This window comes from Stenotrophomonas sp. SAU14A_NAIMI4_8, assembly GCF_003086695.1.
In the GTDB taxonomy this organism is placed as follows: domain Bacteria; phylum Pseudomonadota; class Gammaproteobacteria; order Xanthomonadales; family Xanthomonadaceae; genus Stenotrophomonas.
In genome coordinates this window covers 1-57,671 of record NZ_CP025999.1, presented here as the reverse complement: position 1 = coordinate 57,671, position 57,671 = coordinate 1, and the positions used below count along the sequence as shown (strand labels likewise).

At 66.8% G+C, this 57,671-nt stretch carries 42 protein-coding genes (1 of these 42 running past the window's edge); 15 read left to right on the top strand and 27 right to left on the bottom strand.

The window, feature by feature from the left end; translation table 11 throughout:
* The 4 genes from C1930_RS00210 to C1930_RS00195 form a co-directional block, all read left to right on the top strand.
* A protein-coding gene (locus C1930_RS00210) for an alpha/beta hydrolase (RefSeq protein ID WP_108770803.1) crosses the window boundary here: on the top strand, positions 1-451 show its end. The gene continues 584 nt to the left of window position 1, outside the view; 451 of the gene's 1,035 nt are visible here — the last part of the coding sequence; the start codon falls outside the window, past its left edge; the stop codon is at positions 449-451.
* Positions 448-2,073, top strand: coding sequence for a carboxylesterase family protein (locus C1930_RS00205; protein WP_108770802.1), 1,626 nt, complete (start codon positions 448-450; stop codon positions 2,071-2,073). The genes C1930_RS00210 and C1930_RS00205 overlap by 4 nt, the downstream gene beginning before the upstream one ends.
* Before the next feature lies 1 nt (position 2,074).
* Entirely contained in the window at positions 2,075-2,932 is an 858-nt protein-coding gene (locus tag C1930_RS00200; protein ID WP_108770801.1) for a rhamnogalacturonan acetylesterase, read from the top strand.
* Positions 2,933-3,053: 121 nt separating this feature from the next.
* A complete protein-coding gene (locus tag C1930_RS00195; protein WP_108770800.1) occupies positions 3,054-3,641 on the top strand; it encodes a cysteine dioxygenase family protein in 588 nt (195 codons plus the stop codon).
* A gap of 94 nt (positions 3,642-3,735) precedes the next feature.
* Here the strand turns inward: C1930_RS00195 and C1930_RS00190 are convergent, their stop codons facing one another.
* The 3 genes from C1930_RS00190 to C1930_RS00180 all read right to left on the bottom strand — a co-directional run bounded on the left by C1930_RS00190 (position 3,736) and on the right by C1930_RS00180 (position 13,800).
* Entirely contained in the window at positions 3,736-7,554 is a 3,819-nt protein-coding gene (locus C1930_RS00190) for a LamG-like jellyroll fold domain-containing protein (RefSeq protein WP_108770799.1), read from the bottom strand.
* Between the two features lie 58 nt (positions 7,555-7,612).
* Entirely contained in the window at positions 7,613-10,795 is a 3,183-nt protein-coding gene (locus C1930_RS00185; protein WP_108770798.1) for a TonB-dependent receptor, read from the bottom strand.
* Between the two features lie 224 nt (positions 10,796-11,019).
* Positions 11,020-13,800 (bottom strand): TonB-dependent receptor, encoded by a 2,781-nt coding sequence (locus tag C1930_RS00180; RefSeq protein WP_108754980.1) that lies wholly within the window; start codon positions 13,798-13,800, stop codon positions 11,020-11,022.
* Between the two features lie 285 nt (positions 13,801-14,085).
* Between C1930_RS00180 and C1930_RS00175 the strand changes: the two genes are divergently transcribed.
* Both C1930_RS00175 and eda read left to right on the top strand, forming a co-directional pair.
* A complete protein-coding gene (locus tag C1930_RS00175; protein ID WP_108770797.1) occupies positions 14,086-15,105 on the top strand; it encodes a sugar kinase in 1,020 nt (339 codons plus the stop codon).
* On the top strand, positions 15,092-15,730 hold the full coding sequence (gene eda, locus C1930_RS00170; protein WP_108751699.1) for a bifunctional 4-hydroxy-2-oxoglutarate aldolase/2-dehydro-3-deoxy-phosphogluconate aldolase: 639 nt from the start codon (positions 15,092-15,094) through the stop codon (positions 15,728-15,730). The genes C1930_RS00175 and eda overlap by 14 nt, the downstream gene beginning before the upstream one ends.
* Positions 15,731-15,855: 125 nt before the next feature.
* Here eda and C1930_RS00165 read toward each other — a convergent pair whose 3' ends face one another.
* Positions 15,856-17,730 carry a sigma-54-dependent Fis family transcriptional regulator gene (locus C1930_RS00165; protein WP_234412709.1) on the bottom strand — a complete coding sequence of 625 codons (1,875 nt, stop codon included), beginning with the start codon at positions 17,728-17,730 and terminating at the stop codon, positions 15,856-15,858.
* Positions 17,731-17,955: 225 nt separating this feature from the next.
* Between C1930_RS00165 and adh the strand changes: the two genes are divergently transcribed.
* The 5 genes from adh to C1930_RS00140 all read left to right on the top strand — a co-directional run bounded on the left by adh (position 17,956) and on the right by C1930_RS00140 (position 24,424).
* Positions 17,956-19,485, top strand: coding sequence for an aldehyde dehydrogenase (adh, locus tag C1930_RS00160; RefSeq protein WP_108754976.1), 1,530 nt, complete (start codon positions 17,956-17,958; stop codon positions 19,483-19,485).
* Positions 19,486-19,559: 74 nt separating this feature from the next.
* The gene (adhP, locus tag C1930_RS00155) at positions 19,560-20,588 is read left to right on the top strand and encodes an alcohol dehydrogenase AdhP (protein WP_108751696.1); all 1,029 of its coding nucleotides are present in this window, start codon (positions 19,560-19,562) and stop codon (positions 20,586-20,588) included.
* 115 nt (positions 20,589-20,703) lie between these two features.
* Positions 20,704-21,081: a DUF779 domain-containing protein gene (locus C1930_RS00150; protein WP_108770795.1), complete on the top strand. Its 378-nt coding sequence runs from the start codon at positions 20,704-20,706 to the stop codon at positions 21,079-21,081.
* 24 nt (positions 21,082-21,105) lie between these two features.
* Positions 21,106-21,501, top strand: coding sequence for a hypothetical protein (locus C1930_RS00145; RefSeq protein ID WP_108770794.1), 396 nt, complete (start codon positions 21,106-21,108; stop codon positions 21,499-21,501).
* 169 nt (positions 21,502-21,670) lie between these two features.
* Positions 21,671-24,424, top strand: coding sequence for a TonB-dependent receptor (locus C1930_RS00140; protein WP_234412708.1), 2,754 nt, complete (start codon positions 21,671-21,673; stop codon positions 24,422-24,424).
* Positions 24,425-24,512: 88 nt separating this feature from the next.
* Here the strand turns inward: C1930_RS00140 and ligD are convergent, their stop codons facing one another.
* The 3 genes from ligD to C1930_RS00125 all read right to left on the bottom strand — a co-directional run bounded on the left by ligD (position 24,513) and on the right by C1930_RS00125 (position 28,422).
* Positions 24,513-26,972 (bottom strand): DNA ligase D, encoded by a 2,460-nt coding sequence (gene ligD, locus C1930_RS00135; protein WP_108754972.1) that lies wholly within the window; start codon positions 26,970-26,972, stop codon positions 24,513-24,515.
* 3 nt (positions 26,973-26,975) lie between these two features.
* A complete protein-coding gene (locus C1930_RS00130; RefSeq protein WP_108757597.1) occupies positions 26,976-27,911 on the bottom strand; it encodes a Ku protein in 936 nt (311 codons plus the stop codon).
* Positions 27,912-28,023: 112 nt separating this feature from the next.
* A complete protein-coding gene (locus tag C1930_RS00125; protein ID WP_108751691.1) occupies positions 28,024-28,422 on the bottom strand; it encodes a hypothetical protein in 399 nt (132 codons plus the stop codon).
* 143 nt (positions 28,423-28,565) lie between these two features.
* On the opposite strand from C1930_RS00125, the gene C1930_RS00120 reads away from it, so the two are divergent.
* Positions 28,566-28,889: a hypothetical protein gene (locus C1930_RS00120; RefSeq protein WP_108747923.1), complete on the top strand. Its 324-nt coding sequence runs from the start codon at positions 28,566-28,568 to the stop codon at positions 28,887-28,889.
* A 114-nt stretch (positions 28,890-29,003) separates the two neighbouring features.
* On the opposite strand, the gene C1930_RS00115 is transcribed toward C1930_RS00120, so the two are convergent.
* The 4 genes from C1930_RS00115 to C1930_RS00100 all read right to left on the bottom strand — a co-directional run bounded on the left by C1930_RS00115 (position 29,004) and on the right by C1930_RS00100 (position 35,719).
* Positions 29,004-30,398 carry an ATP-binding protein gene (locus tag C1930_RS00115; RefSeq protein ID WP_108770792.1) on the bottom strand — a complete coding sequence of 465 codons (1,395 nt, stop codon included), beginning with the start codon at positions 30,396-30,398 and terminating at the stop codon, positions 29,004-29,006.
* Positions 30,391-31,107: a response regulator transcription factor gene (locus tag C1930_RS00110; protein ID WP_108770791.1), complete on the bottom strand. Its 717-nt coding sequence runs from the start codon at positions 31,105-31,107 to the stop codon at positions 30,391-30,393. The genes C1930_RS00115 and C1930_RS00110 overlap by 8 nt, the downstream gene beginning before the upstream one ends.
* 58 nt (positions 31,108-31,165) lie before the next feature.
* Positions 31,166-33,484: a TonB-dependent siderophore receptor gene (locus C1930_RS00105; protein WP_199912390.1), complete on the bottom strand. Its 2,319-nt coding sequence runs from the start codon at positions 33,482-33,484 to the stop codon at positions 31,166-31,168.
* A 120-nt stretch (positions 33,485-33,604) separates the two neighbouring features.
* On the bottom strand, positions 33,605-35,719 hold the full coding sequence (locus C1930_RS00100) for a TonB-dependent receptor (protein WP_108770790.1): 2,115 nt from the start codon (positions 35,717-35,719) through the stop codon (positions 33,605-33,607).
* 168 nt (positions 35,720-35,887) lie between these two features.
* Between C1930_RS00100 and C1930_RS00095 the strand changes: the two genes are divergently transcribed.
* The 3 genes from C1930_RS00095 (at position 35,888) to C1930_RS00085 (ending at position 39,267) form a co-directional block, all read left to right on the top strand.
* Positions 35,888-37,090 (top strand): amino acid aminotransferase, encoded by a 1,203-nt coding sequence (locus tag C1930_RS00095; protein ID WP_108751687.1) that lies wholly within the window; start codon positions 35,888-35,890, stop codon positions 37,088-37,090.
* 344 nt (positions 37,091-37,434) lie between these two features.
* Positions 37,435-38,451, top strand: a complete 1,017-nt coding sequence (locus C1930_RS00090) for a class 1 fructose-bisphosphatase (protein ID WP_108770789.1) — start codon at positions 37,435-37,437, stop codon at positions 38,449-38,451.
* A gap of 108 nt (positions 38,452-38,559) precedes the next feature.
* Positions 38,560-39,267 (top strand): 2OG-Fe(II) oxygenase, encoded by a 708-nt coding sequence (locus C1930_RS00085; protein WP_108770788.1) that lies wholly within the window; start codon positions 38,560-38,562, stop codon positions 39,265-39,267.
* 902 nt (positions 39,268-40,169) lie between these two features.
* Here C1930_RS00085 and C1930_RS00080 read toward each other — a convergent pair.
* The 16 genes from C1930_RS00080 to dnaA form a co-directional block, all read right to left on the bottom strand.
* Entirely contained in the window at positions 40,170-40,532 is a 363-nt protein-coding gene (locus C1930_RS00080) for a hypothetical protein (RefSeq protein ID WP_159093498.1), read from the bottom strand.
* Positions 40,533-40,733: 201 nt separating this feature from the next.
* Positions 40,734-41,846 carry a PA0069 family radical SAM protein gene (locus C1930_RS00075; protein ID WP_108770786.1) on the bottom strand — a complete coding sequence of 371 codons (1,113 nt, stop codon included), beginning with the start codon at positions 41,844-41,846 and terminating at the stop codon, positions 40,734-40,736.
* Positions 41,847-42,056: 210 nt separating this feature from the next.
* Positions 42,057-42,800: a pyridoxine 5'-phosphate synthase gene (locus C1930_RS00070; RefSeq protein WP_108754964.1), complete on the bottom strand. Its 744-nt coding sequence runs from the start codon at positions 42,798-42,800 to the stop codon at positions 42,057-42,059.
* Between the two features lie 9 nt (positions 42,801-42,809).
* Complete coding sequence (locus tag C1930_RS00065; protein ID WP_108770785.1) at positions 42,810-43,076, bottom strand: hypothetical protein; 267 nt, start codon at positions 43,074-43,076, stop codon at positions 42,810-42,812.
* A gap of 40 nt (positions 43,077-43,116) precedes the next feature.
* The gene (gene cls, locus C1930_RS00060; RefSeq protein ID WP_108770784.1) at positions 43,117-44,577 is read right to left on the bottom strand and encodes a cardiolipin synthase; all 1,461 of its coding nucleotides are present in this window, start codon (positions 44,575-44,577) and stop codon (positions 43,117-43,119) included.
* Positions 44,578-44,745: 168 nt separating this feature from the next.
* On the bottom strand, positions 44,746-45,159 hold the full coding sequence (locus tag C1930_RS00055) for a biopolymer transporter ExbD (protein WP_065200109.1): 414 nt from the start codon (positions 45,157-45,159) through the stop codon (positions 44,746-44,748).
* A 3-nt stretch (positions 45,160-45,162) separates the two neighbouring features.
* Positions 45,163-45,588: a biopolymer transporter ExbD gene (locus C1930_RS00050; RefSeq protein WP_025875550.1), complete on the bottom strand. Its 426-nt coding sequence runs from the start codon at positions 45,586-45,588 to the stop codon at positions 45,163-45,165.
* 57 nt (positions 45,589-45,645) lie between these two features.
* On the bottom strand, positions 45,646-46,407 hold the full coding sequence (gene exbB, locus C1930_RS00045) for a TonB-system energizer ExbB (RefSeq protein ID WP_108747910.1): 762 nt from the start codon (positions 46,405-46,407) through the stop codon (positions 45,646-45,648).
* 92 nt (positions 46,408-46,499) lie between these two features.
* A complete protein-coding gene (locus tag C1930_RS00040) occupies positions 46,500-47,057 on the bottom strand; it encodes an energy transducer TonB (protein ID WP_199912020.1) in 558 nt (185 codons plus the stop codon).
* A gap of 255 nt (positions 47,058-47,312) precedes the next feature.
* Positions 47,313-48,500: a DUF4032 domain-containing protein gene (locus C1930_RS00035; protein ID WP_108747908.1), complete on the bottom strand. Its 1,188-nt coding sequence runs from the start codon at positions 48,498-48,500 to the stop codon at positions 47,313-47,315.
* A 131-nt stretch (positions 48,501-48,631) separates the two neighbouring features.
* On the bottom strand, positions 48,632-49,438 hold the full coding sequence (locus C1930_RS00030; protein ID WP_108747907.1) for a M48 family metallopeptidase: 807 nt from the start codon (positions 49,436-49,438) through the stop codon (positions 48,632-48,634).
* A gap of 69 nt (positions 49,439-49,507) precedes the next feature.
* A complete protein-coding gene (locus tag C1930_RS00025; protein ID WP_108754961.1) occupies positions 49,508-50,353 on the bottom strand; it encodes a CPBP family intramembrane glutamic endopeptidase in 846 nt (281 codons plus the stop codon).
* A gap of 68 nt (positions 50,354-50,421) precedes the next feature.
* Positions 50,422-52,881, bottom strand: coding sequence for a DNA topoisomerase (ATP-hydrolyzing) subunit B (gene gyrB / locus C1930_RS00020; protein ID WP_108754960.1), 2,460 nt, complete (start codon positions 52,879-52,881; stop codon positions 50,422-50,424).
* A 111-nt stretch (positions 52,882-52,992) separates the two neighbouring features.
* On the bottom strand, positions 52,993-54,087 hold the full coding sequence (gene recF, locus C1930_RS00015; RefSeq protein WP_108754959.1) for a DNA replication/repair protein RecF: 1,095 nt from the start codon (positions 54,085-54,087) through the stop codon (positions 52,993-52,995).
* 875 nt (positions 54,088-54,962) lie between these two features.
* Positions 54,963-56,063 (bottom strand): DNA polymerase III subunit beta, encoded by a 1,101-nt coding sequence (dnaN, locus tag C1930_RS00010; protein WP_005411731.1) that lies wholly within the window; start codon positions 56,061-56,063, stop codon positions 54,963-54,965.
* 276 nt (positions 56,064-56,339) lie between these two features.
* Complete coding sequence (gene dnaA / locus C1930_RS00005) at positions 56,340-57,671, bottom strand: chromosomal replication initiator protein DnaA (protein ID WP_108747903.1); 1,332 nt, start codon at positions 57,669-57,671, stop codon at positions 56,340-56,342.

The following is a 57,671-nucleotide window of genomic DNA, read 5'->3' as shown; positions in this document are numbered from 1 at the left end:
GGCATGCGATGCCATCGATCAGCTGAGCGCGCGCCCGGCACGGGCGGTGCTGGTGTATCCGGTCATCGACATGGGCGCGCACGCACACAGCGGTTCGCGCAGGCGCCTGCTGGGCGAACAGCCGGATCCCGCGCTGGCAGCACAGTATTCGATGCAGCAGCAGGTGCGCGCGGACATGCCACCCACCCTGCTGGTGCATGCCAGCGACGATGGCGTGGTGAGCGTGCACAACAGCGCGCTGATGGCGCGGGCACTGGCGGCGGCCGGGGTGGAGCACGAACTGCACCTGTTCGCGCACGGCGGACATGGTTTCGGCATGCGCGTTGCGCCCGGTTCCACGCTGGCGCTGTGGCCGGCGCTGGCGCAGGCGTGGCTGGCGGCGGGTGAGGCAGGGGCGGGGTCAGAGCCCCTTCCCGGTGGAGAGGGGATCCAACCCCGGGGTAGCCGATGAACACCGCGCCGAGCGATCTGCAGCGCCGCCGTTTCCTGCGCGACAGTGCGCGCTGGGCGCTGGCCACGGCAACGATGGCAGCGCTACCTGCCGCTCTGGCGGCACCCGGCCCGCGCGCGGATACGCAGGTCGTGGCGCGGGTGCGGGGCGGCCGCGTGCGCGGCCAGCGCGAACACGGCGTGCACGTGTTCCGTGGCCTGCGCTACGGCGCCGACACCCGCGCCTACCGCTTCCAGCCGCCGCGGCCGGAGGCGCCATGGCGCGGCATTGCCGATGCACTGGAATACGGCGCGGCGGCACCGCAGGGTGGCGGCGAAGGCCCGGGCAGCGAAGACTGCCTGTTCCTCAACGTATGGACCCCTGCGCTGAACGACGGCGCGCGCCGTCCGGTGCTGGTCTACATCCACGGCGGCGGTTTCAACAACGGCTCGGGCAGCGACCCGCTGTACGACGGCAGTGCCTTGTGCCGGCGCGGCGATGTGGTGGTGGTCACGCTGAACCACCGATTGAATACCTTCGGCTATCTGTACCTGGGCGCGCTGGGCGACCCGCGCTACGCGATGTCCGGCAACGTGGGCCAGCTGGATCTGGTGCAGGCCCTGCACTGGGTACGCGCGCATGCGGCCGTGTTCGGCGGCGACGCCGACAACATCACCGTGTTCGGCCAATCCGGCGGTGGCGCCAAGATCGCCACGCTGATGGCCATGCCCGCCGCGCGCGGCCTGTTCCAGCGCGCCTGGACCATGAGCGGACAGCAGGTGACCGCGGCCGGCCCGCGCGCAGCGGCGCAGCGTGCGGCGCTGGCCATGCAGAGCGTAGGTGCGGCGGACATGACGGCGCTGCTGCGCCTGCCGACCGCCGACCTGCTGGCCGCCACCCGGGCCCGCGATCCGTCGCGGGTGGAAGACACCGCGCTGTACTTCGGTCCGGTGCTGGACGAGGTGGTACTGCCGGTGCATCCGTTCTGGCCGCAGGCGCCGGCTCAATCGGCGGCCATCCCGATGGTGATCGGCAACACCCGCGACGAGACGCGCGCGTTCCTGGGCAATGACCCGGCCAACTTCGCGCTGGACTGGGCCACCCTGCCGGCGCAACTGGAAAAACAGCAGTTCGTCGACCTGTTGCCATCGGTGGTGATCGAGGCCTACCGGCGCATGTACCCGCACTACACGGCGTCGGAAGTGTTCTTCGCCGCCACCACCGCCGGCCGTTCGTGGCGCGGCGCGGTGGAAGAGCTGGAGGCGCGTGCACGGCAGCCGGCCGCTGCGGCGCCTACCTGGGCCTACCAGCTGGACTGGCCCTCGCCGGTGGAAGACGGCCGCCTGCGCGCGTTCCATACGCTGGATATCCCGCTGGTGTTCGACAACGCCGGGCTGCCCAGCGCGCGCACCGGCGGCGGCAGCGAGGCGCGTGCACTGGCGGCGCGCATGAGCGATGCGCTGATCGCCTTTGCCCGCCACGGCGATCCCAACCATGCCGGTCTGCCGGCATGGGCGCCGTACACCCTGCCGCAGCGGCGCACCATGCTGTTCGACGTGCACAGCCGCGGCGCCGATGACCCGCGTGGTGGCGAGCGCGAGCTCTACCAGCGCGTGCCTTTCCTGCAACGAGGAACTGCCTGAGATGCGTTTTCTGACTCTCCTGCTGGCGCTGCTGACGGCCGGCACCGCGCAGGCCGCGGTGGATCCGTCGATCAGTGACCGCCCACCGCCCACGCCGATCCGCGCCAGCAAGATCGTGCTGGTGGGCGATTCCACCACGGCGGTGCAGGGCGGCTGGGGACCGCGTTTCTGCGCCGATCACGTGACCTCGTTCGCGGCCTGCCTGAACCTGGCGCGTGGCGGCCGCAGTACGTACAACTACCGTGCCGAAGGCTCGTGGGCGCTGGTCGAGGCGGAAATGCGCACGCCGGGCTACGCCGCCACCTGGGTGCTGATCCAGTTCGGCCACAACGACCAGCCGGGCAAGCCGGGGCGGTCCACCGATCTGCAGCACGAGTTCCCCGACAACCTGCGCCGCTACGTGCAGCAGGTACGTGCGGCGGGCGCCACGCCAGTGCTGCTGACCCCGCTTACCCGTCGCCAGTTCGTCGATGGCGCGCTGGTGGATGATCTGGCGCCATGGGCCGACAGCGTGCGCACCGTGGCGCGCGAACTGCAGGTGCCGCTGGTGGACCTGCATGCGCGCAGTCGCACCCTGGTGCAGGCGCTGGGACCGGTACCGGCCATGCAGTTGGCGCAGGCGCCGGCCAGCCAGGCGCAGGTGGCCAGCGCGCTGGGCGGTACCACGGTCGGCGCCAGCCCCGCTGCGGCCGGTGCCACGGCGGCGGCGCAGAACGCCGCGCTGGAACCGATGGGACAGGCCAAGCGGGCCTTCGATTACACCCACCTGGGTGCGGACGGCGCAGCGGTGTTCGCCAGCCTGGTGGCGACCGAACTGGCCCGCGAGGTGCCGGCGCTGCGTCCGTTGCTGTTGCCATGATGTCGTAATTGGCGCGCCATTTTCGTTGATGTTCGGCGATAACTGTCGCAATCGACTCCATCACAGTGACCGCAGCAGGATGACAACATTCTGTTAACCCCGCTCGCCTAGACTGGCCGACATGGGAGAGCGATTCACACCACTGCCGTTTGCGGGCCGGGAGCGCCTGCTTGCGGCCATCGACGGCGCCGTCTGCCTGGCCGATCCGCGCGCGATCACCGGCGCCCTGCAGCGGGTGCTGCGCGAGGCCATCGCCGATCCACTCATCCAGTTGCCGCCGTGTGTACGCCGCCCGGTGGACGGCCACTACGCCCGGCGCGAACTGCACCGCAGCCCGACCCTGGGCTACAGCGTCATCGCCATGTGCTGGGGCCCGGGGCAGGGCACGCCGCTGCACGACCACGATGCCATGTGGTGCGTGGAAGGGGTCTGGCAGGGCGAATTGATCGTTACCCCGTATGCGCTGCTGGAACGCCAGGGCGAACGCCACCGCTTCGCCGCGCAGGAAGCGCTGTACGGCTATCGTGGCAGCGCCGGCAGTCTGATTCCACCGCACGAGTACCACACGCTGCGCAACGCCAGCGATGACGACGTGGCCGTGTCGGTGCACGTGTACCAGGGCGTGATGGAACGCAGCGCGGTGTTCGATCCGCTGGGCGACGGCTGGTACCAGCGCCGGGTGAAGATGATGGAGACCGACGCAGCGTGACCGCGTGCCGCCGGGCATGGCCCGGCGCTACCCGTTCCTGCGGCCGCCCCAACGCACCGGTAGCGCCGGGCCATGCCCGGCGTCGCCGCTGCCCTCAACGCGGCACGTCGGCCACGTTGTTCAAGCGGGTCACTTCCTCGCCACCATCGGCCAGGGCTACGCGCACGCGCAGGCCGCTGCGGTCGCCGGCCGGCAACGGCAGCGACACCTCCACCGTCTTCGGTTGCAGCTCGGCCGGGGCAGCCATGGCCGGCACCTCGCTGCGTGCGATCTCGCGGCCACGCGCATCTTCCAGCACCGCCACGCCCACGCCGCTGCCCACATGGCCCAGGCTGTGCACGGTCACGTGTACCTGGCGCCGGTCCACGCGCAGATCGCCGCGGCCGATGCCCAGGTCCGGGCGGGTTTCCACCGGTGTACCCGCGCTCACCCGCTCGAACTCGAAGATCTCGGTGCGGCCGGGGCGGAACTGCATCGGCACCGCGACGCTGGTTTCCAGCTGCACGGTGCGCTCGCGCGGGTTGCCGTCGATGCGGCCATCGCCATCGGCGTCCACGCCACTGCGCACGCGCCAGGTGCCGCTGGCCACGTTCCAGCCGGTCATGTCCGCAGCGATGGTGCGGCTGCCCAGGGTGTAGCTGGTCACCGTGAAGCGCTCGCGCGATGGCGCATGCACCAGCAGGGCGACCTGCTCGGCGGCGTCGTCGCGGTCGAAGCGCCAGCTGACGGTGTGTCCGGGCCAGCTCTGGTTGCGTTTCAGCGCGATGCCGCCCAAGCGCGCACGCTGCAGGAACTCGCTGGGCGCTTCCACGCGATCGGACCACCAGTGGCCTTCGGTGTTCATGTACTCGCGCTGCGCCTTGGCCTGCACACCGTCGGCATGCAGTGCGTCGATGTACTGCAGGTCGCCGGTCGCCTGCCAGGCCATCAGGCTGGCGAAGCCGGTCTTGCCGGCCTTGGCATCGGCGGTCAGCTGCGGGTACCAGTCCTGCTGGCGGCCCAGCACTTCCACGTAGTTCTCGCCCAGGTTGGCCAGCGCACCCGGGCCGCCACGGGCCACGCGGTAGTCCAGCGCCTGCAGGTACTTCGCATCGCCGGTCCAGCGCCAGGCGGCCCAGAACGTATGCATGATGTCGCCGCTGCCGGAACCGTTGTTCAGTTCACCGCCGCGGGTGGCGCCGGTGGCCCAGTTGATTTCGTTGGGCAGGGTGAAGCGGCCCTTGTCGTCGCGGCCGGCATGGGCCAGATAGCCGTCAGCCAGGCCGATCACCAGCTTGCGGCCGGTCGGATCGGCGTTGTACTGGCCGAGCAGGAACGCCGGGTGCAGCACCGGGAACGAGTAAGGCTTCTGCCACTGCCAGTTCGGTTCGCGGTAGACCTTGTTGCCGCCGAACCAGTTGCTGGAGAACAGCAGGTGGCCCTGCGGATTGCGCAGGATGATGCGTTCGTCGAACGCCTTCACCGTTTCCATCAGCCGCTCCACCGTCAGCGGGTCGCCCCAGTTGAGGTAGAGCATGGCGCTGTTGGTGTTGATGCCCTCCTCGTAGGAATGCAGTTCGTCGGTTTCGATGGTGCTCAGGCCGTTGCTGAACATGCCGTTGCGGTACACCGCATCGGACAACGCGGTGAGCGAGGCGTTCAGGCGGTCCGGCTGCACGCCCATCAGGGCCAGGCCGGGCCATTGCTGGGTCAGGTCGGAATCGTCGGAGATGCCGCCACCGAAATCACCGTAAGCGACCTGGCGTTCGTCGATCCACCAGTCCACGAAGCGGCGCACGTGGGCCAGGTCCTGCAGCTGGTGGAACGCCCAGGCGGGCACGCCCTTGGGCACCTGCGGGGCGCTGAACGGCGGGCGGCCCTGGCTGTTGTAGCTGATGTAGTTCCAGTACAGCCGGCCCAGTTCGTGGTCCGGGTCGACCCGCAGCAGGTCGCTCAGGTCGGCGTACACCCGCGCGTACAGGCGCTGGCGCTTGGACGTGGTGTGTTCTTCCACCAGGAAGCCCCAGTTGTCACGCACCTGGTTGAAGCGGTCGGCCACGTGTTCCTTCAGCGCTTCGGCACGCGGCTTGAACACCAGCCGCACCTGCGCGCCATCCAGCGCAGCGGCGTCGAAGCCCGGTGCCGCCGAGGCGATGCTCAGCCACAGGCTGTCTGGGGTCAGGATGCGGTCGCGCAGGTCCAGCCACAGCGTGCGCTTCTGCCCAGGCTGCACTGACACCGAGACATCGATCATGTCGCGCGCCGGCCAGATCGGATCCTTGATGCGGATGTTCAGCGGAATCAGGCCGTCCTGCGTGGCTGGCAGATCCAGCGCGGGCAGGTCGATGGCCACGCCGTCCAGGCCGTCGTGCATGTTTTCCCAGCTGTAGGCCCAGCTGCGGATCAATGGCTGGTTGGCCGGCGCATCGCCCACGCCGGAGGGAATGAGCACGTGCACGATCGGGCGCGGCTGCGCCGGCAGCGTGTCGGCGCCGCGGCGGCGTGAGCCGGCGCCCTTGGGCAGGGCCATGACCGTGCTGCGTTCGGCGGTCGGATAGCGGCCGTCGATGTAGCGGCGCAGCGCGTCCAGGTTGGTGTAGTCGGGCAGGGCCTGGCTGTCGATGATGTAGGTCTGCTTCACCGTGCCGTCGGGCTCGGCGCCCTCGCTCACGTGGTAGGCCCAGATTTCCTGGATCGGGGTTTCCTGTTCCACGTTGCTGAAGCGCAGCACGCCGCCGGACTGCGCGGGAATGTCCTGCACGCTGCGCACCACGCCCTGTGCGCGCGTGGCCAGCACCTGGGTGGCATGCGCGGCATCGGCGCCGTGGGCCAGGGTGCCGAAGGCCGCGCCGCGGATCTCCACCCGGTTCACCGTTTCGCCCAGCGGCAGGGTCAGGTCCAGGTGCTGGCCGCTTTCAACGTACGTGTTCCAGTCCGGCAACTGGAAGTAGTCGTTGCGGCCGGGCAGGCGCGAACGGTTGTAGACACCGGGCCAGGTGGTCTCGGCAATGCCATCGGTGGCCTTCCACATCCACGCTTTCAGGTCGCGGGTGTCGGCGAACTCGATCTTGCGGATGCGCGTGCCCGCCGCCGACAGCGCAGGCGGGGCGGCGCCTTCCCAGCCGAAGCGATGGCGCCAGGCGCGCTCGTCGGTCGCTGTGGCCACCGCGCTGGCCGGCGCCTGGCCGCGCGCCAGTGCGGCCACGGCGGGCCCGTCCAGCATGCGGTCGTACACGCGGATGTGCTGGAAATCGCTGCCGCGCAGGAAGTTGTAGCGGCTCTGCACCTGGTAAGGGGCCATCACCCGCCCGGCCAGGCCCAGCTGGTCCAGCGCGGCATCGAAATCGCCGGTGGCCTGCGTGCGCGCCACTTCGCGCCCGTCCACGAACAGGCGCACGCCCTGGTCCTCGTCCCATGCGAAGGCCAGGTGCAGCCACTGGTCGGGCCGCGGCGGTGTGTCCATGCGGAACGACACGCGGCTGCGTGCCAGGTTGGCATCGGTCACGAACGCATCGAAGCCGTGGCCGTTCCAGTCGATGCGCAGCCAGGCCATGTCCCAGCTGCTGTGGTCGGCATAGCCCACGCGGAAGATCACGAACGGTGCTTCACCCACGGCGTAGCGCGGGCGCCAGTCGAAGGCCAGGGTGCCGCGCTGGGCCTGGATGTTGCCCGGTGCATCCCAGGCCAGCACGCCATCATCTTCCCACTGGATCGCCTTGCCGCGTGCGCCGTCGTCCACCACTGCGGTCTTGTCGCGGAAGTTCGGCACCGCCTCGCCCTGCGCCGTCACCGCGGTCAGTCCCTGGTTGGCGTCCACGTGGAACAGCAGCGTGGGCGGTGCGGCGGCGCCCGCGGGCAGGGCGGTGGCCAGCAGCAGCGCGGCCACCAGCAGGCGGCGGCGCGGACGGGACGAAGCAGAAGCGGTGCGGTGCATGGAACCTTCCTTTCAGCAGCATTCGACGGTGCAGCGGTACGGCAGGGCAGGCAGGGGCTCAGAACTTGTAGCGCAGCCCCAGGTAGTACTGGCGACCGGTATGGGTGTAGCGGTCGGGCAGGGAGAGGGCCGAGTCCACGTAACGCTCATCGGCGCTGTCCAGCAGGTTGATCGCCTCGAAGCTGACGGTCAGCTGCTTGTTGAACTTCCAAGACATGTTGAAATCCACGTTCTCCACGCTGTACTTGCCGGTCACGTCGGCGGTGGCGTACTGATTGCCGTCCAGGTCCCAGACGTTTTCCTGGGTCAGGATCTGGTTGATGTAGGCGTCGCGGTAGCTGGTGGAAACACGCGCACTGAAGCGCCCGTCGTCGTAGTACAGGGTGGCGTTGTACGAGTTCGGCGACAGGTTCAGCAGGTCGTTCTCGGTGTAGGTGGTGACGATGGTGTCGCCGCTGCCGGAACTGAAGAGGTATTTGATCTTCGAATCGACGTGGGTGTAGTTCAGCTGGATGCCGAAGTTCTTCCAGAAGCCCGGCAGGAAGCTGAAGGGCTGCTGGTAGGTCAGCTCGTAGCCCTTCAACGGGCCGCCCGGCGTGTTGAAGTAGCTCTGCACGTTGAACAGCGAGTTCGGACTGAAACCAGCCGGCAGCAGGTCCAGCGAATAGCCCATGTCCTGCCAGGTGGTCAGCAGGCGGGTGCGCTGCACGTAGGTCTCGATATCCTTGTAGAACACCGCCGCCGACAGCAGCGCGCCTTCCTGGAAGTACCACTCCGCGCTCAGGTCGTAGTTGGTGGAGCGGAACGGATCGAGCTTGGGGTTGCCCAGGTTGATCGAGTAGTAGCGGTCTTCATCGACGAAGGCGGTCGGGCCACCGCTGACGCTGGGCGACAGGTTGGACAGGGTGGGCCGGGCCATGGTCTTGGCCGCGCCGAAGCGCAGCACGAAGGTGTCGGTCAGGTCCCACGCCAGGTTCAGCGACGGCAGCCAGTCGTCGTAGCGGTGGGCGACGGTGGTGCCGACCAGCAGGCGCTCGCCGGCATCGGCGGTGGCGCTGGCCACGCCCAGGAACGGCTCGCATTGCGACGACAGGTCGTTGCTGTTGGCGGCCTGGCACGGCGCATAGCCACTGGCATCGATCTGCGTGCGCACGTAGCGCAGGCCCAGGTTGCCGCGGAACGGCCGGTCCCAGAGTTCGGTGTTGAAATCGAGCTGCAGGTAGCTGGCGTAGCTCTTCTCGGTCACGTCGAAGTTGTTGTTCGAGGCGCCGTAGTGGCCCACGCCGGCCAGCCGGTAGTCGCCGCCCAGGGTGCCGGTGTTGCAGTTGCAGTAGATATCCAGCAGTTCGGCGATGCGGCTGAAATCGGGAATCAACCACCCGTTCGGCGTGTTGCCGTCCAGGCCCTTGCCGAAGCCGTCCAGGGTGGTGGACAGATCGCCCACGCCCACGCCGCTGGGCAGCGCCTGCGACATGCGCCCGTAGCTGATGTTGCGGTACTCCTGCGTGCTCATGCCGTAGTCCTTGTAGGCCAGGCCGCCGCGCAGGGTGAAGGTGGGCGAGAGGTTGAAGGTCAGGTCGACCTTGGCGGTGTCGAAGCTGTTGTCGACGTACTGCGGGTTCAGCCGCACTTCGCTGATGTTGCCGCCGCGCGCGGTGCCGTTGGCATTCACCGGTGCAGTGCCATAGCCCAGCCACTGCCACGATGCGGCATCGCCCAGCGCGAACGGGAAGGTCATCGAGGGCATGCTGGCGCCGTTGCGCATGTCCAGCACGAAGCCATCCAGGTTGCTGTTGTCGAAGCTGACCATGGAGAACACGGGGCGTTCGAAGCTGGACGAGGAATGGCCGACCAGCGCATCCAGTCGCACCGCATCGTTGAAGCGGTGTTCGAAATTCAGGCTGGCCTGCTTGAACTCGGTGGTCTCTTCGATCGAAGTCGATTCGGTGCGGAAATCCACGTTGTCGAACACGCCGTAGACCAGGCGGTTCTGCGCATCCACCTGCGCCTCGCGCACGGCGATCTGGGTCTTGCCGCCGTACTGCGCGGTGCGGTGCAGGTTGGCGCCCAGCGAATCCTCGCGCTGGTCCTTGTCCAAGCGGGAATACATCAGGTCCAGGTTCAGCAGGCTGTCGGGGCTGAAGCGGAACTGCAGCGCGCCGGTCACGCCCAGCCGTTCGATCTCGTGTTCGGTGCGTACGTAGCGCGGGTAGCGGGGAATCCACGCATTGGTCGCGGTCTCGTAGGCGGCGATGTTTTCTGCCGTGGCCGCCGGCCGGTCGATGCCGGTGCCGCAGTGGGTGGCATCGATACCGTAGCTGCCCCAACCGTTGTTGCGCGCCTGGTTGGCGGCGCTGCCCACGCCCTGCGCGGTTTCATTGCTGGCCGGGTTGCGCGGCGTCTGCGGGTCGTAGCCCACCGGGCTGCAGAAACCGTAGGTGCCGTTGTTGGCGGCGGTGGACTGGTTGGAGTTGCGGTAGTTGCCGTGTTCCCAACGAACCGGGTTGTAGCCTTCCTCGAAGATGGTGCGCTTGCTCCACGCCACCGACATCAGCGCACCGAAGCGGCCATCGGCCCAGGTGTTGCTCAGCAGCGCCGACACGCGCGGGTCCTTGCTGCGCGACAGTTCGTTGAAGCCGTACTGGCCGTTGAGCGAGGCCTGGAAGCCCTCGAAGTCGAACGGTCGCGAGGCGCGCAGATCGACGGTCGCACCCAGCGAACCTTCATCCATCTGCGCCGACTGGGTCTTGTTCACCTTGACCCGGCTGAACAGTTCCGAGGCGAAGGTATTGAAGTCGAAGCCGCGGCTGCGGTTCACCCCGGTGGTGCCGCTGCCGGCGGTGGACAGCGCTTCCAGGCCATTGATGCGCACGCGGGTGAAGTCCGAGCCCAGGCCGCGCACGGAAATCTGCTGGCCTTCGCCGCCTTCGCGGTCGATCGATACGCCGGCAATGCGCTGCATCGATTCGGCCAGGTTCAGATCGGGGAACTTGCCGATGTCCTCGGCGTAGATCGCATCGACCTGCTCGACGCTGTAGCGCTTCTCGTCCAGCGACTGCTGCAGGCTTTCGCGGTAGGTGGCCTTTACTTCCACCTTGTCCAGGTCGACCGCATCGGGTGCGGACGCAGCCGCTTCCGGGGTCTGCTGGGCATAGGCAGCCTGGCACAGCACCAGGCCGATCGACAGGGCAAGCACGGCGCGCGGCGCGCGGCCGCGATGAAGCGCGAGCGACGAATCCATCTGAAATCCCCTCCCAGGGTGTCCTCAAGCGTTGCAGGTGCGTTGCTGCGTTCGTGCCGGCCTCCTCCGGCACGACGCGGGTGCAACGACGTGCTGACACCGCGGGTCATGCGTGAACGTAACAAAGCACATGGGACGCGGCATCTTGCGCCGCAGCAGTGCGCCGCAGCGGTGTGTCGTTGCACGGGAATGCGGCGGCGTGCGCACACGCCGCCGCGGCTGCATCAGAACTTGTAGCGCACGCCCAGCAGGTACTGGCGGCCGGTTTCGGTGTACTGCAGCGGCAGCTGACCGGTGGTGGGCGAGTACACCCACTCGTCGGATGCTTCGTTGGTCAGGTTGATGCCTTCCAGGCTCAGTTCCAGCTGGTCGCTGATGCGGTAGCGGATCGAAGCATCCAGCACGGTGGTGCCGGTCATGCCGTGGTAGCCATCCAGGTTGAAGCCGGTTTCCTGGCCCGGTGCCTGGGTCAGGTAGTCGCTGCGGTTGGTGGCCGACACGCGCCCGGACCAGACTTCGCCTTCGTAGAACAGCGTGGCGTTCCAGGCGTTCTTCGAGGTACCGGTCAGCTGGTTCTTCATCACCGCCACGCCGTTGCCGTTCACGTACTGGATGCTGGTGTCGACCCAGGTGTAGTTCAGCTGCACGCCCAGGTTCGACCACTTGCCGGGCAGGAAGGTGAAGGGCTGGGTGTAGTTGGCTTCCACGCCGTACAGCTCGCCACCGGGGGTGTTCAGCGGAATGCTGAAGGTGAAGTCATCGTTGACCGATGCACCGGTGCCTTCCAGCAGGCTGGCCGGCAAGCCGCTGGTGGAATACGGGCGCACTTCGCGGGTGGTCTGCACGAACGATTCGATGTCCTTGTAGAACAGGCCGATGCCGGCCATCGCGCCTTCGTTGAAGTACCACTCGAAGCTCATGTCCACGTTGGTGGCGCGGAACGGATCCAGGTTCGGGTTGCCGCCGGCCACGGTGCGCGCGCCGCCGGCCACGGCCACGGTCACGCCGGGGGTCAGGTTGCCCAGGCCCGGTCGGCTCATCACCTTGGCCGCGCCCAGGCGGATCAGGAAGTCCGGGGTGATCTCGGCCACCAGGTTGAACGAGGGCAGGGTGTCGTTGTACTTGCGGTTGGTGGTGGCCGGCACCAGCACGCCGCCCACGGTGGCCGCGCCACTGGAGGTCTGTTCGGTCTGCACGTAGCGCACGCCGAAGTTGCCCGACAGCGGAATGCTGCCCAGATCGGTGGAGAACTCACCCATCAGCCAGACGCCACGGTCCTTCTCTTCCACGCTGCGGCTGTTGTTGGCACGCGGTGCCAGCGCGAACGTGCCGGTGTTGCTGTAGATGTCCAGCGCGTCGGCCACGGCATCCAGGTTCGGCACCACCCAGCTCGACGGCGAACCGGAGATGCCCTTCAGGCCGGCCTGGCTGGTCAGGTCCACCGGCACGATGCGCGAACCGTTGGCGAAGGTCGGTACCGCGCCTTCGCTGTTGCGGCGCAGCTCCAGCGTGTCGAAGGTGTAGTTCTTGGCCAGCACGCCGCCCTTCAGGCGGAAGCCGGGGCTGATGTTCCAGTTGAAGTTGACTTCGGCGGTGTCGAAGTCGTTGTCCACGTACTGCGGGCGCAGGCGGATCTCGGCCAGCTCCCAGCCATTGGGGTTGGTCGGGTCGATGCCGTAGTTCAGTACTGGCGCACGGCTGTTGCCACGGTAGTCGTAGCTGTAACCATCCACATCGTACTTGTCCATGATGATGGTGGTCTGCACCGGGTTCTCGTGCTTGGAACGCGATACGCCCAGCTTGCCGTTCAACGAGAACGCATCGTTGAAGCGATGATCGAAGTTCAGGCTGGCCTGCTTGAACTCGGTGCTCCATTCGTCGTGGCGGTTCTCGCTGCGGATGTCGACGTTGTCGAATTCGCCGTAGACCAGGGCGTTGTTGCGGATCTCGCCGTTGCGCACCACCATCACCGGCTTGCCGTCGCGGTCGGGGCGGCGGTTGGCACCGGTGGCGGCATCGCGGTTGCGGCTGAACGAGATCGCTTCGATGTAGTGTTCGTCGCGCGTGGCGTCGATCTTCGAATACAGCGTATCCAGCGAGATTTCGGTGCGATCGGTCGGCTTCCACTGCAGCGAACCGGTCACGCCCAGGCGCTTCTGTTCGTGTTCCATCTGCACGTAGCGCGGGAAGCGCGGATGGTACACATCGGCACTGCGTGCGGCCGGGAACAGCGGGCTGGCGGCGAACCCGCCGTTGCTGGTGCCGTTGGCCCAGCGCCCGGTGTTGGAGCCTTCTTCCAGCGCCTGGCGTTCGGAATAGGCCACCGACAGCAGCGCGCCGAAGGTGCCGTCGGCGAAGGTGTTGGCGATCAGCGCGGCCATGCGCGGGTCGGCCTTTTCAGCCATGGCGTTGAAGCCGGCCTGGCCGCTGGCGGCGAAGGTGAAGCCGTCGTAGTCGAACGGGCGCGCGGTGCGCAGGTCCACCGTGGCGCCCAGCGAGCCTTCCTCGACATCGGCCGAGGCGGTCTTGCGCACGATCATCTGCGAGAACAGATCCGAGGCGAACACGTTGAAGTCGAAGCCACGGCCGCGGTTGGTGCCACCGCTCTGGTCGCCGGCGCCCACCGTGGTCAGCGCTTCCATGCCGTTCAAGCGCACGCGGGTGAAATCCGGGCCCAGGCCGCGCACCGAGATGTTGCGGCCTTCGCCGGCTTCGCGGGTGATGACCACGCCGGGAATGCGCTGCAGCGATTCGGCCAGGTTCAGGTCGGGGAACTTGCCCACATCCTCGGCCACGATGGCGTCGACCACGCCGGATTCGCTGCGCTTGATGTCCAGCGCCTTTTCCACGCTGGCGCGGTAGCCGGTGACGTTCACCGTGTCCAGGTTGGTGGCGGTGGGCGCTTCACCCTGCTGCTGTGCCGCGGCGCCTGCCGACAGTGCCAGGCCGACGGCCATGGCCAGCAAGGTAACCGGTGTCTTTTTTGCGTGGTTCCGAGAATGCATGCCTTTCCCCTCTCCCAAAGGTCTGGTCTCGCGAGTGTTTCAGCGGAATGACACCGCTGGTCAAGGCGGACGGTAACAGCACCTCCGGGTTCCGGCATCTTGCACCGCAACAGATCTGCAATGTCTCCAAGACGCTTGCGGGACAATGCTTCCGACAGTTTGCTAGGCTGTGCGGACGGCGGGTCGGATCTAAAATGACACCGATAGCCAACCGCCACGCGGGTGCGTGGTGCGATTCCACGCCGTGCAGCCGTACGTGCTGGCGGCCAGCGTAAGGGAGCGGAAATGGGTCGTGTCGTGTGTTTCGGGGAACTGCTGCTGCGGATGGGAGCACCAGGTCGCGAGCTGCTGCTGCAGTCGCCGCAGTTGCAGGTGCATGTGGGCGGTGCGGAAGCGAACGTGGGTGTCTCGTTGTCCTGCTTCGGACATGAGGTGGCCATGGTCAGCACCGTGGCCGGCAATGCGCTGGGCGCGCACGTGCTGGGCGAACTGCGCCGCCATGGCGTGGACACGCGCGGCGTACGCCAGGACCCGGATGGGCGCATGGGCCTGTACTTCCTGACCACCGGTGCGGTGCAGCGGGCCAGCGAAGTGGTCTACGACCGCGCCGATTCGGCCTTCGCCCGCAGCAGCGCCGCCGACTATGACTGGCCGGCACTGCTGCAGGACGCACAGTGGCTGCACCTGTCCGGGGTCAGCCCGGCGCTGGGCCCTGACGTGGCGCAGGCCACGCTGGAAGCAGCGCGTGCAGCGCGCGCCCTGGGCGTGCGCGTGTCCTTCGACGGCAACTTCCGGCCCAAGCTGTGGCAGCGCTGGGGCGGCGATGCGCAGGCGATCCTGCACCAGCTGTTCGCGCAGGCCGACATCGTGTTCGCCGACTACCGCGACATCGAGGTGATCCTCGGCCAGCGGTTCGAGCAGGCCGATGTGGTGGCCAAGGTGGAAGCCGCAGCGGCGGCCGCCTTTGCCGCCTTCCCGCACCTGCAGTGGATGGCCTGCACCCAGCGCCAGGCGATCAGCGTGGACCACCACGCACTGGGCGCGCTGCTGCTGGGCCGCGATGGCACCCGCGCCCAGGCGCCGGTGCGCCAGCTGCAGGGCATCGTCGACCGCATCGGCGGTGGCGACGCCTTCGCCGCCGGCATCCTGCATGGCATCCTGTCCGGTCTGGATGCCGAGGCCACCGTGCGCTTCGGCCTGGCGGCCGGTGGACTGAAGCATTCGATCCCCGGCGATTTCAACCCTGTCAGCGAAGCTGACGTGCTGGCCCTGGTGGGCGAGGAGCGATTCGATGTCCGGCGCTGATCCGCGCGTACGTGCGGTACTGAAACTGGCCCCGGTGATCCCGGTGTTCACCCCCGATGACGTGGACGATGCGGTGCAGGTGGCACAGGCCCTGTTCCGCGGCGGCCTGCCGGTGATCGAGGTGACCCTGCGCACGCCGCGCGCGCTGGAGGCGATCAAGGCGATGGTCGAGGCCGTGCCCGATGCCGTGGTCGGCGCTGGCACGGTGATGACGCCGGCGCAGATGCAGGCCGCGAAGGCGGCCGGTGCGCGCTTCGCGGTGTCGCCTGGCGCAACGCCCACCCTGTATGCCGCTGCCCGCGATGCCGACCTGCCGTACCTGCCGGGCGTGGCCACCGGCTCGGAGCTGATCGTGGGTCTTGAGCACGGGCTGGACACCTTCAAGTTCTTCCCGGCGGTGCAGGCCGGTGGCGCCGCGTTGTTGTCGGCCTGGCACGGCCCGTTCGCCGATGTGCGCTTCTGCCCGACCGGCGGCATCAGCGTGCAGACCGCACCGCAGTTCCTGCACCTGCCCAACGTGCTGTGCGTGGGCGGTTCGTGGCTGACCACCGCCGCACTGGTGCAGGCGCGCGACTGGCAGGGCATCGAAGACCTGGCCCGCCAGGCCTCGGTACTGGCCAGCTGACGGCCACCGCCGTTGGTAGAGTCGAGCTTGCTCGACTGGCCTTTCCCGGCATTTCGCGTAGAGCAGTCGAGCAGGCTCGACTCTACGGGCCGGGTGGGTCGAGCAAGCCCGGCATTGCCCCGCGTTCAACCGCCGCGCGGTGCGCCCAGCCGCCGGTACAGCGTGCTGCGGCTGATTCCCAGCCGCTTCGCCGCTGCGCTTACATTGCCCTCGCACGCGGCCAGCGCCTGGCGCATCGCCGCTTCGGCCATCTCCCCCAGCGCTGCAGTGGGCGCCGCCACGGGCGGCAGCGTGTCCGCCGCACCGTTGCGCACGACATCAGGCAGTAGTTCCGGGCCCACCGGCTGGCCGGGCCCGGCCAACGCCACCAGGGTGCGCAGGCAGGCACTGAGCTGGCGCAGGTTGCCCGGCCAGGCACAGGCCACCAGCGCGGCACGGGTGGCAGCGGGCAACGCCTGGTCGTGGCCCAGCTGCTGCCACAGCGCATCGACCACCGCGCCACGATCGGGATGCTGGCGCAGCGGTGCCAGGGTCACCACGTGGTCGGCGATGCGGTAGTACAGATCCGCGCGGAAGCGCCCGGCGGCCACCGCCTGCGGCAGGTCGCAGTGGCTGGCGCAGACCAGGGCGAAATCCAGCTTCACCGGCTTGCCACCGCCCAGCGGCGACAGCTCGCGTTCCTGCAGCACGCGCAGCAACCGGGGTTGCAGCGCCAGCGGCATGTCACCAATCTCATCGAGGAACAGCACACCGCCTTCGGCCTGGCGCAGCAGCCCGGTGCTGCCGTGGCGGCGTGCGCCGGTGAACGCGCCTTCTTCGTAACCGAACAGCTCCGATTCGATCAGGCCCTCGGGCAATGCGGCGCAGTTCACCGCAACGAACGGCCGCCCCGCGCGTGCGCTGCGCGCATGCAGTTCACGTGCGAATACCTCCTTGCCGGTTCCAGTCTCACCCTGCAGCAGTACCGGCAGGCCGGCCTGCAGGACCCGCCCGGCCGCGTCGAGCTGCGCCTGCTGGGCGGCATCGAACAACGGCCCGCGCGGAACCGCTGCGACCAACGGCGTCGCCTGCGGCAGGCGCTGCGCGGGGGCGCCCTGCGCGCGCCGCGTACCGCGCGGCTGGCGCAGCCCGTAGAGGCGACGGCCCTGGCGATCCAGCAGCACGCCATCGTCGGCCAGCCGTGACAGCGGTTGCTCGAACAAGGCTTCGTACGGCGTTCTTCCGATGTCATGGCGCTCCAGCCCGAACAGGGCCAGGCCGGCACGGTTGGCCGCGACCAGGCGCCCGCCGCGGAAGCCCAGCACGCCCTCCCGCGCGCTGCCCAGCAGCACCGGTTGGTGGTGCAGGCGCAACAGCTCGCAGTCGGGCAGCCCATCGGCAAAACCACGGTGCTCGATCTGGGCCACCGCCTGCCGCACCAGGGCCAGTGCGTGCAGATGGGGCAGGCGCGCGTCGCCGGATACGTCCAGCACCCCCAGGCATTGCCCGTGCGGGTCCATGATCGGTACCGCCGAGCAGGTGAGGATGCCGTGCGGGGCGAAGTAGTGTTCGCCACCCCGTACCTGCAGCGCACGGCCTTCCACCAGCGCGGTGCCGATCGCGTTGGTGCCCACGCTGGTTTCGTCCCAGCGCACGCCCGGCATCAGCGCCACACGGCCGGCCTTGTCCAGGAAGCCGGTGCTGCCTTCGGCATCCAGGATCCAGCCATCCTCGTCGGTCAGCAGCACGATGCTGCCGCTGTGGGTCATCTCCGCCGCCAAGCCTTCCAGTTCGGGCCGGGCCTGCCGCCACAACCGTTCGCGGCGCTGCCGCAGCTCGCGCAGGCGGCCATCGGTCAGCGGTTCGGCATTGGGTTGCGCGTCCACCAGCAGGCCATGGCGCTGGCAGCGCTGCCACGAGTGCAGGATGGCATCGGGCACCGCGCCCACCGGCGCCGCACCGCGTTCGAAGAAACTGCGCCGGGCACTGCCCAGGCGCGGGTCGGGAGCAAGCGGGGACACCGACAGCCTCCTGTGTCGCATTCTGCGACAGTTGTTTCAGGACCTGTTCCGATTAACAGCACATCGCGCGCCAGCCCGCAAGGAAGGCCGCTGCTGCAGCGCCGCAGCCGCGCGCCTCACGCGCAGGCGGGGCAGCGCAGGACCTCGTGACGCGCCGCAGCACGCCACAGTTGGCACCGTCCTTGCGCCAGCACGGGCACTACGCCAACCCGTTGGGAGCCCCGCATGAACGCCGTACCGTCCACCCGTCCGCATGCCACCGACCCGCGTTCGATCTTCAAGCCGCGCTACGGCAACTACATCGGCGGCGACTGGGTCGCGCCGCGCAGCGGCCAGTACTTCGACAACACCTCGCCGGTGAACGGCCAGGTGTTCACCGAAGTGGCCCGCTCCAAGGCCGAGGATGTCGAGGCGGCGCTGGACGCGGCCCACGCCGCCCGGGAGGGCTGGGGCCGCACCCCGGTGGCCCAGCGCGCGCTGGTGCTGAACCGCATTGCCGACCGCATCGAGCAGAACCTGGAACTGCTGGCGCACGCCGAAACCTGGGACAACGGCAAGCCGATCCGCGAAACGCTCAACGCCGACCTGCCGCTCATGGTCGATCACTTCCGCTACTTCGCCGGTGCCCTGCGCGCGCAGGAAGGCAGCCTGTCCGAGATCGATGCGGACACCGTGGCCTACCACTTCCACGAACCGCTCGGTGTGGTCGGGCAGATCATTCCGTGGAACTTCCCGCTGCTGATGGCGGCGTGGAAGCTGGCGCCGGCGCTGGCCGCCGGCAACTGCGTGGTGCTCAAGCCCGCCGAGCAGACCCCGGCCTCGATCCTGGTGCTGATGGAAGTGATCGGCGATCTGTTGCCGCCGGGCGTGCTGAACGTGGTCAACGGCTTCGGCCTGGAAGCGGGCAAGCCGCTGGCCAGCAACCCGCGCATCGCCAAGATCGCCTTCACCGGTGAAACCACCACCGGCCGCCTGATCATGCAGTACGCCAGCCAGAACCTGATTCCCGTCACCCTGGAGCTGGGCGGCAAGTCGCCCAACATTTTCTTCGCCGATGTGATGGCCGAAGACGATGATTTCCTCGACAAGGCGGTGGAAGGCTTCGTGATGTTCGCGCTGAACCAGGGTGAGGTCTGCACCTGCCCCTCGCGCGCACTGGTGCAGGAATCGATCTACGAGACGTTCATCGAACGCGTGCTGGCGCGCGTGGCGGCGATCGTCCAGGGTGACCCGCTGGACCCGAACACGATGATCGGCGCGCAGGCATCGAGCGAGCAGCTGGAAAAGATCCTGTCCTACATCGATATCGGCCGCCAGGAGGGCGCCGAAGTGCTGATCGGCGGCGAGCGCAACACGCTGCAGGGTGACCTGGCCGGCGGCTTCTACGTGAAGCCCACCGTGTTCAAGGGCCACAATCGCATGCGCATCTTCCAGGAAGAAATCTTCGGGCCGGTGGTGGCGGTGACCACCTTCAAGACCGAAGAAGAGGCCCTGCAGATCGCCAACGACACGCTGTACGGCCTGGGTGCGGGCGTGTGGAGCCGCGATGCGGCGCGCCTGTACCGGGTCGGGCGCGCGATCCAGGCCGGGCGGGTGTGGACCAACTGCTACCACGCCTATCCCGCGCACGCGGCCTTCGGCGGCTACAAGCAGTCGGGCATCGGCCGCGAAAACCACAAGATGATGCTCGACCACTACCAGCAGACCAAGAACCTGCTGGTGAGCTACGCGCCGAAGAAGCTGGGTTTCTTCTGAAGTTTGATCGTGATCAAGGCGCCGGTTCGCCGCCGGCGCCATTCTGTCCGCAAGCGCACTACGGAGATCCATGCATGAACAGAACCATGAAGGCCGCCGTTGTCCGTGAGTTCGGCAAGCCGCTGGTCATCGAAGAAGTGGTGGTACCGCGCCCGGGGGCGGGCGAGGTACTGGTCAAGATCGAGGCCTGTGGCGTCTGCCATACCGACCTGCACGCCGCCGAGGGCGACTGGCCGGTGAAACCGAACCCGCCGTTCATCCCCGGCCACGAGGGCGTGGGGCACGTCGTGGCCGTGGGCGGCGGGGTCGGCCACATCAAGGAAGGTGACCGGGTCGGCATCCCCTGGTTGTACTCGGCGTGTGGCCATTGCGAACACTGCCTGGGCGGCTGGGAAACGCTGTGCGAAACACAGCGCAACACCGGCTATTCGGTCAACGGCGGTTTCGCCGAGTACGCACTGGCCGATGCCAACTATGTCGGCCTGCTTCCCAAGGGAGTGGGCTTCGTGGAGATCGCACCGGTGCTGTGCGCCGGGGTGACCGTCTACAAGGGCCTGAAAGTGACCGACACCAAGCCCGGCGACTGGGTGGTGATTTCCGGCGTCGGCGGCCTGGGCCACATGGCCGTGCAGTACGCCCGCGCCATGGGCCTGAACGTGGCGGCCGTGGACGTGGACGATGCCAAGCTGAAGCTTGCCGAGCGCCTTGGCGCGCAGGTGACGGTGAATGCGCGCACCACCGATCCGGCCGCGTTCCTGAAGAAGGAAATCGGCGGCGCGCACGGTGCACTGGTCACCGCAGTGTCGCCCAAGGCGTTCGAGCAGGCGCTGGGCATGGTTCGCCGCGGCGGCACGGTGTCGTTGAACGGGCTGCCGCCGGGCAACTTCCCGCTGGATATCTTCGGCATGGTGCTCAACGGGGTGACCGTGCGCGGTTCCATCGTCGGCACCCGCCTGGACCTGCAGGAATCGCTGCTGTTCGCTGCCGAGGGCAAGGTGGCGGCGACGGTCAGCACCGACCGCCTGGAGAACGTCAACGACGTGTTCGCGCGCATGCACGCGGGCACCATTGAAGGCCGCGTGGTGCTGGACTTCGCCGCCTGACCCTCCCGCGCACGGCTGCCGCGCCCGTCCCCCTCTCCCACGGGCGCGGCAGGCGTGCAAAGGGGTCGGATCCCTCTGCCACTGGCAGAGGGCTCTGACCCGCAACGAGACTCCCATGAACGACCTTCCGCCACAGGTCACCGCCACCCTGGCCGCACTGCAGCTGATCGAGCGGCTGCACGCGCGCCACGGCCCGCTGCTGTTCCATCAATCCGGTGGCTGCTGCGATGGCTCTTCGCCGATGTGCTTTGCGCAGGGCGATTTCATCGTGGGCGACCGTGACGTCTGCCTGGGTGAGATCGGCGGCGCGCCGTTTCACATCAGCCCTTCGCAGTTCGAATACTGGAAGCACACACAGCTGATCATCGACGTGGTGCCCGGGCGGGGCGGCATGTTTTCGCTGGAAAACGGCGAGGGCGTGCGCTTCCTGGTGCGCTCGCGCTTGTTCAGCGAGGAAGAGTTCGCCGCCTTGCAGGCCGCCGGCAAGGCATGACCCGCCGCGCCGTACAATGCGTGCATGCCTGCCCTGCTCAAAACCATCTTCCTGTCCTTCGTCGCCCTGATCGGTGCGCTGCTTGCCCTGGCCCTGGTCAGCAGCGCCGGTGGCTGGCTGCCGTCGTTGTTCGGCCTGCACCCGGGCAGCGAAGCGCAGCTGGGCTGGGACCTGGCCTTCAGCGTGCTGGGCGGCATCGCCGCCATTGCCTTCGCCACCTACTACGCGCCGTGCTGGCCGCGCGCGCACGGCACGTCGGTGTGGCTGCTGCTGGTGCTCGGTGCCGGTTACGGTCTGTGGCTGATGGGCGGCGATTTCCCACGCTGGTTCGCGGTTTCCCTGCTGCTGTCACTGCCGGTGCAACTGCTGCTGGGCTGGTGGTTCGGGCGCCGTCCGTCGCGCAGCGCAACACAGGCTTAACATTTCCCCCCTAGGCTCGGTGCCCGCCGAACGTCGGCAACGCGGCGCAGGGGCCTGCACCCACGGATAAAGGGGCAGGCGCGGCGTAAGACACCACAGGGAACCGGGAAATCATCCGATGCGTCACCAGATCCGGGAAGCCGCCGTTGCGGCTCCCCATGCGAAGCTTTTGTCCCGCGCCGTGCATGCGGTGCTGATCGGCGGCCTGGCCGTGCTGCCCATCGACGCGATGGCCGAAGAGGCCGCCGATGGCGATACCCGCCAGCAGCTGCAGCAGTTGGACACGGTGACCGTGACCGGCAGCTACGCCAAGAGCCTTGAGAAGGCCGTCGACCTCAAGCGCGCCAACATCGGTTTCTCCGATTCGATCGTGGCCACCGACGTGGCCGATTTCCCCGAACAGAACCTGGCCGAAGCGCTGCAGCGCATGCCCGGTGTCACCATCGAACGCAACAAGGGCCTGGGCAGCAAGGTCAGCGTGCGCGGCCTGCCCAGCGAGTTCACCCTGGTGTCGATCAACAACCTGGCCACGGCCTCCGGCAGCGGTGGGCGTGATGTGCAGTTCGACATCTTCGCCGCCGACGTGGTGCAGACGGTGACGGTGCAGAAGTCGCCGACCGCGGCCGACGAGGAAGGTGGCATCGCCGGTTCGGTCTATATCGAAACCGCCAAGCCGTTCGACTATGCCGAACCGAAGTTCAGTGCCTCGGCCGAAGCTTCGCACAACTCGATCAACGGCAAGATCGATCCGAAGATCTCGTTCCTGGCCAGCGACACCTGGGGCGACTGGGGTGGCCTGGTGTCGTTCTCCAAGGCCAAGCGCACGAACCGTACTGATTCCAACTCGGGCATCAACTTCCGGCCGATGGGGCGCTTCCTGGAGGCGTCAGGCACGCGCGGCGCGCAGGCCGCGGCGGTGCTGGCGCGCGATGCGGGCATCATCGTGCAGGACCGCATGGACAAGGATGAAACCAGCCGCATCATCTTCCAGGACAAGGTCGGCGACCGCGTCTATCTGAACGAACAGGACCAGTGGGGCGCCACCGCATCGCTGCAGTTCAAGCCCAGCGATACGTTCTCGCTCAGCTTCGATGCCATGTTCGGTGGCTACGACACGCATGAGGACGAGTACGATGCGGCCGCCTATTCGGCCTCCAGCCGCAGCACGCTCGACACCATCCACGACTACGACAGCGACACCCTGTCGGCCTATGGCATCACCGTGCTGAAGGATGTGTCCTACACCGCCACCCAGCACGAGATCCTCAGCAAGGAACGCAGCGCCAACACCGACTATCGCCAGTTCAGCAGCAAACTGGACTGGAAGGTGGGCGGCTGGGATATCGACGCGCTGGTCGGCTATTCCGGCGCGCGCAAGGATTCGGACTACGCCAACCTGAAGCATGTGGCCTATGCGCCCTCGCGCACGCGCTGGACCGCCGACGGCGGTGAGACCGTGCCCAGTGCAGCCTCCAACGGTTTCAACATGTATGCCTCGCCGGAAAAGTACCTGTTCGAGGCCTACGAAACCGAAGTGGAGAACGTGAAGGATGACAAGTACGCCGCGCAGCTCGACCTGCGCCGGCAGCTCAACCTGGCGTTCTTCCCCGCGCTCAACGCCGTGCAGTTCGGCGCGCGCTATACCGACAAGACCAAGGAACGCGCGTTCGGCAGCGGCAAGATCCAGGGCCCCAGCGCCGGCAGCGTGGCCTGGGTGAACACCCGCACCCTGGCCGACAGCAACCCGACCTGGATCAGCCAGCTGGCGCCGGGCGGTGGCTATCGCCCCAGCGATCTGGATTGGCAGCAGGTGTCCAACGCCTACGCACGTGCGACGTTCCGCTACCCCGGCTACAGCACGCCGATTGATCCAGGCCAGTACTACGAAGTGAAGGAGAAGACCCTGGCGCTGTACGCCATGGCCGATTTCTACTTCGATATCGGCCGGGTGCCGGTGTATGCCAACCTGGGTGTGCGCTCGATCGACACCGATGTGGATTCGGCCGGCTTCCACCCGGTGCAGAACGCCGATGGCAGCAACGGCTACACGCCCACGCCGATTTCCAGCAGCGGCGATTACAGCGATGTGCTGCCCAGTTTCAACATGACCGCCGAGATTGCCGATGGCCTGGTGCTGCGCGGTGCCGCATCGGAAACGCTGATGCGCCCGTCGCTGACCGACATCGCCTACCGCCGCACGGTCAGCTGGAGCAGCTTCCGCTTCATGGACGGCAACCCGGCACTGAAGCCGACCACCGCCCGGCAGTGGGAAGTGGGCGTTGAGAAGTACCTGCAGAACGGCGGGCTGCTGGCCGCATCGTACTTCTCCAAGAAAATCGATGGCGTGGTGCGGCAGTCGCTGACCGGCATCGTGCCCGGCGTGGAGAAGCTCAATGCCAACGGCTCGCTGGACGGCTACTACGACTTCGAGGTCTACCAGCCGGTCAATGCGGACGGTTCCTACAAGGTGACCGGCGTGGAGCTGGTGGCGCAGCTGCCGTTGTCGATGCTGCACCCCGCGCTGGAAGGCTGGGGCATCAATGCCAACTACACCCAGCTGGACAACTCGTTGACCGGCGCGTCGGACCTGGACATTCCCACGCCGCCGGAAGGCCTGGCCGAGAAGGCGTACAACTTCACCCTGTACTACGAGAACGATCGCTTCAGCGCGCGCGCCTCGTACAACTACAAGGACAAGTACGTCGAGTACATCCACCTGAACATGTACCCGGTCTACCGCGATGCCTATGGCCAGCTGGACGCCTCCATCGGCCTGCGCCTGAACGACACCTGGAAGGTGAACCTGGAAGCGATCAACCTGCTGGATGAAAAGACCAGCGGTTATACGATCAACAAGGCCTTCCCCACCCAGTACGAGTTCTCCGGGCGCCGGGTGACCTTCGGCATCCGCGCGGACTTCTGATCGGCGCAGCAGTGATCTGGTAGCGCCGGGCCGTGCCCGGCGACACGCAACGTATCCGCGCTGCGCGCTCGCCGGGCGTGGCCCGGCGCTACCGATTACCGCGCGGCAATACCTGCTGCAACCGTTCGATGCCCTGCCAGGGGTCGGCTTTCAGCCGCTTCGCCCGGGCCAAGGCCTTGGCCATCGGGAAGGCATCGGCAGCACTCACCCGCGCCAGCTCGTCCCAGCGCAGCGGTACGGCGACGCCGGCGCTGTCGCGTGCCCGCAGCGACCACGAGCACACGCTGGTGGCACCGCGGGTATTGCGCAGCCAGTCAATGAAGATCACGCCGCTGCGCTTGGCCTTGCTCATCGTCGCCACGTAGCGCTCAGGCTGTTCCAGCGCCATCGCCTGCGCGAAGGCCTCGCAGAATGCCTTGGCCTGTTCCCAATCGGCTTTCGGCTGCAATGGCACCACCACGTGCACGCCCTTGCCACCGGACAACCGCACGAAGCTCTGCAGGCCGACCTGCAGCAGGCGGTCGCGCACATCGCGGGCACCCGTCTTTACCTGCGCCCAGGACACACCGTCGCCGGGGTCCAGGTCGAACACCAGCCGGTCCGGATGCTCGGGATCATCCACCGTCGCGCCCCACGGATGCAGCTCCAGCGTGTTCATCTGCACCAGCTGCAGCAAACCGCGCGCATCGTCGATATAGACGTAGTCCTCGCGCCCGCTCTTCTGCTGCAGCGGCACGGCATGCACCGCATCGCCCAGGCCCGGTCCGTGGTGCTTCTGGAAGAAGCAGGCCTTGCCGACGCCGTCCGGACAACGCAGCAGTGACAGCGGGCGAGCGGCAATCTCCGGCAGGATCCAGCGCGCCATCTGCCGGTAGTAGTCGGCCACATCCCCCTTGCTGGCCTTCTGCCGCGGGTACACCACCCGTTCGGGATGGCTGATGGCTACCGCAGTGTCATCGCGCCCCGCAGCGGGCTGTGCCACGCCCAGGTCCTGCTTTCCCTTGTCGCTGCGCAGGCGCTTGAAGCTGGCCTGGCGCAGCAGCCCTTCCTTGCCCCAGCCACGGAAGGCGACCTCGGCCACCACCTGCGGCTTCACCCAGCGCACGCTGGACGCTCGCAACGGGACATGGGCCGGCAGTTCCAGCACCGGCGTCTTCACCGCCAAGGGCGCCAGCACGCTGCCCAGCCTCTTCAGGCTTGCATCGTCGAAACCAGTGCCGACCCGCCCCACATAGCGCAGGCCACCGCCATCGGGCGTGGCCAGCAGCAGCGAACCGAAGCCGACCCGGCTGCCCTTGGGTGCGGTGTGTCCGACGATGACGAACTCGTCGCTGTCTTCATGCTTCACCTTCACCCAGCTGCGCGCGCGGGTGTTCACGTAGGGCGCGTCCACCTGCTTGCTGACGATGCCCTCGAAGCCGGCGTCGCCACTGGCGGCGAACACCGCCGGCCCGTGGTCGAGCACGTGCTCGCTGAAGGCCAACGTGCCCGGTTCCGTCCCGATCAGCTGCTTCAGCAAGGCCTTGCGTTCGACCAGTGGCGCACGACTGATGTCCACGCCGGCCACCCCGGGCAGGTCGAACACGATGTAGCGCAGCGGCTGCTTCGAACTGCCATCGATCACTCGCTGCAGGGCGGCGAAGTCGCTGCGTCCCTGTGCATCGAGCACCACCAGCTCGCCATCCAGGCGCGCATCGCGCACCGGCAGCGCGCGCACGGCCTGGGTGACTTCGGGGAAGTCGGCGGTCCAGTCCAGGCCATTGCGCGAGCGCAGTTTCACCTCGCCCTCGTGCAGGTCGGCCAGCAAGCGATAGCCATCCCACTTGATCTCATGCAGCCAGCGCTCGCCGTCGGGCGCGCTGTCGCGGTGGTCGGTCAGCTGCGGCTTGAAGCCGCGCGGGTATGCATGATCACGTGCACCGGCCAGCTTCAGCGCGCGCGCGTGCCAGCGTGCATCAGCCTTGCGTGGCGCGTTGCGTGTCGTGCCGCGCGTGCGGGCCACCGCGCGCGCTGGCGTGGCTTCCTGCAGCAGATCATCGGCCTCCGCATCGCGTGCCTGCGCATCATCGCGCTTGATCAGCAGCCACTGCACCTGGCGCCCCTTCATGGCCGTGCGCACCAGCTTCCAGCCGCCAGCCAAGCGCTGCCCGTGCAGCACGAAGTCGATCTTGCCGTCGGCCAGGGCCTGCAGCGGATCGCCTTCGCAGGCCCAACTGCCGTGGTCGAATACCTGCACATGGCCCGCGCCATAGTGGCCTTCGGGAATGTCGCCCTCGAAACCGGCATAGGAAAGCGGATGATCTTCCACCTCCACCGCCAGGCGCTTCTCGCCCACGCGCAGCGACGGGCCCTTGGGCACCGCCCAGCTCTTCAGCACGCCATCCATCTCCAGACGGAAGTCGTAGTGGCGGGAGCTGGCGTGGTGCAGCTGGATGACGAACTGCGGGCGCCGCTTCGGGTTGCCGGCCGCCGGGGCATCGTCGGGCTCGGGTGTCTGCCCGCTGCCCCCGCCCAGGCGGCGCTTGCGGCGGTACTGGTGCAGGGACACGGCTCAGCCTGCCTTGCGGTGCGGCGCGGCCTTCTTCGTTGCCTTGCCGGTCTTGGCAGCGGTTTTCGCGGTCGCCTTCTTCGCCTTGCTGGCCTTCTTCGCTGGCGCCTTGCGTGCGGCGGTTTTCTTCGCCGGCGTGCGCGTATTCGCATCCAGGCTCTTCTGCAGCAGCGCCATGAAGTCCACCACGTTGGTGGTGGCGTCCTCGCGCGGTTCCGGCTCTTCTTCCACCCGGGTGGTACCGCCCTTGGACTTGATGCGCTTGTTCAGCACCTGCTGCAGGCGCTCGCGGAATTCATCGTGGTACTGCGAGGGGTCCCAGTCGGCGGCCATCGATTCGATCAACTGGCCGGCCATCGCCGTTTCCTTGGCGGTGATGCGGTAGTCGGCCAGGCTGCCGGTGGGCAGCTTGTAATCTTCCGGATCGACCAGTTCCTGCGGATAGCGCAGGATCATCAGCACCAGCGCATGGCCCTGCGGCATCACCGCGCACAGGTACTCTCGGGTGCGCACCACGACCCGCGCAATGCCGGCCTTGCCGGTGTCGCGCAGGGTTTCACGCAGCAGTACGTAGCCCTTCTCCGCTTTCTTTCCAGGCAGCAGCAGATAGGGCTTCTCGTAGTAGCGTGGATCGATGGCGTTGGCATCGACGAAGGTTTCCACTTCCACGGTTTCGTGGCTTTCCGGTGCCGCCGAGCGGATATCGCCTTCTTCCAGCACGACATAGCTGCCCTTGTCGTACTCGTAGGCTTTGACGATGTCCTTCCACGGCACTTCTTCGCCGGTATCGGCGTTGACCCGCTCGAAGCGGATCGGCTTTCGATCCCGTGAATCCAGCATGCGGAACTGCAGGTCGACCTTGCGTTCACCGGACATCAGCGACACCGGCACGTTCAGCAGGCCGAAGGAAAGGGTTCCGGTCCAGATCGGGCGGGCCATGGCACGCACCTGCGTAGCGGCGGGGCGCACAGCTTCTGTCGGCCGCCGTGAAACAGCCGTGTCGGGGCCGTGCAGGGCGGGTGGTGCAGGTACGCGGGCGCGCGGCGCTGCATCACTGCAGCAATGGCCGCACCGCTGCCGTCGGAATGTGGTCCAGCGCGCGCCAGGCGTCTTCCACCACCGGGCGCGCCTGCGCCCAACCCATGCGCGACTGCCCGCGCATCTGTTCCCAGTGCTCGGCCAGTTCCTCGCAGGTGTCGGCGGCATCGCCGCGCGGCCAGTCGGCGGCGTGGGTGGTCAACGCAAAGGCGTACACCGGGCACAGGTCACGCCAGTTGCGGTGGCCGTGGGCACGGCGGGTCTCGTAGTCGTTCAGCATGTACTGCAGGTAGTCCTGCGCCACGGCCTGCGGATCTTCATGGCGACGGCTGCGACGTTGCGCCGGGCGCGGCGCGGCCGGGTCCAGCAGGGCGTTGAACACGGACGGGGCGGGGCGTTCAAGACGGGGCATGGCCGGCTCCTGCAGCGAGGCGGGAGGGCAGGAATACCGGCGGTGCCGTTATCCAGCCGTGACAGATATGTTCATGACGCCGGGTTCGCGGTTCCTTTACCCGCGCGGCGCTGTAGTGGACGCCCCGTCCGCGGAGCACGCCCATGTCCAGCCGAGATCCCCTGCGCCAGACCCACACCCCGGTTCCGGGCGAACAACGTGCCAAGCATGATCTGGCCGATGCCGAGGACCGCGGCGCCGGCATGCCTGCCGAGCACGTGGACGCCCTGCCCGTGGTCCACCACCCTGAACAGGCGGCGCAGGACCGCAAGGACTGTGGCGACCGCCACCGCGGCGGACAGGAGAGCCCGCTCAAGCGCCGCGAACGCAAGCAGCACGCCAGCGACAACCAGGACCAGGCACTGGAAGAGACCTTCCCGGCCAGCGACCCGACCTCGCCGTTCGTACCGGCCAAGGCGCCGGATTGAGCGGGATAGAGTCGAGCGTGCTCGACTGCCCTTGGTAGAGTCGAGCTTGCTCGACTGCTTCCAGGCGGCCGAGCATGGCTCGGCTCTACAGAAGCCAGTCGAGCAAGCTCGACTCTACCGGGGCGTGGTCGGCAAGGTGATGCGCACGCACAGCCCGCGCCCCGCCTCGCCGTCTTCCAGCAGCAGTTCCCCGCCGTGTGCCTGCACCACGGCCACGGCAATGCTCAGGCCCAGCCCCGTACCGCCGTGCCGCGCGCTGCGCGAGGCTTCCAGGCGCTGGAACGGCTGCAGCATGCGTGCGCGTTGTTCGGCAGGAATGCCTGGCCCTTCATCGACAATGCGGATGTGGATGGCCCGAGCATCGCTCCAGGCCTTTACCCAGGCGCCGCCGCCATAGCGCCCGGCGTTGTCCAGCAGGTTGGCCAGCGCGCGCTTCAGGCTGCGCGGGAAGCCGCGGTAGGCCGCGCCCACCTGTCCCTGCAGCTGTACCGCATGCCCGGCCTCGCGTGCATCGTCCACCACCGTGCGCAGCAGCGCGTTGATATCCAGCGGCTCGCGTTCGCCGCGCAGCTGGGTGGCGCTGCTGTAGTCCAGGATCGAATCCACCAGCTCCTGCATGTCGTCCAGATCGGCACGCCAGCGCGTGCGCGCGCTTTCATCGGCCAGCAGTTCGGTACGCAGGCGCAGCCGGGTCAACGGCGAACGCAGGTCGTGCGATACCGCGGCCAGCAGTTCCTCGCGCGCCTGCGCGGCCTGCTGCAGCTGCTGCTGCATCTGGTTGAAGGCCTGCGCGGCCTGGCGCACTTCGCGCGGCCCCTCCAGCGGTAGCGGCGGTGCATGCAGGTTGTGGCCCAGCGCCTGCGCGGCGGCGCCCAGGCGGGTGAGCGGGCGGGTCAGCCAGCGCACCACCAGCAGGGCCAGCAGCACGATCAGCAAGGTGCGCAGCCCATAGATGCGCAGCAGGTAGTCGCTCAGGGCGTGGCCCGGCTCCAGCTGCAGGCCGGCCTGGCCTTCGCGCACGTCGAACTGCAGCCAGCGGCCGGTGCTGCTGCGCACCCGCAACTGGAACTGCCCGGCCACGTGGCGGGCCGACAGCGCCTTGTCGTCCTCGCGTCCCTGCCCGTCGTACAAGCGCAGGTGCTGCAGGTGCAGTTCGCGCGGCGCGCCCAGTTCGCTGGCCAGTGCGGCCTGCAGCAGGTGTTCGACCGCCCGGTCACGCGCACGCAGCGGCACCGGGCCACCGTCGTCGACCGCGTGCACGGTCAGGTCGGCGGTGGACAGCAACGCGGGGTCGGCACCGGCCAGGGGCGATCCCGGCGCTTCCAGCAGGCGCAGGCTCTGCGCGACGTGGGCGGCGGCCAGCCGTGCGGGAATCTCGGCCACGCGCTCGTAGCGGGCGTCATGCCAGATCGTGCCGGTCAGCAGCTGGGCCAGCAGCATGCCGGCCACCAGCACCAGCACCAGGCGGCCGTACAGGGTGCGCGGCCAGCCCTGGCGCGGCTCAGCCATCGGCGTGCACCGGCCCGGCCAGGCAGTAGCCACGGTGGCGCACGGTACGGATCAGCAGCGGCGCGCGGCTGTCGTGTTCCAGCATCTGCCGCAGCCGGCTGATGCACATGTCGATGCTGCGATCACTGGGCAGGCGGTCGCGCCCATAGACCTGTTCCACCAGGTAATCGCGTTCCAGCACTTCATCGGGGTGGCGCAGGAACAGCTGCAGCGCAATGAAATCCGTCTCGCCCAGCAGGTGGCGGCGGCCATCGTCGGCCTGCAGCTGGTGGGTGCGCGTGTCCAGGCTCCAGCCGGCAAAGCGCAGCCGCGTAGCCAGCGCCGCCGGTTGCGCCCGCCGCAGCACGGCCTGCAGCCGCAGCAGCAGCTCGCGCGGGTCGAACGGCTTGGCCACGTAGTCATCGGCGCCGTGTTCCAGCCCCAAGATACGGTCGGCCGCGCGCCCGCGTGCGGTCAGCATGATCACCGGCAGCGCCGTGCGCGCACGCAGCTGCTGGCACAGAGCCAGGCCATCCTCGCCCGGCAGCATCAGGTCCAGCACCACCGCGTCGAAGCGCTGGCGATCCAGGGCTGCCCACATGGCCATCCCTTCGGCGGCAGTATCGGTGTGCAGGCCGTGCCGGCCCAGGTATTCGGCCAGCAGCGCGCCGATTTCCGGATCGTCATCGACGATCAGGATGCGCGCAGTGGCAGCGGCGTTGTCAGTCATTGCTGCATCTTCCCAGAAGCGGCGGCGCCCCGCAGTGCAGGCGCCGCCGTCGGTGGGATCAGAAGCGCGCACGCACGCTGAAGGTGGTGCTGCGCGGTTCGCCGAAGATCAACCCGTCGTAGAAGCCGTACTGGGTGTAGTAGGTCTTGTCGGTCAGGTTGTTCACGTTCACCGCCAGCTGCACGGTATCGGTCAGGGCATAGCGCGCCATCAGGTTCACCAGGGTGTAGCCGCCCATCGGCAGGTTGCTGGCGTCGTAGCGCCCACCGCCCAGCGGGCGGCCGGGGTTGGTCGACATCACCGTGCCGCTCTGCACCGACAGGCCACCGCCAATGGTCAGCTTCGACAATGCACCGGGCAGGGTCCAGGTGGTGTTCAAGCGCAGCAGGTGGCGCGGGTCCTGCTGGTAGGACAGGCCATCGACCTGCAGCCAGGTGTAGCCGGCATAGACGTTCCAGCCTTGGGCCAGGCGGCCGCTGATTTCCAGGTCGGCACCCTTGGACTTCACCCCATCCACCGCGCGGTAGATGGTCAGGCCGGTGTCCGGATGCACCTCGCCGGTGCTTTCTGCCACGTTGTTCTGCTCATTGCGGAACAGGGCCAGCGCTGCGTTCAGTGCGCCGTCGGCCCATTCGCCCTTGATGCCGGCCTCGTAGCTCTTGCCGGTCACCGGATCGAGCAGGGTGTCGTTGGCATCGCGCACGTTGCCCTGCGGGCTGAACACATCGGTGTAGCTCACATACGCCGAATAGTTCGCCGCGAAGTCCCAGACCAGGCCGGCATACGGGGTGACCACCTGCTGTTCGCCACTGGCCGCGCCACGGGTGCGCACGTCGGCCTGGGTGTAGGTCTGGGTATAGGTCTTGTAGTTGCTCACCCGCGTGCCCAGCACCAGCGACAGCGGGTCGGCCAGGCTGAAACGACCGGCCAGGTAGCCGCCCAGGTTCTCGGTGATGGTCTTGCTGCGTGCGGGCGTGCGGAAGGTTTCAAAGCCGGCGTAGCTGCCATCCCAGCTGCGCCAATCGGCGATCGGCAGGCCCACGGCGCGGTACTGGCAGCCGCTCCACGGCGCCACGCCGGCAATGGTGCAGTTGCCCAGCGCGGCGCTGAAGCTGTAGTCGGTGATCTCGCTGCGGTAGCCGTTGAAGCCCACCATCAGCTGGTGCTCGCGACCGAACAGCTGCAGCGGGCCGCTGGCGCTGATGTCCAGGTTGTCGCGGCGGGTTTCCGATTCGCTGTGGATGGCGTTGAGGAAGGCGCCGCTGCCGTCCGGGTTCCAAAAGCCGGCGAAGCCCTGGTTGCGCGCGGCGTTGTTGACCTTGGCCACGCCGTAGTTGGTGAAGCTTTCACCGCTGTCGTGGGCGAACGCCACGCGCAGCGTCCAGTCCGCGCCCAGCCCCTGTTCCACGCTGCCGAACACGGTGGTGTTGTCCCGCTTGGCCAGGCTCCAGTCGGCGGCAGGGTTGGTGCTGCGCGACAGCTGCGCACGGCTGCCGTCGGCCCACCAGATCGGCACGTTGCTGCCCCAAGACGCGCCGCCGTTGCGGGTTCTTTCGTACTGCACGCCCAGGTTCAGCACGGTGGCGCTGCCCAGGTCGGCCTCGAAGCTGGCCAGTCCGGCCAGGCGCTGGATGTCTTCGCGCTGGCGGAAGGTGTCCGAATCTTCGGCACTGACCACGAAGCGGCTGCGCACGCGACCATCGGCGGTCAGCGGCACGTTCACATCGCCCATCAGGCGGCGCTTGTCATGGCTGCCCAGGGTGAGCGCGGCGGCGCCACCGAAGTCGGCGGTCGGTCGCTTGCGTTCCAGGTAGACCGTGGCCGAGGGATCGCCGGTGCCGCCCAGCAGGCCGTTGGCACCGCGCACCACCTGCACGTGGTCGTACAGATCCATGTTCAGCGCCGCGCCGCCGCCACTGAAGCTGCTGGCACCGTTCACCAGCATGCCGTCCACCTTGAAGTTGCCGATGTCGAAGCCGCGCGCGCGGAAGGTGGTGCGGCCGGCGTTGTCCAGCGAATAGGTGGTGATGCCGGTGGTGCTGGTCAGCACGTCATCGATGGACTCGATCTGCAGATCGTCCATCTGCTGGCGGGTGACGCTGGTGACCGACTGCGGGGTCTGGCGCACGCTCAGGTCCAGGCCGATGGCGGCGCGGCTGACCGGCAGGGTGTAGCTGTCGGCCTGCGACTGGCGGCGCGCGGTCACTTCCAGCCCGTCCAGGGTGGTGGGGTTGGCATCGACCGGGGCCTCGGCATGGGCGGCCAGCGGCAGCGCCAGCGCGACGGCCAGGGCAAGGGCGCGGCGCAGGCCAGGCGCATGCGGGCACGGCAGAACAGCGCGCGGCAGGCCCGCGCGGGTGAGGGCATCGGCAGTCACAGGGGGAGTCCTTATCGGAGATTCAAATGGGATCGATTCCCATTTGCGTCATGATAGCGACGCCGTCCTGTGTTCCTGCGTGTGGGAATGTAAGCGTGTGTAACGGGCCGCGCTGCGCGCTCAGCGCCACGACCACTGCAGGCCGACGCTGGCACGGCGGTCCGGGCCGGGTTCGAAGAAGCGGCCGTTGCCATCGTTGACGATCACCGAGCCGATGTAGCGCTGGTCCAGCAGGTTGTCCAGGCGGGCGAACGCGCGCAGATCGCCACTGGCCAGCGACCAGCGGTGGCCGCCTTCCAGGTTCAGCACGGCGTAGCCGGGCGCGCGTTCGGTGGCCAGATCGTTCACCACCACGTCGCTGCTGGCGGTGCCTTCCAGCGCCCACTGCCAGGCACCAGGCGACCACTGCAGGCGCGCATAGGCCTGCTGGCGGGGCACGCCGGGCAGGCGGCTGCCGGCCCGCACTTCGGTATCGGGCACGCTGCAGCCGCTGCCGGCACAGGCCAGGTAGCCGGACCGCACCTGCGCCTGCAGCCAGGTCCAGGCCACCTGCAGTTCAAGCTGTTCGGCCAGCGTCTGCCGGTACTGCAGTTCCACGCCCTGGCGGCGGGTGCGGCCGATGTTGCGGTAGGTGCTGCGGCCATTGGTGTTGCTGGCCACCGCCAGTTCGTCATCGGTGTCGGCGCGGAACACGCTCACGTCGAACTGGGTGCCGTTCTGCGCATGCCACTTGCTGCCCACTTCCAGGTTGCGGCTGCGCGCGGCGGCCAGGTCCAGCGCCAACCCGGCCTGGCCATCGGCGCGATAGCCGAGTTCGTTGAAGGTGGGGGTCTCGAAACCACGGCCCACTGCCGCATGCAGGCGCCACTGTGGCGTGGCCTCGAAGCTGACCCCGGCCACCGGGGTGGTGGCCTGGTAGCGGCGGCGGCCGCTGTCGTCGGGATTGCGGCCAACGATGTAGTGGTCGTCCGATTCGAAGCGCACCGTGCTGTGGCGCAGCCCGGCCAGCAGCGACCAGCGCGGGCTCCACTGCCACCAGGCCTGGGCGAACTGGTCCACGTTCTGCACGGTGTCGCGCTGGTCGCGGCGCAGCGCACCGCGCACGCCCAGCGTGCTGCCGATGAAGTTCTCGTAACCGGTGCGGTGCTGGCGCTGGCGGTCGGCATTGGCGCCCACCACCACGTCCAGCGGGCGACCGGCCAGATCGCCGCGCCAGCCCCAGCGCGCATCCACGCCGCCGTAATTGCCGTCCAGATCGATCACCCCGCCGGCGTGCAGCGGGTTGGCCTGCGGGCCCGGCGGAATGGCCAGGTACTGGGTCACCTCGCGCTGCCCGCCGTAGCCCATCAGCTGCCAGCGCTGGGCGCCGGTCTCGCGGGTCCAGCGCAGCCCGGCCTGCTGCTGGCTGACCGATTTGCGGGTGTTGTACTGGGTGGCCACCGCGGTGGCCTGGCGCGGATTGGCGGCCACCTGTGCGCGGGTCAGGCCCAGCGGGTCCTGCGCATCGGGCGCGTCCAGTGCGTTCAGCAGCAGCTCCAGGCGGCCACCGGCCAGCTCGCCGCCAATGCGCGCGTTCAACGATTCGCGCCGGGCCCGGCTGTGGTCGCGCCAGCCGTCGGTACGGAAGTGGTTGGCGGCGATGTTGTAGTCGATGCCGCCACTGGCGCCGCGCAGCTGCGCGCCCACGCTCAGGGTGTTGTCGGCCCCGGCATTGACCCGCAGCCGCCAGGGATCACCGGCCTGGCCCTGCGCGCTCCAGACCTGCAGCACGCCACCGGATGAATTGCCGTACAGCGCCGAGAACGGCCCCCGCAGCACCTCGATGCGCTCGGCACCCAGCAGGCTGGCATGCGACAGCTGGCCCTGCCCGTCGGGCATGGTGGCCGGCACGCCATCCACCACCACGCGCACGCCGCGCACGCCGAAGGTGGAACGGGCACCGAAGCCGCGGATCGACAGCTGGGTGTCCTGGGCGAAGTTCTGCCGGTCCCGCGCCAGCAGACCCGGTACGCCGGCCAGCGCCTCGGAAAGCTGGGCACTGGCGCCGCTGCGGTCGTCGTCCACCCAGACCGTGTCCTGGCTGGCCGGCAGCGCGAACGGGTCGATGCCCTGTACCCGTGCGGCCTGCACCTCCACCGTGGGCAGCGCGGTGGTGGTCTGGGCCTGCGCCGCGGCGGCGGCCGGCAGCAGGGCGATCAGCAGGGGCAGGCGGCGACGCGCCACGGGCTCGTTCATTGTTCAGCTTCAACCACGGGGGGAAAACAACACGGCATGGTACGGGCTGCAGCGTGACGATGAGCGCCGCGCCGGTGGCACGCTTTGTTACGATGGGACGGTTGCGGCCGACGGCTGCAACCACGCGACCCGCGCTTCTTCTCCCCCTCATATCGAACGAGTACCGCCGTGTCCTTCTTTGCAAACGTGGAACTGGTCCCGGGCGACCCGATCCTGGGCCTGACCGAGGCGTACAACGCCGACAGCCGCCCGACCAAGGTCAACCTGGGTGTAGGCATCTACTACGACGAAAGCGGCCGCATTCCGCTGCTGCGTGCCGTCAAGCAGATCGAGCAGCAGCTCGCCACCGAAGCAAAACCGCGCGGCTACCTGCCGATCGACGGCCTGCCGGCGTACACCCAGGCCACCCGTGAACTGGTGTTCGGCAAGGACTCGCCGCTGTTGGACGCCGGCCGCGTTGCCACCACCCAGACCGTGGGCGGCAGCGGTGCGCTGCGTGTCGGCGCTGACCTGCTGAAGAAGCTGCTGCCGCACGCCACCATCGCCATCAGCAACCCCAGCTGGGAAAACCACCGCGCAGTGTTCGGTGCGGCCGGTTTCGAGGTGGTGGAATACACCTACTTCGACGCCGCCACCCATGGCGTGAACTTCGACGGCATGCTGGCCGACCTGCAGACGCTGCAGCCGGGCACCGTGGTGCTGCTGCACGCCTGCTGCCACAACCCCACCGGCGCCGACCTCACCGTCAGCCAGTGGAAGCAGGTGGCACAGCTGCTGAAGGACCGCCAGCTGTTCCCCTTCATCGACATGGCCTACCAGGGCTTCGACAAGGGCATCGAGCAGGACGGCGCGGCCGTGCGCATCATCGCCGAAGCCGGCATCGACAGCTTCATCGTCGCCAACTCGTACTCCAAGTCGTTCTCGCTGTACGGCGAACGCGTGGGCGCGCTGTCGGTGGTCGCCCCGACCGCCAACGACGCCAAGGCCGTGCAGTCGCAGATCAAGCGCATCATCCGCACCATCTACTCCAGCCCGTCCACCCACGGTGCCGCGCTGGTGGCCGGTGTGCTCAACAGCCCGGAACTGCGCGCGCTGTGGGAACAGGAACTGACCGAGATGCGCGAGCGCATCCACGCCCTGCGTGGCGGTCTGGTGGAAAAGCTGGCCGCCGCCGGTGCACCGCAGTTCGGTTTCATCAACCAGCAGGCCGGCATGTTCTCCTACTCCGGCCTCAGCCGCGTGCAGGTGGAGCGTCTGCGTGATGAGTTCGGCATCTACGCCGTCGGCACCGGCCGCATCTGCGTGGCCGCACTCAGCCAGAACAACCTGGAATACGTCGCCAAGGCCGTGGCCACCGTCGCCAAGGGCTGAAGCACCGCTGCACTGGTCTGAGAACAAAGGCGCCGAAAGGCGCCTTTGTTTTTGCTCTGCCTTTGCTCCTGCTTTTGCCACACCCTCCGCGCTCGCGGCGAACCCTGAAGCGCAGGGCAAGGCACACCGTGGCCAGGACCGTGAGGCGCATGGATGCGCCGACCGAGCCCCCATGGATGGGTTAATGGCGTGTCCTGGCCACGGTGTGCCTTGCCCTGCGCCTCCATGAAGGAAGGCGCCACCAGCGCAACGCCGTTGTAATCGATTTCCCCTCAAACCAATCACGCACGCGCCGCGCGCAGCAGCGACAATAGCCGTTTCCCCGCTGCCAAGGCCCGCCCGCCATGTCCCGTACTTCGCTGACCCGGTACCTGATTCAAGAACAGCACGCCGGCCGCATCAACGCCGACCTGCGCCAGCTGATCGCCGTGGTCGCCCGCGCCTGCACCAGCATCTCCATCGCCGTCAGCAAGGGCGCCCTCGGCGGCGTACTGGGCGATGCCGGCACCGGCAACGTGCAGGGCGAAGCGCAGAAGAAGCTGGACGTGATCAGCAACGAGATCCTGTTGGAAGCCAACGCCTGGGGCGGCCACCTGGCCGCCTGCGCGTCGGAAGAAATGGACCACAGCCAGCCGGTGCCGGACATCTACCCGCGTGGCGATTTCCTGCTGCTGTTCGATCCCCTCGACGGCAGCTCGAACATCGACGTCAACGTCTCGGTCGGCACCATCTTCTCGGTGCTGCGCTGCCCCACCAATGTCGAACTGCCGGGTGATGATGCCTTCCTGCAACCGGGCAACAAGCAGATTGCCGCCGGCTACTGCATCTACGGGCCCAGCACCCAGCTGGTGCTGACCGTCGGCCATGGCACCCACGCCTTCACCCTGGACCGCGAAACCGGTGAGTTCGTGTTGACCACCGCCAACATGCAGATTCCCGCCGCCACCCAGGAATTTGCCATCAACATGTCCAACCAGCGCCACTGGGAAGCCCCCATGCAGGCCTACGTGGGCGATCTGCTGGCCGGCAAGGAAGGCGCGCGCGGCAAGAACTTCAACATGCGCTGGATCGCCAGCATGGTGGCCGACGTGCACCGCATCCTGACCCGCGGCGGCATCTTCATCTACCCGTGGGACAAGAAGGAACCGGGCAAGGCCGGCAAGCTGCGCCTGATGTACGAAGCCAACCCGATGGGCCTGCTGGTGGAACAGGCCGGCGGCGCCGCGTGGACCGGTCGCGAACGCATCGTCGACATTCAGCCCGAGCATCTGCACCAGCGCGTGCCGGTGTTCCTGGGTTCGCGCGAGGAAGTGGCCGAAGCGGTGCGCTATCACCAGGAGCACGACGCGAAGAGCGTCTGACGGCGGCCATCCCTACAGCGGTCATGGCACAACGATGACATGACCGCAGGGTGACAGCAGCGGCGGCAAACGGCACCATCAGGCCCTTGCCGCCGAAGGAATGTACGCATGCACGAGCCGGGTCCGGTCGATTTCATCGAAGTCATCCACAACGCCGTCCCCAGCGACGTCTGCGCGGCGATCGTTTCCCGCATGCGTGCCAGCCAGCACCTGAAACCGGGCGCAGTGGGCAGTGGCGTGTTCCCGGAACTCAAGCGCAGCAAGGATCTGCGCATCAGTGGCGCGGATGGCTGGAAGGATGTGGACAGCGCACTGCAGCAGGCGGTTTTTGCCGGACTGTTGACTTATCTACGCCGTTATCCACAGGCGTTGATCGCACCGCTGATGTTGCAGATCCAGGACAGCAACGGCCAGCCGCGCCGACTGTCGGCCGAAGATTTCCCCGACATGGCGCAGGAACAGCTGGCCGACCTGGCCCGCACCTGCCTGCGCCCGGGTGCCATCAACCTGCAGTGGTACGCGGCGGGCGAGGGCGGTTACCCGTACTGGCACTGCGAGCTGTACCCGAAGGACCCGCAGGCCGAAACCCTGCACCGGCACGTGCTGTGGACGCTGTACCTCAACGATGAGTTCGAGGAAGGCGAAACCGAATTCCTGTTCCAGGGCCGCAAGATCGCACCGCGCACCGGCAGCCTGCTGATCGCGCCGACAGCATTCACCCATACCCATCGTGGCAATCGGCCGCAGGGTGGGGACAAGTTCATCGCGACGAGTTGGATCCTGTTCCAGAGCGCGCAGAAGCTGTTTGGGGGGTGAATGTCGGGTCTGCTCGACGCGGCGCAATCTGCTTACGCCCCCATCGCTTCGGTCGCTCCTGCACAGCAGGTCGGCTGGCGTTCCACAAATGATGGCGCGGTCAGGACGCATGCACGACGAACCCTGCCCCCACGGGTGTTACATCCGATTACTTTTTCGGGGGATTCGCCTCGTCAAAGGGAGAATCATCGCTCCCCGGTCTTCCCTCCCATGCTCGCAGTTCAGTGATATCCGCGCTGTCGGCCTTGATTGCACGATGGATGCTGACAGGAGCGTCACAGTCTTCCGGCCAATCCAGAGGGCTTGCGAGTGTGAAAGTCGCCTCCAACGAAACCTCGATCCAATTGCGCTCGACTGCATCGATGATTACCTGGCCGGACGCGGCCGTACTGTAGCAGCCACTCTTACCAGCAAAGGCACTCGCCCCCTTGCTGAAGAACACACGCGCCCCCTCATCTCCAATAGCAAGGATTTGCCCAGCGCGGAGCACTCCAGGAAGTACAAGCGTCAGCTTTGAGAAACCCGACCTGTCGGCATTCCAGGCACGCTTGAACTCCCTCACAGCGACTACGGTCTGCGCGCCATCGGAAATTCTGTGGCATGAGAAGGGCAAGCTTCTCGAATCAACTTCAAGGCACGTGTCTTCAATCGATGTCGCATGGTTCACAAAGAGCGCGGATCGATCCGCTGCAGCGGCTGCCGTCGGAAGCCCAGCCAGCATCGCCAACGTAATGGATCGCGCGTGCAATCTACTGAGTACGATCACAGCCAACTCCTTGTAGATCTGGGCATGGGACCCTCATTGCATCGCCCTCCGCAGAAGCTGTTTGGGGCTGACGACTTCGTAGAGTCGAGCTTGCTCGACTGCGCTTTGCTGCGCGCTCAGTCGAGCAAGCTCGACTCTACAGGGCCAGTGCTACGCCCACGGCGATGAGCACGATCACCAGAACGGGCACGACGTAGCGCAGCAGCACGCGGTTCAGGCGCTCGGCCGATTGTTCGTCGTCCTGCACGCGCTGCAGCAGCGTCTGCCGGTCCAGGTAGCAGCGGTCGGTCGCCACGACCTCGACCAGGCCGTCGTCGATCATGTCGTACAGCACCTCTTCCAGCTCCACGTCGAAGGCGGCCAACGGAATCGAGGTCGCCGGCGAAAACGCCTGCCGCTGTTCGAAGTACTCCAGCACCTGGCGATGCTGCGCCTGCATCCAAGGATGGGTGTTGGCAGCGGAAGCGGCGATCGCTGCGGCAAGTGCGCCATCGTTCACGGGCATCTCCTGTCCGGCCCTTCATGGGCCTCGCCCTGATTCTTGGCCGAAGCGGGGCACCGCGTCCACCCCGTAGCGTCGAGCGTGCTCGACTGCTTCTGCTTCGTAGAGTCGAGCTTGCTCGACTGCTTCCAACATCAGTCGAGCAAGCTCGACTCTACCTCGACTGCTTTCAACTTCAGTCGAGCAAGCTCGACTCTACTAAAAGAGCGTTCCTTGCGGCGATTCCTTCTGCGGCGGCAACGGCTTCACGAACCGGCTGCAATCCAGCTTCGGCCAGTGGCTGTTCTGCGTATTGAAGCCCAGCCGCTTCCGCGCCAGTTTGAACCGGTTGTTCAACAGGTCCGCATACACGCCCTGGCCACGCATGCGCGTGCCGAACTGGCTGTCGTAATCCTTGCCGCCGCGCAACTGCTGGATGGTGCTCATCACGTGCGCGGCGCGATCGGGGTGGTGGGTTTCCAGCCAATCGCGGAACAGCGGCGCCACTTCCAGCGGCAGGCGCAGCAGCACGTAGCCGGCGGTACTGGCGCCGGCGTCATGGGCGGCCTCCAGCACGGCCTCCAGCTCGCTGTCGTTGATCCACGGGATCACCGGCGCCACCATCACGCCCACCGGAATGCCGGCCTCGTGCAACCGTTTCATCGCACGCAGGCGCGCATGCGGTGCCGATGCGCGTGGTTCCAGCTTCGCCGAAAGGTGCGGGTCCAGCGAGGTGACCGAGAAATGCACGCTGACGAGGTTTTCCGCCGCCAGCGGTGCCAGCAGATCGATGTCGCGCTCCACCAGCGCGTTCTTGGTGATCAGCGAAAACGGATGCTTCGTTTCCAGCATCACCTCGATCAGCTGGCGGGTGAGCTTCAACTTGCGTTCGATCGGCTGGTAGGCGTCGGTGTTGATGCCCAGCGCGATCGGCTGCGGCACGTAGCCCGGTTTCGCCAGCTCCTTGCGCAACAGCTGCGGCGCGTTGGTCTTGGCGAACAGCTTGGTTTCGAAGTCCAGGCCCGGCGACAGGTTCAGATAGGCGTGCGAGGGCCGCGCGAAACAGTACGAGCAACCGTGCTCGCAGCCGCGGTAGGGGTTCACCGACTGGCTGAAGCCTACATCGGGGGAATTGTTGCGGCTGATGATGCTGCGCGCGGTCTCCGCACGCACTTCGGTGCGCAGGCGGGGGGCGCTGAACTCGTCGCTTTCATCTGGCGCCCAGCCGTCATCGATGGCCTCGCTGACCGTGCTTTCGAAGCGGCCGGCCAAGTGCGAGGTGGAGCCGCGGCCCTTGATGGCGGCGTGGGCCTTGAAAGGCAGGTGCTGCATGTCGCCCTCCGGCCGTTGCTGGGTCGTTAGTATTATTGCTAACCACAGGCGGCGCAAGCGGCGGGAATTCACGTAGCTGTAGGCGTACAGGTGAATCCGGGTGCAGGTTGACCCCAAGGTTATCCACAGGTTCCACGGGGCAGGCGCAGCCGAACGCCGTGGCAATCCAGAAGCCTGGGCCACGGCGGTCTCAACAACTGCGACGGCGCCTTACAGCAGGGCCAGATAGCCCTTCACGGTGGCGTCCAGGCCGTCGTACAAGGCCTCGCCGATCAGCGCATGGCCAATGGACACTTCCAGCACCTGCGGCACGGCCGCCAGGAAGTCGCGCAGGTTGTCCTGCGACAGGTCATGGCCGGCATTCACCCCCAGGCCGACCGCCTGGGCGCGACGTGCGGCGTTGGCGAACAGCTCCAGCATGGCGCGCGCGTCGCCGGCGGCGTGGGCTTCGGCGTAGGGACCGGTGTACAGCTCGATGCGATCGGCGCCAACCGCGGCGGCCTGTTCCAGCAAGGGGTTGCCGGCATCCACGAACAGGCTGACCCGGCAGCCCATGGCTTTCAGCTCGGCCACCAGCGGGCGCAGGCGCTCGCCGTCGCGCTCGAAGTCGAAGCCGTGGTCGGAGGTGATCTGGCCATCGCCATCAGGCACCAGGGTGGCCTGCGCCGGCCGGGTCTGCGCGCACAGCGGCAGCAGACCCGGGTAACCCTCGCGCGGCGGGGCGAAAGGGTTGCCTTCAATGTTGAACTCGACGCCGCGGGCGCGGGTCAGCGTGGACAGCGCCAGGACGTCCTCGGCGGTGATGTGGCGGCGGTCGGGGCGCGGGTGCACGGTAATGCCATGCGCACCGGCATCCAGGCAGGCCTGGGCGGCGCGCACCACGTCCGGTTCGGCACCGCCGCGCGAGTTGCGCAGGACGGCGATCTTGTTGACGTTGACGCTGAGCTGGGTCATGGAACGGAACTACGGGGTCGGGGAAGGGGGATCGTGCGGTTCGCGCGGGGCGTGCCCCTGTAGCGCCTGCTCGCGCAGCCAACGCACCTGTTCGGCGTCGACCAGGGTGGACGGGTCGCGCTGCAGATCGCCGAAGCGGGCCACGTAGCGGCCACGCACCCAGGCCAGCAGGAAGGCCAGCGCCGCCAGCAGCGCCAGCGACATCAGCCCCATGTGCGGGGTCTTCAGGGCGAAGGCGAAGCAGCCCAGCGCCAGCAGCAGGTACAGCCAGTACATGTGCGATCTCCCGCAGGTCAGGCGGCAGTGTAGCGCTGCGTTACAGCAGCGGCGAGGCCAGCCGCGCGAACGCCTCGGGCAGGCGGTGCAGCCACAGCGAACGGGCCGCCTGGTCCTGCACACGGCAGGAGCGGTCGAATTCGGCCTGCAGCAGCTCGGCCAGCGCAGCCACCCGGTCGCGGTCGCTGATCATCATCGACAGCTCGAAATTCAGGCGGAAGCTGCGGTGGTCGAAGTTGGCGCTGCCGACGATGCAGACATCATCGTCGGCAATGAAGGCCTTGGTGTGCAGCATGCGCGGGCCGTATTCGTAGATCTTCACCCCGGCATGCAGCAGTTCGTCGAAGTACGAGCGCGCGGCCTGGGTGACGAACCAGGAATCGCTCATCTTCGGCACCAGCAGGCGCACGTCCAGCCCGCCCAGTGCGGCCGAGGTCAACGCCATGCGCGCCGCTTCGCCGGGCACGAAGTAGGGGGTGACCAGCCAGACCCGTTCGCGTGCTTCCTGTATGGCCGCCACATGCAGGCGGTGGATGGTTTCCCAGCCCGAATCGGGGCCGGACACCAGCACCTGTGCATCGATGCTGCCATCGCCACGCAGCGGCATGTCGGCCGGCCACAGCCGGGCGATGTCGAAGCGCGAAGGTTCCTGGCCGCTGGCGTACAGCCAGTCTTCCACGAACACCAGCTGCAGGCTGCGCACCACGTGGCCGGCAATGCGCATGTGCAGATCGCGGTAGGCGTTGGGGTTGCGGCTCTCGTCTTCTTCGTCGGTGATGTTGATGCCACCGGTGAAGGCCAGGCGACCATCCACCAGCACAAGCTTGCGGTGCGTGCGCAGGTTCAACCACGGCCGTTTGAAGGGTTTCAGCAGCTGCCGCGGATGGAACCAGATGGCCTCGCCGCCGGCATCCAGCAGCGGCTGCAGGAAGCGCCGCGGCAACGACGACGAGCCCACCGCATCGAGCAGCAGGCGCACCTGCACGCCGGCCCGTGCACGTTCCACCAGGGCATCGCGCAGCGCGGTACCGGCATGGTCGGGGCTGAAGATGTAGTACTCCAGGTGCACGTGGTCGCGCGCCTCGGCAATGGCCTGCAGCAGGGCGGCATAGGTGGCCGCGCCATCCACCAGCCAGGTCACTTCGGTGGCGGTGCTGGGCGCCAGGCCGGTGGTCGCCTGGGCCACCTTGGCCAGTTCGGTGCAGCCGGCATCGGGCGGACAGACATCGCTGTAGTGCTCCATGCCCGAGCGCGCGCGGCCACGGCGCAGGCGCTGCCGTTTCACCTTCTGTGGGCCCAGCAGGTAGTAGATGAAGAGGCCCAGGTAGGGCAGCAGGGCCAGCGAGAGGATCCAGCTGAGCGTGGCGACCGGTTCGCGCTTCTGCAGCATGATCCAGCCGGCCAGTGCCAGCAGGTAGAGCAGGTAGGCCACGGCCAGGATCGTGCCCAGATGGGCGATGCCATCGAGCCAGACGCGCAGGGAATCGAAGAGGGCGAGCATGCGCCGATGATAGCGGGCGGATGCGTGGTGATGGGGTCAGAGCACCCGGGGTCGGATCCCTTCCCGCAGGGAAGGGCTCTGACCCCACCCCCGAGCAAAAAAAAAGACGCCCCTGTCTCCAGGGGCGTCTGCAGTCGCGTCATGACTGTTGTGCTGCGGTATTGCGTATTACTGCTGCACGAAGCCGATCTTCTTCATCTGAGCATTCTTCGCGGCGGCCAGAACCTTGGCCATCACGTCGTACTCGGAATCCGGGCTTGCATCGATCCGCAGTTCCGGCTGGTTGGTCGGGTCACGCTGGACCTCCTGTTCCATCCGCTGCTGCAGCTCGTGCGTGCTGATCGGGCTGTTGTTCCACGAGACCTGGTTGCTGGCGTCGATCTTCAGTTCGATCGGCGGCGGCGGTTCGACCAGCTGCGGCGGTGGGTTGAGCACGCGCTGCGGCAGGTCCACGGCGATCGGGTACGTCATGATCGGCGCGGTCACGATGAAGATGATCAGCAGAACCAACATCACGTCCACCAGGGGCGTCACGTTGATGTCAGCCATGGGGCCTTTGCCACCACCACTACTGAATGCCATGGCTTATTGCCCCTTTTCTTTGGTAGCGACGAAGCCGACGTCCAGCATGCCCTGTTCCTGAGCGACCTTGGTCATCTCGTTGATGACACGCATCTTGGTGGTGCGGTCACCACGCAGGTTCAGCGGCGGCTGCGGGGTCTGCTGGGCGGCGGTTGCCAGGCGCGACTCGAGAGTCTGCTTGTCGATTTCCTCGTCGTTCCAGTAGATCGAACCGTCTTCCTTGACTGCCAGGGTGATGGGGCCCTTGCGGTCGTTGGTGTCGTCCGGCTTCTGGACCAGATTGGCCTCCGGCAGATCCACCTTGACCTTGTGGGACATCAGGGGCGCCGTGATGATGAAGATGATCAGCAGCACCAGCATCACGTCCACGAGGGGCGTAACGTTGATGTCGGCCATGGGGCCGCCGCTGTTACCACTACTGAAAGCCATAACGGGCTCCGTCTAGATCGTGTTGACTACGTTCTCGCTGGGTACAGCGCGTCGCAATTAGCGGACGCGCGAACCGGTGGCGAAGAAGTCGTGCAGGTCGTGCGCGAAGGTATCGAACTTGCTGATGGTCGCGCTGTTGATCTTGCTGAAGAAGTTGAAGGCGAACACGGCCGGGATTGCGACGAACAGACCGATGGCGGTCATGATCAGTGCTTCACCCACCGGGCCGGCAACGGCGTCGATCGAAGCGGAGCCGGTGGCGCCGATCTTGATCAGCGCGCCGTAGATGCCCCACACGGTACCCAGCAGACCGACGAACGGAGCGGTTGCACCGACGGTGGCCAGCAGGGTCATGCCCGACTGCAGCTTGTTGCTTTCGCGGGTGACGGCCTGGCGCAGGGCGCGGTCGACGAACTCCGAACGGCTCAGGTTTTCACCCAGGCCACCGGTGGCGCCGCCTTCAGCGCGCTGGTGGTGGGCAGCAGCCTGCGCAGCATCCAGGGCGATCTTCGAGAACGGCTCCGAAGCCGGCTGCTCTTCCATCGCACGGATGGCGTCCTGTGCGTTCGGGGTATCCCAGAACAGGCTGACGACGCGATCAGCAGCGCTCTTCAGGCGGGTAGCGCGGAAGATGTTGATGACGGTCCAGTACCAGGACATGGCCGACATGACGACCAGGGTCAGCAGCACGACCCAGGAAACGGCGAAATCACCCGGCTTGGTGGTCATTTCGTGGATCAGGTGCTCGAAGCCCATCTGCGACAGGGCGTTGGACGGATTGCCCCCGGCAGCAGCGGCGATGAAAATTTCCTGCAGCATGACGCTTACCTTTGTTGTGTGTGGTGATAAAGGGTGTAGCTAAGCTAGACAATCGAACCGGAGGAGGGGTGGCCGGCGGCCACCCGCTCGCATCAGTTCAGCGCAAAGTTGACCGGGACGCGGACGCGACCAGCAGCCTTCTTACCGCCAGATTCAGCGGCGTTGAAACGCCACTTGCGCGCGGCTTCCATCGCAGCACGGTCCAGGTCGCGGTTACGGCTGGACTTTTCCACCGTGACATTGGTGACGTTGCCCTGGGCATCGACATCAATGATCAGGATCACTTCGCCCTGGATACCAGCGCGGAAAGCGGCCGGCGGGTAGCGCGGCGGATTCATGGCCTTCGACGAGATGTCGACGCTGGCCTCGATCGACGCCGGCGGTGCCGGCGGCGCCGGAGGCGACGGCGGGGTGACGATATCGTTCGGGCGCGGTTCCGGCACGTCGACGACCGGCGCCTGCGGCGGCGGCGGGACGGGCGACGGCTTCGGCGGCGACAGATTCTTCACCGGCGGCGGCGGAGTATCCTGCGGCGGCGGCGGCGGCGGCGGCGGCGGCGGTGGCGGCGGCGCGTCGACGATGGTCACCATGACGTTGCGCTCCTTCTCAGCCACGGCCTTGGGGGCCACAGCGGGGATCAGGAGCATCATGAAGGCGGCCAGATGCAGGGCGATTACAAACGCGATGCCGACGATGCGAGGCCAGCTCAGCCCCTTGTCATCGGGTTGTTCGTACCGGTGAACGACTAGTTGTTCCGTCATGCGCCAAGAGCTCAATAGTGGGGCCGGAGTCCCGGGGGGCGGGATCCCTGATCAGCGGTGCATGACACCGCAGGAACCTCCAAGCTTATACCAATCCTGAGCGCCTGCGCATTAATCTCGCAGGCGTTCAGGCGTTATTCCTACTTACTTCAGGTTGATGATTTTCTTGGCATCAGCCTGGTTCTTCACGCCCTTCGCCAGCGCCTGCTGGGCGGCCTGCTTGGCCTCCGGAACGCGACCTTCGGCATGCAGGACGCGTGCCAGGTTCAGGTAGGTCTCACCGTCCTTGGACAGCGGGGCAGCCTTCTGCCACGCCTCGATCGCCTGCGGCACCTGGTCGGAGTAGTAGTAGGACTGGGCCAGGGCCAGGTAAACCTGGTAATCCGGCTTCAGGATGCCCTTCTGCAACCCTTCGTTGATGACCGCGATGACGTCCTTTTCCTTGTTCTCGGTGTTGGCATAGATCGAGTACAGCTGCTTGTACTCGCGCTCTTCGGTGAGCTGGCCGCTGCTGCGCAGCTTGTCCATCACCGCGGCGGCCTTGGGCATCTGGTCGGCCTGCATGTACATGTTGGCCAGGTTCAGCTGCGCCTTCTTGTCGTTCGGGTTCTTCGCTGCCAGCGCCTCGGCGGTCTTCACCGCTTCACCGGTCTGGCCGGCTTCGGACAAGGCCGCCATCAGCAGCTGGTTCCAGTTGTCCTTCGGCTCGGTGGCGCCGGCGATGGCCTGCTGCAGCACCGGGATGGCTTCCTGGTAGCGCTCCAGCTGGTACAGCGCCTGGCCCTTGGCGATCAGCTCTTCCGGCTTGTTCGACTTGCTCTCGGCGAAGTACTTGTCCAGCGTGGCCAGGCCTTCGGCGGTCTGGTCTTCCTGCAGCTGCAGCTGGCCCAGCATCAGCATGGCCTGGAAGTGGCCGTTGTTGTCCAGGCCGTTCAGCTGCAGAGCCTGCTTGAGGTAGGTGATCGCGCCGGCGGTGTCGTCGGTCTGGTAGGCGGCCTGCGAAGCGAGCTGCGCAGCCAGCGACTTGTCGTAGTTGTTCGACGCGCTGTTGCCCAGGATCTCACCGGCAACCTGCAGGGTCTCCGGGAACTTCTGATCGTTGTAGTTGTCAATCAGCTTCTGCAGCTTGCTGCCCATCTTCGAGGACGCCTTTTCCTTCGGCTCCTCACGGGTGGCGTTCGGGTACAGGACTTCGGCCTTGGCCTGCTTGCCGCCGCGGTTGCCACGCTCGGACGAACGCGAGGACTGCGCGAACGCATCGGTGACCACGGCGCCGGTCAGGGCAGTGGCGATCAGGACGGAAAGCACAGCTTTGTGGTTACGGAAAATCATCGTTCACCTCGATCGAACCGCCCGGAGCGGCAAAGTCGGACTGTCAGAAAAATCTGAGCCGCCAAACGTATCAGAAACGGATGGCATGAGAAATCGTTTTATGTGCTGCAGTACAGCATGAATCTGCGCACTCACCCACACTTTGGCCGGCGACCGGCCGCCTGGGCTTGCTGGTAGACCGGCGCCAGGGCAGGGGCGTCACGCTGCAGTTCGCGGATACGGTTGGCCGGATCGGGGTGGGTGGACAGCCATTGCGGGCTGCGTCCGCCACTGGCGGCCATCATGTTCTGCCACAGATCCACGGCCTGGGCGGGGTTGAAACCGGCCTGGGCCATCAGCCGCTGGCCGATCACATCGGCCTCGCTTTCCTGGGTACGTGAGCCTGGCAGCAGGAAGGCCGCCTGCGCGCCCATGCCACCCAGCTGGTTCACCGTGCTGGCCGCGCCATCGCCGCCGTAGGCACCGGCCAGCGCCCCCAGCACTGCCAGGCCGGTCTGCGCGCCCATCTGTCGGGTGATGCGCTCTTCGTGGTGGCGGGCAATCACATGGCCGATCTCGTGGCCGATGACCGCCGCCAGCTGGTCCTGGTTCTTGGCCACGGTGAAGATGCCGCTGTTCACCCCCACCTTGCCGCCGGGCAGGGCAAAGGCGTTGGGTTCCTTGTCGACGAACACCGCCGTTTCCCACCGTACGCCACGGTATTGATCGGGAAGCTGGGCCACCAGCGCATTGACCACGCACTGCACGTAGCCGTTCTGGCGGCCGTCGGTGCTGATCTTTTCCTTCTGCTTGGTTTCGGCGAACGCCTGCGCACCCAGCTGGTCCAGCTGGGCCTGCGACACGCCACCCACCATCTGCCGGCGGCCGGTGGGCGAGGTGGTGGTCGCGCACGCGGCCACCAGCGACGTAATGAGCAGGGCGAGCAGCAGTGATTTCATGGAATCCCCCGTGTTCATGCAGGCAGTGTGTACCGCGCCTGCTTAATCTTTCGTCAAGCGCGCGTGGCCTTACGTGGCGCCGAAGAACACCAGTGCCGCCAGCGCCACGGCGTTGTTCAGGCCGTGCGCGGCAATGGCGGCCCACAGCGTGCCGGTGCGCTTGTACAGCCAGCAGAACGCCGCGCCCATGCCGCCGTAGACCAGCCACAGCTGGGCGATCTCGGCCGGACCGTTGGCGCTGGTTCCGGGAATTTCATGGATCAGGGCGAAGGCCAGGCTGCTGAGCAGCATGCCCAGCCAGGGCCGGCCGGCCTGCCACAGGCGCCCGAACAGCACGCGGCGGAACAGCAGTTCTTCGTAGGCCGGCGCCAGCACCACCGCAAACAGCACCAGGAACACCGGGAACTGGGCAATGGCGTTCTGCATCAGGTGCAGGTTGGTGGGCACCGGTTCCACGCCCAGCTGCTTGGCCAGGAACGCGATGCCGTTGCTGCCGATCACGATCAGGGTGGCCACCAGCAGCGTCCAGCCCCAGGTCGCGGGGCGGCGCAGTGCCTGCAGGGAACGCTGGCGTTCGGCGGCGTTGGCCGGCCGGCGCCAGAAATAGACCAGCAACGCGGCGCCACCGGTGGCCACCAGCGCCATCACCACCTGTGCCAGGGCACCGGGTTGGCCGAGCTGGGCGGCCAGTGCGCCGGCATCGGCGGCTTCGCCACCGGCGTTGGCATTGGCCACGCTGATCGCCACGGTACGCGTCAGGCCCCAGACCATGCCGCTGATCAGGCTGAGCCCGAACAGCGCTACCACGGCAATGCCCAGATCGATGAAGAAGCCGGCCAGCGGCGAGGAGGCGCGGGGCGCGGCGGATGCCGGGGGAACCGGCGGCGGTGCGGAAACCGGAGCGGAAGCAGACATCGGGTACCTGTGGTCAAGGGACGACGGCCGGCGCGCCTCCCCCGCGCACCGGCCAGCAGTCGAGTGTGTCAGATATCCAGGTTGGCGACCTTCAACGCGTTGTCTTCGATGAAGTCACGACGCGGTTCGACCACATCGCCCATCAGGGTGCTGAAGATCTGGTCAGCCGCGACCGCGTCCTCGATGCGTACCTGCAGCAGGCGGCGGGTATCGGGGTTCACCGTGGTATCCCACAGCTGTTCCGGGTTCATTTCACCCAGGCCCTTGAAGCGCTGGATCTGGCGGCCGCGCTTGGCTTCGTCCAGCAGCCAGTTCTGTGCCTTGGCGAAGCTGTCCACTTCAATGGACTTGGCACCGCGGGCAATGGTGGCACCGTCGCGCACCAGACCGTGCAGCAGCTTGGCGGCCTGATGGATGGCGCGCAGTTCGCCGCTTTCAAAGGCCGACAGCGGCAGCACCTGCAGGTGTTCCTCGCCCATGTGGCGGCGGGTGACCAGCACAGCGGCGGAGCGCTCTTCGGTGGCGTCCTGCAGTTCCAGGGTGAAACGCGGGCTGCCCAGGCTGCCCTGGTTGAGCTGCTTGGCCAGTGCGTCCAGACCTTCGCCGGCCGGCGCATTGCGCAGGCTTTCCAGATCCATCGGCACGAAATCGACCAGTGCTTCCAGCAGCAGGCGATCGTAGCGGTGCGCGTTGCGGGCGATCGCGTCCTGCGCGCCGGCGTAGGCCAGCAGCAGTTTTTCCAGCGCCACGCCTTCGATGCCCGGTTCGCCGGACGCCGGCACCAGCGAGGCGTTTTCCACCGCGCTGCTGGCCAGGTAGCTGTCCAGCGCCGGGTCATCCTTCAGGTACAGCTCGGTCTTGCCCTGCTTGATCTTGTACAGCGGCGGCAGGCCGATGTAGACGTAACCGCGCTCGATCAGCTCCGGCATCTGACGGTAGAAGAACGTCAGCAGCAGGGTACGGATGTGCGCGCCGTCGACGTCGGCGTCGGTCATGATGATGATCTTGTGGTAGCGCAGCTTGTCCGGGTTGTACTCGTCGCGGCCGATGCCGGTGCCCAGCGCGGTGATCAGCGTACCGACCTGGTCGGAGGACAGCATGCGGTCGAAGCGTGCGCGTTCCACGTTGAGGATCTTGCCGCGCAGCGGCAGCACGGCCTGGTTCTTGCGGTTGCGGCCCTGCTTGGCCGAACCACCTGCCGAGTCACCCTCGACGATGAACAGTTCGGACAGCGCCGGATCCTTTTCCTGGCAATCGGCCAGCTTGCCCGGCAGGCCGGCGATATCCAGCGCGCCCTTGCGGCGGGTCAGGTCGCGGGCCTTGCGTGCCGCTTCACGTGCACGTGCGGCATCGACGATCTTGCCGGCGATGGCCTTGGCTTCGTTCGGGTTTTCCTGCAGGAACTCTTCCAGGCGCGCACCGAAGGCGTTTTCCACCGCCGGACGCACGTCGGAGCTGACCAGCTTTTCCTTGGTCTGGCTGGAGAAGCTGGGATCGGGCACCTTCACCGACAGCACGGCAATCATGCCTTCGCGCATGTCGTCGCCGGTCAGGTTGATCTTGGCCTGCTTGGCGATGCCGTTCTGCTCGATGTAGTTGTTGAGCACACGGGTCAACGCGCCGCGGAAGCCGGCCAGGTGGGTACCGCCGTCCTTCTGCGGGATGTTGTTGGTGAAGCAGTACATCGTCTCCTGGTAGGAGTCGGTCCACTGCAGCGCCACGTCCACCACGATGTTGTTGTGCTCGCCGGTAACGGCGATGACGTTCGGGTGCAGCGGGGTCTTCAGCTGGGCCAGATGCTCCACGAAGCTGCGGATGCCGCCTTCGTAGTGGAAATCATCGCGGCGGCCGTCGCCACGCTCGTCGGCCAGCACGATCTTGACGCCCGAGTTGAGGAACGACAGTTCGCGCAGGCGGCGGGCCAGGATGTCGTAGTGGAATTCCACGTTGTTGTGGAACGCCACCACCGACGGCCAGAAGCGCACGGTAGTACCGCGCTTGGTGGTCGGGCCCAGCTGCTTCAGCGCCGTCACTGCGGCGCCATCGCTGAATTCCTGCTGGTAATGGAAGCCGTTCTGGAACACGTCCACCAGCAGCTTCTGCGACAGCGCGTTGACCACGCTGACGCCCACGCCGTGCAGACCGCCGGACACCTTGTAGCTGTTGTCGTCGAACTTGCCGCCGGCGTGCAGCACGGTCATCACCACTTCCGCCGCCGACACTTCGCGGCCGAGCTTGGCGCTCATCTGCTCGTGCTTGCCGGTGGGGATGCCGCGGCCGTTGTCCGACACCGACACCGAGCCGTCGGCGTGGATCGTCACCGCGACGTGGTCGGCATGGCCGGCCAGCGCTTCGTCGATGGAGTTGTCGACAACCTCGAACACCATGTGGTGCAGACCGGTGCCGTCATGGACGTCGCCGATGTACATGCCAGGACGCTTGCGGACAGCCTCGAGCCCTTCCAGGGCGGTGATGCTGTTGGCGTCGTAGTTGCCGTTGTTTACCGGGGTGTTCTGTTCGTCGGTCATTGCGCTTGCCGTAGGCTCCGCAGGTCGGGCGCCGCGTGGAGCGGTGCGCCGGGTAAGTAGGGGTACAGCGTGAATTATACCAGCCGGGCCTTGCGGGCCCTGATGTTGCCACTATGGCACAGCCACGATCCGTGCATGTTCCACGTGGAACCGGGTGATCTCGGGCAGATCCACCAGCGCCGCCGGCGTTTCGGTGGCGGTGACGAAGATCTGTGCCGGCCCCGCCAGCAAGCGCTGCAGCACGCGGGCTTGATGGGTGCGATCCAGCTCTGAGGCCAGGTCATCCAGCGCGATCACCGGCCATTCGCCACGCTGCTCGGCGTAGTCCTCGGCCTGTGCCATCAGGCAAGCCAGCGCCGTCAGCTTGGCCTGGCCACGGGACAAGGCATCGCGACCGGGAATACTGTGGAAATCCACGCTCCAGTCGGCGCGATGTGGGCCCACCGAGGTGTAACCGGCCTGGCGATCGCGTTCGCGGGCCAGCAGGAGCGCATCGGCCAGCGGCAGTTCGTGCCGGCGCCAACCGGGGCTGAGATTCAGGCCTTGGATGCCCAGCTGCGGTGCAAGTTCCGACGCCAGGGCAATCGTCCGCTCCTGCAGCCGCTCCAGGTAGTGCTGGCGCCGGCTGGTCAGCGGTTCGCCGGCTTCGGTCAGCTCGTGGTCCCACGTGTCCAGCATCCGCGAGGGCCCGCCTTGCTTCAACAGCGCATTGCGCTGCTTCAGTGCACGGGAGTAGCGGCGCCACAGCGAAAGAAAGTCTGGTTCCACGTGGAACAGACCCCAATCCAGGAAGCGCCGACGCGGTTCACCGCCCCCGCTGACCAGGGCGTGGCTGCCGGGTTCGAACGTCACGACCGCCAGGGCCGCGCAGAGATTCCCGAGCTGGGCCACATCCTCGCCATCCAGGCGGCCTTTCCATTCCTGCCCGCTGTGACGCAGGCCGGCCTTGCGGCGGTGGGGCGGATGGCTGGAACGCTGTTCGTCCCATTCGACGAAGATTTCCAGCGCTTCCTGGCCTTGGCGGACCAGTCCGTCGCGCACGCGCCCGCGGAAGCTGCGGCCATAGGCCATCAGGTGCAGCGCTTCCAGCACACTGGTCTTGCCCGCACCGTTATCGCCGGTCAACAGGTTCAGGCCCGGCTGGGGCGACAGCTCCACGGCACTGAAGCGGCGCAGTTGGTTCAGGGCGAGGCGGCGGATCAGCATGGGACGCGGGGGACCAGCCGCTCGGGGCGGCAACAGGGCAGGGAATCCATCAGCTTACTGCATCGGTCAAGCCCGGCACCGCGTTGCGGGGCATGGCGGGCGACGGCAACACGCGCTCCGGACACCGCATGGGTTCCACGTGCCGCGCTGCCGATTGCTGCCCTCGCCGGCCGCTGGAACCGCGTGGATTTCTTGAAATCTGCGGGCCTTGGCAGGGCCGGCATGAGCAGAATTCAACAGATTTTCGCCTTCGCCAGGCGCTGCCGCGCAGCGCGGTGCAGGACAGCGGGCAAGCCACTGCGTTGATTGCTTGAAATCTGAGGGGCAGAGCAGCCGAGGGTTCCACAGATTTCAAGAAATTCAGGTGCTGCGTTCCACGCTGTCCACAGCAGGTCTGTATGACTTATACACAAGGTATGGGCAATCTGTGGATAAAAATGCCAATTTTGACCGCTGGTAAAACTATCCACAGCTTCCCCCCCAGCCCCAGAGCCCGATATACAGGGGGTTTCAGGTGTATAAACCCATTTAAAAACAACAATATAAGCATGTTTTCCACGAAATCTGGCTCTACCAGCACCACCATGCTTTAGATTTATACCCAGATTTAAAAGCTTGGGACGCCCTCGAGCGCAGGATTCCAGGCCTGTGGACAGTAGCGTCAGCAGATGCAGCTTCTCCTCGCCGAGTTGAGCTGCGAAGTCAGCGCAGACCCTCGGTCGAAGGAATCAACGGCTACCACCGAAACGATCTGCGTCCCCCATCGATGAAGGGCGCACTGTCATCCGTCTGTTCTCGGCAATGCTCCACGTGGAACAAAAAAAACGCCCGGATCTCCCGGGCGTTTTCTTGTTTCACGTGGAACAACGCAAGCGTCAGAGACGCAGCGGCATCACCACGTGGCGCGACTTCTCGCTGCTGGATTCACGCACCAGCGCCGAGGAGTTGGAATCGCGCAGCTGGATGATGACTTCCTCGTCGCGCAGGGCGGACAGGGCATCCAGCAGGTAATTCACGTTGAAGCCAATGGCCAGGTCGCTGACCGTGGTGTCGGCTTCGATCTCTTCCTGGGCTTCTTCCTGCTCCGGGTTGTGCGCGCTGATCTTCAGGTTGCCCGGCGAGACTTCAACGCGGATGCCGCGGTACTTCTCGTTGGACAGGATCGCGGCGCGCTGCAGCGAGGCACGCAGCGCTTCACGGTCCACCTTCACTTCGCGATCGGCGCCAATCGGGATCACCGCTTCGTAATCCGGGAAGCGGCCGTCGATCAGCTTCGAGGTGAAGGTGACATCGTCGCGCTTCACGCGCACGTGGCTGCGGCCGACTTCCAGCTCGATCTCGCGATCGCCGCTTTCCAGCAGACGCTGCAGTTCGGTCACGCCCTTGCGCGGCACGATGATCTGGCGCTTGGAACCGCTGGGCTTGGCCAGATCGGTTTCACACAGGGCCAGGCGGTGGCCGTCGGTGGCCACGGTCCGCAGGGCATCGCCGCGCAGATCGAACAACAGGCCGTTGAGGTAGTAGCGCACGTCCTGCTGGGCCATCGCGAACGCGGTGCGTTCGATCAGTTCCTTCAGGGTCGCTTCGCCAATGGCCACGCGCTCGGTGGCTTCCACTTCGTCCACCGACGGGAAGTCGTTGGAGGGCAGGGTGGCCAGGGTGAAGCGGCTGCGACCGGCCTGCACGGTGATCTTGTCACCGGTCTGCGAGACGGTGATCCGGCTGCCGTCGGGCAGGGCGCGGATGATCTCGAACAGCTTGCGGGCGGGAATGGTGGTTTCGCCGTCCTGGGCATCTTCAACCGCGATCCGCGACACCATCTCCACTTCCAGGTCGGTACCGGTCAGCGACAGCTGGCCGTTCTGCACCTGGACCAGGAAATTGGCCAGAACCGGAAGGGTCTGGCGGCGTTCGACCACGTTGACGACCTGTGCCAACGGCTTGAGAAAGGCTTCGCGCTGCAGTGTGAAACGCATGTGGTTCCGTGCCCCTATGCTTTAAAAAAATGTGGAATAAATCAAAAGCTTGGTGGTGCTGGTAGAGACAGAATTGCTGGAAAACAACCCTAAGTCTTTGTAATTAAAGGGCTTTCAGACCGCGAAACCCTCTGCATTACCGACCCCCAAGGGGTGGGGAAAGCTGTGGATAAATCTGCAGCGATTTCAAACCGCTTTTTTATCCACAACTCATCCCGCGCTTGCTACCGGATTCTGCACCGTTTTGTGCGATGACGCCTTATCGGCGTCGGTGCATCATTCGCTCAGCTTCCGGATCAGCTTGTCCCAGTCCTCGCGGAGCTTGCCGTCGGTTTCCATCAGGGTGCGGATCTGACGGCAGGCGTGCAGCACCGTGGTGTGATCGCGACCGGCAAAGGCGTCGCCGATCTCGGGCAGGCTGTGTTCGGTCAGTTCCTTGGTCAGGGCCATGGCGACCTGACGCGGGCGGGCCAGCGAACGGGTCCGGCGCTTGGACAGCAGATCCTTGATCTGCAGCCCGTAGTAGTCGGCCACGGTTTTCTGGATGTTGGGAATGCTGATCGCCTGCTGCTGGGCCCGCAGCAGATCGCGCAGGGTTTCCTGGGCGAATTCGGTGGTGATCGCGCGGCCGGTGAAATTGGCGCGGGCGGTCAGGGTATTGAGCGCACCTTCCAGGTCGCGCACGTTGGAGCGCATCTTCTTGGCAATCAGGAACGCAACATCATCGGGAATCTCCGCGCCGCGCTCGCGTGCCTTGGCCAGCACGATCGCTGCGCGCGTCTCGAAGTCCGGTGGTTCGATCGCGACGGACAGGCCCCAGGCAAGCCGCGACTTCAGGCGCGCTTCCAGGCCTTCCACTTCGCGCGGGTACCGGTCGCAGGTCAGGATGATCTGCTGCTTGCCGTCGAACAGCGCGTTGAAGGTGTGGAAGAACTCTTCCTGGGTGCGGTCCTTGCCGGCGAAGAACTGGATGTCATCGATCAGCAGCGCGTCCACCTGCTGGAACTGGCGCTTGAACTGATCCATGGTCTTTTCCTGCAGGGCCCGGATCATCGCGCTGAAGAACTGTTCCGAACGCAGGTAGAGCACCTTCGCACCCGGATTGGCCTGGCGCATGGCATTGCCGGCGGCAAACATCAGGTGGGTCTTGCCCAGGCCGGTGCCCCCGTACAGCAGCAGCGGATTGTGCGCGCGGTCGCCCGGCTTCTGCGCCGCCTGGAACGCCGCGGCCAGACCCAGCTGGTTGCTGCGGCCTTCCACGAAGTTGGCAAACGTGTAGTGGTTGTCCAGGTTGCCGGCAAACGGCACCTGCGGTTCTGCAGCCACGGCCGCTGCCGGGCTTGAAACCGGCGCGTTCTGCGTGTCCGAGGGCCGCGGGCGCGAGCCGATTTCAAGAAAAACGTCGCTGAAACCGGCGAAATGGGCCAGCAGTTCGCGGATGCGCGGCAGGTACAGCTCGCGCACCTGGTCGACGATGAAGGCGTTCGGTGCATACAGCACCAGGCTGTCCACGCGCAGATCGGCCTGCAGTGGCTTCAACCAGGTGTGAACGTCTTCCGGCGGAAACTCCGCTTCGAGGCGTTCGAGACTTCGGGTCCAGGCATCCAT

What these genes read in the sequence shown, in the direction of transcription:
- C1930_RS00145 (WP_108770794.1), top strand. Translation starts at nt 21,106, where the DNA reads ATGCCTGCCCTGCTCAAAACCATCTTCCTGTCCTTCGTCGCCCTGATC.
- C1930_RS00025 (WP_108754961.1), bottom strand. Translation starts at nt 50,353, where the DNA reads ATGTCTGCTTCCGCTCCGGTTTCCGCACCGCCGCCGGTTCCCCCGGCA.
- C1930_RS00070 (WP_108754964.1), bottom strand. Translation starts at nt 42,800, where the DNA reads ATGACCCAGCTCAGCGTCAACGTCAACAAGATCGCCGTCCTGCGCAAC.
- C1930_RS00115 (WP_108770792.1), bottom strand. Translation starts at nt 30,398, where the DNA reads ATGGCTGAGCCGCGCCAGGGCTGGCCGCGCACCCTGTACGGCCGCCTG.
- C1930_RS00030 (WP_108747907.1), bottom strand. Translation starts at nt 49,438, where the DNA reads ATGAAATCACTGCTGCTCGCCCTGCTCATTACGTCGCTGGTGGCCGCG.
- C1930_RS00195 (WP_108770800.1), top strand. Translation starts at nt 3,054, where the DNA reads ATGGGAGAGCGATTCACACCACTGCCGTTTGCGGGCCGGGAGCGCCTG.
- C1930_RS00180 (WP_108754980.1), bottom strand. Translation starts at nt 13,800, where the DNA reads ATGCATTCTCGGAACCACGCAAAAAAGACACCGGTTACCTTGCTGGCC.
- C1930_RS00125 (WP_108751691.1), bottom strand. Translation starts at nt 28,422, where the DNA reads ATGCCCCGTCTTGAACGCCCCGCCCCGTCCGTGTTCAACGCCCTGCTG.
- dnaA (WP_108747903.1), bottom strand. Translation starts at nt 57,671, where the DNA reads ATGGATGCCTGGACCCGAAGTCTCGAACGCCTCGAAGCGGAGTTTCCG.
- C1930_RS00100 (WP_108770790.1), bottom strand. Translation starts at nt 35,719, where the DNA reads ATGAACGAGCCCGTGGCGCGTCGCCGCCTGCCCCTGCTGATCGCCCTG.
- cls (WP_108770784.1), bottom strand. Translation starts at nt 44,577, where the DNA reads ATGCTCGCCCTCTTCGATTCCCTGCGCGTCTGGCTCGATGGCATCGCC.
- adh (WP_108754976.1), top strand. Translation starts at nt 17,956, where the DNA reads ATGAACGCCGTACCGTCCACCCGTCCGCATGCCACCGACCCGCGTTCG.
- C1930_RS00085 (WP_108770788.1), top strand. Translation starts at nt 38,560, where the DNA reads ATGCACGAGCCGGGTCCGGTCGATTTCATCGAAGTCATCCACAACGCC.
- C1930_RS00055 (WP_065200109.1), bottom strand. Translation starts at nt 45,159, where the DNA reads ATGGCATTCAGTAGTGGTGGTGGCAAAGGCCCCATGGCTGACATCAAC.
- C1930_RS00130 (WP_108757597.1), bottom strand. Translation starts at nt 27,911, where the DNA reads ATGGCCCGCCCGATCTGGACCGGAACCCTTTCCTTCGGCCTGCTGAAC.
- C1930_RS00075 (WP_108770786.1), bottom strand. Translation starts at nt 41,846, where the DNA reads ATGCAGCACCTGCCTTTCAAGGCCCACGCCGCCATCAAGGGCCGCGGC.
- C1930_RS00090 (WP_108770789.1), top strand. Translation starts at nt 37,435, where the DNA reads ATGTCCCGTACTTCGCTGACCCGGTACCTGATTCAAGAACAGCACGCC.
- C1930_RS00065 (WP_108770785.1), bottom strand. Translation starts at nt 43,076, where the DNA reads ATGTACTGGCTGTACCTGCTGCTGGCGCTGGGCTGCTTCGCCTTCGCC.
- C1930_RS00205 (WP_108770802.1), top strand. Translation starts at nt 448, where the DNA reads ATGAACACCGCGCCGAGCGATCTGCAGCGCCGCCGTTTCCTGCGCGAC.
- C1930_RS00035 (WP_108747908.1), bottom strand. Translation starts at nt 48,500, where the DNA reads ATGATTTTCCGTAACCACAAAGCTGTGCTTTCCGTCCTGATCGCCACT.
- C1930_RS00040 (WP_199912020.1), bottom strand. Translation starts at nt 47,057, where the DNA reads ATGATGCTCCTGATCCCCGCTGTGGCCCCCAAGGCCGTGGCTGAGAAG.
- eda (WP_108751699.1), top strand. Translation starts at nt 15,092, where the DNA reads ATGTCCGGCGCTGATCCGCGCGTACGTGCGGTACTGAAACTGGCCCCG.
- adhP (WP_108751696.1), top strand. Translation starts at nt 19,560, where the DNA reads ATGAACAGAACCATGAAGGCCGCCGTTGTCCGTGAGTTCGGCAAGCCG.
- C1930_RS00175 (WP_108770797.1), top strand. Translation starts at nt 14,086, where the DNA reads ATGGGTCGTGTCGTGTGTTTCGGGGAACTGCTGCTGCGGATGGGAGCA.
- gyrB (WP_108754960.1), bottom strand. Translation starts at nt 52,881, where the DNA reads ATGACCGACGAACAGAACACCCCGGTAAACAACGGCAACTACGACGCC.
- recF (WP_108754959.1), bottom strand. Translation starts at nt 54,087, where the DNA reads ATGCTGATCCGCCGCCTCGCCCTGAACCAACTGCGCCGCTTCAGTGCC.
- exbB (WP_108747910.1), bottom strand. Translation starts at nt 46,407, where the DNA reads ATGCTGCAGGAAATTTTCATCGCCGCTGCTGCCGGGGGCAATCCGTCC.
- C1930_RS00050 (WP_025875550.1), bottom strand. Translation starts at nt 45,588, where the DNA reads ATGGCTTTCAGTAGTGGTAACAGCGGCGGCCCCATGGCCGACATCAAC.
- C1930_RS00185 (WP_108770798.1), bottom strand. Translation starts at nt 10,795, where the DNA reads ATGGATTCGTCGCTCGCGCTTCATCGCGGCCGCGCGCCGCGCGCCGTG.
- C1930_RS00120 (WP_108747923.1), top strand. Translation starts at nt 28,566, where the DNA reads ATGTCCAGCCGAGATCCCCTGCGCCAGACCCACACCCCGGTTCCGGGC.
- C1930_RS00190 (WP_108770799.1), bottom strand. Translation starts at nt 7,554, where the DNA reads ATGCACCGCACCGCTTCTGCTTCGTCCCGTCCGCGCCGCCGCCTGCTG.
- C1930_RS00110 (WP_108770791.1), bottom strand. Translation starts at nt 31,107, where the DNA reads ATGACTGACAACGCCGCTGCCACTGCGCGCATCCTGATCGTCGATGAC.
- C1930_RS00200 (WP_108770801.1), top strand. Translation starts at nt 2,075, where the DNA reads ATGCGTTTTCTGACTCTCCTGCTGGCGCTGCTGACGGCCGGCACCGCG.
- dnaN (WP_005411731.1), bottom strand. Translation starts at nt 56,063, where the DNA reads ATGCGTTTCACACTGCAGCGCGAAGCCTTTCTCAAGCCGTTGGCACAG.
- C1930_RS00150 (WP_108770795.1), top strand. Translation starts at nt 20,704, where the DNA reads ATGAACGACCTTCCGCCACAGGTCACCGCCACCCTGGCCGCACTGCAG.